The following is a 57114-nucleotide window of genomic DNA, read 5'->3' on the forward strand; positions in this document are numbered from 1 at the left end:
GGTGAAGCCGTCCGCGGGCAGCGCGAAGAAGGCGCGGAACGCCATCGCGTGCCCGTCGATGAGGAGGAGGCGGACGGGTGCCTGGTCGCTGCCGGGATGCTCGCTCGAGGTCATGGGGCAAGTCTCGCACGGGCCGCCCCCGGACGCGCGCGGCGCTGTGGCACTCTGGCCCCATGACCTCCACGGATCCCCACGAGACAGCCGCCGCCGATCTGCCCGCCGCCGAGCTCGCCGCGGGCGCGCTGCGGGGCACCCTGAGCGAGACCATGGGCATGCGCTGCGTGCGCCTGGGGCCCGACGGCGGCGAGATGACGATGCCCGTCGAGGGGAACCTGCAGCCGGCGGGGCTCCTCCACGGCGGCGCGACGATCGCCCTGGCCGAGACCATCGGCTCGATGGCCGCCCTGCTGCAGGCGCGCGCCGTCCACGGCGAGGGGGCGCAGGCGGTGGGCACCTCGATCTCCGCCACCCATCACCGCTCGGGGCGCAGCGGGCTCGTCACCGCGCACTGCCGGGCCCAGCACCTGGGTCGGCAGGTCGCCTCGTACCTCGTCGAGGTCGTCGACGAGCAGGAGAGGCTGCTGTCCACGATCCAGGTCTCGACCATGCTGCTGCCGCCGCGAGGCTGACCCGGGGGGGAGCGAGAGAGGCGCTCCTCCCCTGCTCGCCCCTGCTACTCGGAGAGGTCGAAGCTGTCCGTGGTGGGCGCCGATATCGCCCCGTCATCGGAGAAGGTGAAGGTGCGCAGGCCCCCGGAGACGGGGTCGCCGTCCTTGCCGAGGGCGAGATCGCCGGTCGCGAGGGCGTAGGCGATCGAGGCGGTCTCGTCGTACTGCAGGCTCGCGCGGAGCCGCTCGACGCACTCGCTGACGTCGGCGCACTCCGTCTCCCCCACGAGCAGGTCCGGGATGGCGGCGGCGATCGTCGTCCCCTCGAGGGAGAGCGCCTGCTGCGCCGCGAGGCAGATGAGCGCCACGGCGTCGAAGGCCTGGGTGGCGGCGCCCATGGCGGGCGGCCCGAGCTCGACCAGGTCCGAGTCCGCGTTGAGCATCATCAGGCGGAAGGTCTCGGAGACGTCGCCACCGGCCTGGATCGCCTGCGCCCCCTCGAGCGCCTCCTTCGGCAGGTGCTCGCCCGCGTGGTCGCGGGCTCCGAGGCCCGCAAGGCGCACGGCGATGTCGAAGCGGGGCCGGCCCTGGTCGTCGGCGAGCTCGTCGTGGAGGGCGCCGAACAGGGTCCCGGTCTCCTCGCCGCCCGTGAGCACGAGCATCGCGGGCTTCGCCTTCGCGATCTTCTTCGCCCAGGCCTTCGCGTCGCCGAGCTTCCCGAAGGGGTAGGTCCCCTCGAGCACGAGCTTCGCCCCGCGGGGCCGGCCCTGGGTGGTGAGCTGGTCGCGGAGGTTCTCCGACGCCTCGTCCTTCGTGCCCAGGAACGCGATCGTGCCCGGTGCGCCGCCCTTCTGGGGGTGCAGGCCCACGGACTCCTCCACGAGGTGGCGCGCGATCGCCTCCTGCGTCGGCGCCAGGCGGGTCAGCAGACCGGAGCCGGCGGAGCCCGAGCGCACGCGCGTGGAGCTGGAGGTCGGCGAGACCAGCGCCATCCCGGTGTCGGCGATCGCCGCGAGGTGCTTCGCGAGCTGGGCGTCGTCCACCGAGAGCACGAGGGCGGAGGCCTTGGCGGCAGCGAGCTCCTCGGCGATCGCGCCGAGGTCGTCGTCGGCCGATTCGACGATGCGCGGCTCGATCAGCTCCACCTCGCGCCCGAACACGCCGCCGTCGTAGTTGATCTCGCGCATCGCCTGGTTGATCGCGGCGATCACCTGCGGATGCGTCTGGCCGACGGGACCGGCGGTGGTGAGGATCGCGCCGATGCGCAGGGGCTCGTCCGGCACGGACTCGGAGGGGTCGCCCGCGGCGGGCGTCGTCGCATCGCCCCGGACCAGGGGCCCGATCCTGCAGCCGGCGAGGACGGTCGTGCCGAGGGCGCCCGCGACGAGCGAGCGCGCGAGGGCGCGCCGGGAGATGCTCATGCGGCGGCCTCTCTCGCGACTCGGGCTGCGGGGTCGTGGGCGAGCAGGAGGGATCACGGACCGCCGCGGACGGCGGACCCTGAGGACCTCGTCAGTCCTTCCCGCGCCCGCCGAGCTGATCGACGACGGCGTCGGCGACCTCGCGCATGGTCAGACGACGATCCATGGACGTCTTCTGGATCCAGCGGAAGGCCTCGGGCTCGCTCAGCCCCATGTTGGACTGCAGGAGGCCCTTCGCGCGGTCCACGCGCTTGCGGGTCTCGAAGCGCTCGCCGAGGTCCTCGATCTCGTTCTCGAGCTCGACGATCTGCGCGTGGCGGGAGATCGCGATCTCGATCGCCGGCAGCAGATCGGCCGCGGTGAAGGGCTTGACGACGTAGGCCATGGCGCCCGCGTCGCGCGCGCGCTCGACGAGCTCGCCCTGCGAGAAGGCGGTGAGCATGACGACCGGCGCGAGGCTGTCCTCGCCGATCTTCTCCGCGGCGGTGACGCCGTCGGCCTTGGGCATCTTCACGTCGAGCACGACGATGTCGGGGCGCAGCTCGCGGGTCTTCTCGACGGCGCTCACACCGTCGCCCACGGCCGCCACGACGTCGAAGCCGGCCTCGGTGAGGGTCTCGACGATGTCCATCCGGATCAGGCTCTCGTCCTCCGCGACGACGGCGGTGCGACGGCCCTTCGCAGGGGCCTCCTCCTCGGGAGCCTTGGCATCGAGATCGAGGGGGACCTCGTCGGGGGTGACATCGTTCATGGGGTACGTGCTCACTTCCTGTGGCTCGCTCCGGTACTGGCCGGAGCGCTGATGCATGCGGTCGCGACGCCCGCTCGGCGCGCGTCGCACACGCGTTATCCTAGACCAGCTGTCCCGCGAGGGCCCGTCGTGAGCGGTCACGCGGGTCCGCACGGCGAGCAGGGTCACGGGAGCTCCCATGCCCCTCTCCCCCACGGGCGCGCCGGGTTGGCGGAATGGTAGACGCGGCGCACTCAAAATGCGCTGTCCGCAAGGGCGTGCGGGTTCGAGTCCCGCACCCGGTACACGAGGACGCGGAAGGGCCCCTTTCCCGGATCCGATGCTCGGATCCGGGAACGGGGCCCTTCGTGCTGCGCGACGGGTGCGCCTCCGGTCGCGGGGCACCCGGGGTGCGGCCGGACGCCCCGCGGGTGCCTCCGGCGACCCGGGTCTCAGGACTCCTGGGTGCCGGCGGCGATGCGGTCGGCCTCGATCCGCGCGGACTCGGCGCCGTCGAGGTCGCCGATGCGGTGCACGCGCAGGGTGTTCGTCGAGCCGTGGACGCCGGGGGGCGAGCCGGCGGCGACGATCACCAGGTCGTTCTTCTGCAGTCCCTTGTGCTCGCGCAGCAGCTCGTCGACGACGAGGACCATCTCGTCCGTGTTCTTCTGCATCGGCACGAGGTGCGCCTCGATGCCCCAGGAGAGCGCGAGCTGATGGCGCACGTGCTCGTAGGGGGTGAGGGCGAGCAGGGGGATGGACGGGCGCAGGCGCGCGAGGCGGCGCGCGGTGTCCCCGGACTCGGTGAAGGTCACCAGGTACTGGGCGGACAGCTGGCTGCCGATCTCCGCCGCCGCGCGGGTGATGGCGCCGCCGCGGGTGTGCGGGATGGTGCCCAGCGGGAGGATGCGGTCGGCGCCGTTCTCCTCCGTGTTGGTGACGATGCGCGCCATGGTGCGCACGGCCTCGAAGGGGTACTTGCCCACGCTGGTCTCGCCCGAGAGCATGACCGCGTCGGCCCCGTCGAGGATGGCGTTGGCGCAGTCCGAGGCCTCGGCGCGGGTGGGGCGCGGGCTCTCGATCATCGACTCGAGGACCTGGGTGGCCACGATGACGGGCTTGGCGTTGCGGCGGGCCAGCTCGATCGCGCGCTTCTGGACGAGCGGGACCTGCTCGAGCGGCAGCTCGACGCCGAGGTCGCCGCGGGCGACCATGATGCCGTCGAAGGCGCCGACGATCGCGCGCAGCGCCCGCACGGCCTGGGGCTTCTCGATCTTGGCGATGACCGGGACCCGCCGGCCCTCCTCCTGCATGATCCGCAGGACGTCGTCCATGTCGTGCGCGTCGCGCACGAAGGAGAGGGCGATCAGATCGGCGCCGAGGTTCAGTCCCCAGCGCAGGTCGTCGATGTCCTTCTCGCTCATGGCGGGGACCGAGACGGCCACGCCGGGCAGGTTGATGCCCTTGTGGTTCGAGACGGGCCCGGGGACCTCGACGACGGTGCGCACCTCGGTGTCGGACACGTCGGTCACGCGCACCGACACCTTGCCGTCGTCGATCAGGAGGACGTCGCCGGGACGGCAGTCGCCGGGCAGGCCCTTGAAGGTCGTGGAGACGCGCTCCTTGGTGCCCTCGACGTCCTCGGTGGTGATGGTGAACTCATCGCCCACCTCGAGGCGATGGGGGCCGTCGGCGAAGTTCCCGAGCCGGATCTTGGGTCCCTGGAGGTCGACGAGGACCGCGACGTTGCGCCCCAGGTCATCGGCTGCGCGGCGGATGTTCGCGTAGACCTTCTCGTGGTCGTCGTGGGTGCCGTGGCTCAGGTTCATCCTGGCCACGTTCATCCCGGCGTCGATCAGCGTGCGGATCTGCTCATACGAGCTCGTCGCCGGGCCCAGTGTGCAGACGATCTTGGCTTTTCGCATGTCAACCCATCTATCGGAGGTAAGTGGGGGCGCGCATCCCCGTCGCAGCGGGGTGCATCCGGGCAACGCGCTGCCACGGGTCGCACCGCTGTGATCCGTCGCCGTCCAGTGTACTGTCCGCGCGGCGGAGCCGGGCGGCGCGACCGGCCAGCGGTCGGAGCACGGGCGAACGACCCGGGGCAGCGCGCCCGGTGCGACCGCCGACGGCCTCCGGTTCAGACGGACAGGGCCCGGGCGTGGGGCTCGACGGGCTGCGGGAGGGCCGTGGATCCCATCAGGTGGGCGTCCACGGCGGCCGCGCACGAGCGGCCCTCGGCGATCGCCCAGACGATGAGGCTCTGCCCGCGTGCGCAGTCGCCCGCGGTGAACACGCCGTCGGCGCTCGTGCGCCAGGTCTCGTCGTGCACGATGCCGCCGCGGTCGTCGAGCTCGACGCCGGCCTCCTCGAGCGCTCCCTCGCGGCGCGGGCCGGTGAAGCCCATCGCGATGAGGACGAGCTGGGCGGGAAGGACCTTCTCGGTGCCCGGCGTGGGGACCCGGCGGCCGTCCTGGATGCTCGTGCGCGCCACCCGGATGCCGGTGACCGCGCCGTCCTCGCCGACCTCGAAGCCGGTCGTGGAGGCGAGGTAGCTGCGCTCGCCTCCCTCCTCGTGGGAGCCGGTGACCTCGAAGAGCACGGGGTGCGTGGGCCAGGGGTGGGCCTCGTCGCGCTCGGTGGGCGGCTGGTAGCCGATCGCGAGCGTGGTGACGGAGCGGGCGCCCTGACGCAGGGCGGTGCCCAGGCAGTCGGCGCCGGTGTCGCCGCCGCCGATGACGATGACGTCCTTGCCCTCGGCGCTGATCTGGTCGGCGACCTCGTCGCCCTCGACCCGGCGGTTCGCCTGGGTGAGGTACTCCATGGCGGGGTGGATGCCGGCGGCCTCGCGCCCGGGCACCGGGAGCTCGCGCGGGATCTGCGAACCGGTCGCGAGCACGACGGCGTCGAAGCGGCGGCGCAGCTGCTCCATGCTGATCGCGCCCTCGCCGTCGCCGCCCACGTCCACGCCGGTGCGGAAGCGGGTGCCCTCGGCGCGCATCTGCTCGAGGCGGCGGTCCACGTGGCGCTTCTCGAGCTTGAACTCGGGGATGCCGTAGCGCAGCAGTCCGCCGATGCGGTCGTCGCGCTCGAGGACCACCACGGAGTGGCCGGCGCGCGTGAGCTGCTGCGCGGCGGCGAGGCCAGCGGGCCCGGAGCCGACGACGGCGACCGAGCGGCCGGTCTGCCGCTCGGGCTCCTGGGGCGTCACCCAGCCCTCGTCGAAGGCGCGATCGATGATCGAGACCTCGATGTTCTTGATGGTCACGGGCGGCTGGTTGATGCCGAGCACGCAGCTGGACTCGCACGGGGCGGGGCAGGCGCGTCCGGTGAACTCGGGGAAGTTGTTGGTCGCGTGCAGGCGCTCGGAGGCGTCCCGCCAGTCCTCGCGGTAGACCAGCTCGTTCCACTCGGGGATCAGGTTGCCCAGCGGACAGCCCTGGTGGCAGAAGGCGATGCCGCAGTCCATGCAGCGGCCCGCCTGGCGGGAGACGACGCCGAGCCGACCCTGCTCGCGGGACTCGTAGACCTCGCGCCAGTCCATGAGGCGCAGGGGCACGGGCCGACGCGTGGGCAGCTCGCGGTCGCGGGTCTTCAGGAAGCCGCGGGGATCAGCCATGGGAACCCTCCAGGATCTCGTTCCACACCTCGTGGGAATCGGGGTCGATGCCGGCCTCCTGGGCGCGGTCTCGGATCTCGGTGACGCGCAGGAACGCGCGGGGGGCGATCTCGACGAGGCGCGAGATCAGGTCGTCCTCGTCCGCCAGCAGGGCGTGGGCCCGGTCGGAGCCGGTGCGCCGGGCGTGCTCGCGCACGGCCTCGAGCACGAACTCGCGGTGGTCCTCGCGCACGGGCGTGATCTCGAAGGTCGCGGCGTCGGCGGGGTTGAGGTCGCTCTCGTCGAGGTCGAGGACGAACAGGGTGCCGCCGCTCATGCCGGCGCCGAGGTTCCTGCCGGTCGCGCCGAGGATGACGACGGCTCCGCCGGTCATGTACTCCGCGCCGTGGTCGCCGATGCCCTCGACGACCATCGTGGCGCCGGAGTTGCGCACGCCGAAGCGCTCCCCCGCGGCGCCGGCGAGGAACAGCTTGCCGCTGGTCGCGCCGTAGCCGCAGGTGTTGCCGGCGATGGTCGCGGAGGTCAGAGACGACGGGGTGCCCTCGCCGTGGCCGATCGCGACCACGCCGCCGGAGAGGCCCTTGGCGACGTAGTCGTTGGCGTCGCCCGTGAGCTCCATGGTGATGCCGCGCGGCAGGAAGGCGCCGAGCGACTGGCCGCCGGTGCCCTCGAGCTCGAGGCGGATGGTGTCCTCGGGCAGCCCCTCGGCGCGGTGGCGCCGGGTGACCTCGTGGCCCAGCTGGGTGCCGACGGTGCGCTGGACGTTGCGGACGCGATCGCGGATGACGACGGCCTCCCCGCGCTCGAGCGCGGGCTCGGCGGCGGCGATCCACGGGAGGTCGGCCGCCTTCTCCAGGGAGTGGTCCTGACCGCGCATGCGGCGCACGTGGTCGCCCGCGAAGACCTCGGGGGCGGCGAGCACCGGCGCGAGGTCGAGGCCCTGCTGCTTGAAGTGGCGGCGGGCGTCCTCGACGTCGAGCAGGTCGATGCGGCCGACGGCCTCGTCGAGCGAGCGCAGTCCGAGGGAGGCGAGGTGCTCGCGGACCTGCTCGGCGATGTACTCGAAGAAGGTGACCACGAAGTCGGCCTGCCCGGTGAAGCGCGCACGCAGCTCGGGGTTCTGGGTGGCCACGCCCACGGGGCAGGTGTCCAGGTGGCACACGCGCATCATGATGCAGCCGGAGACCACGAGCGGGGCGGTCGCGAAGCCGAACTCCTCGGCGCCCAGGAGCGCGCCGATGATGACGTCGCGCCCGGTCTTCATCTGCCCGTCGACCTGCACGGTGATGCGGTCCCGCAGGCCGTTGAGCAGCAGGGTCTGCTGGGTCTCGGCGAGGCCGAGCTCCCAGGGGGTGCCCGCGTGCTTGAGGGAGTTCAGGGGGCTCGCGCCGGTCCCGCCGTCGTGCCCGGAGACCAGGACGACGTCGGCGTGGGCCTTGGAGACGCCCGCGGCGACCGTGCCCACGCCGAAGCGGGACACGAGCTTCACGTGCACGCGGGCCGCGGGGTTCGCGGACTTCGCGTCGTGGATGAGCTGGGCGAGGTCCTCGATCGAGTAGATGTCGTGGTGCGGCGGCGGGGAGATGAGGCCGATGCCGGGCGTGGAGTGCCGCGTGCGGGCGATCCACGGGTAGACCTTCTCCGGGGGCAGCTGGCCGCCCTCGCCGGGCTTCGCGCCCTGCGCCATCTTGATCTGGATGTCGCGCGCGAAGGTCAGGTACTCGCTGGTCACGCCGAAGCGGCCCGAGGCGATCTGCTTGATGGCGCTGTTGCGCTCGGCATCATGGAGGCGGTCGGGCTCCTCCCCGCCCTCACCCGAGTTCGACATGCCGCCCAGGCGGTTCATGGCGATCGCGAGGGTCTCGTGGGCCTCGCGGGAGATCGAGCCGTAGCTCATCGCTCCGGTCATGAACCGCTTCACGATCGAGGAGACCGGCTCGACCTCCTCCAGCGGCACCGGGGAGGCCTCGTCGGTGCGCAGGCGCATGAGGCCCCGCAGGGTCATCAGCTGCGTGGACTGGTCGTCGACGAGCTCGGTGTAGCGGCGGAACTCCTCGTACTGCCGCGAGCGCGTGGAGTGCTGGAGGCGGAACACCGTCTCGGGGGTGAAGAGGTGCGGCGGGCCCTCGCGGCGCCACTGGTACTCGCCGCCGACGTCGAGGCGGCGGTGGGCGTTGCGCAGGCCGTCGCGCGGGTAGGCGAGGGCGTGGCGGGACGCGTTCTCCTCGGCGATGACGTCGAGCCCGATGCCGTCGATGCGGCTGGTGGTGCCCGGGAAGAACCGCTCGACGAGCTCGCGCGAGAGGCCCACTGCCTCGAAGAGCTGGCTGCCGCGGTAGGAGGCGACCGTGGAGATGCCCATCTTCGACATGATCTTCAGGACGCCCTTGGCGAGGGCCTGCAGGAGGTTCGCGACCGCCTGCTCGCCGCTGATGTCGCCGACGACCCCGCGGCCGACGAGGTCCTCGGCGCTCTCCATGGCGAGATAGGGGTTCACGGCGCTCGCGCCGTAGGCGATGAGCAGCGCGACGTGGTGGACCTCGCGCACGTCGCCCGCCTCGACCAGGAGGGCGGCACGGGTGCGCCGGCCGGTGCGGATGAGGTGGTGCTGGACGGCGCTCGTGAGCAGCAGCGAGGGGATCGGGGCGAGCTCGGCGTTGGAGTCGCGGTCGGAGAGCACGAGGAACGTCGCGCCGTCGTCGATCGCGCGCACCGCCTCCTCGCAGATCTCCTGGATGCGCTCCTCGAGGGCGGAGGCTCCCCCGCTCACGCGGTAGAGGCCGCGCAGGCGGGTGGTGTGGAAGTCCGCGGTCCCGGGATCGGAGTCGATGGTGAGGATCCGGGCGAGCTGCTCGTTGTCGATGACGGGCGCGGGCAGGGACAGCTGGCGCGCGTGCAGCGCGGTCGCGTCCAGCAGGTTGCGCGACTCGCCGATCGCGACGCCCAGGCTGGTGACCACGGCTTCGCGGATCGAGTCGAGCGGCGGGTTCGTGACCTGGGCGAACTGCTGGGTGAAGTAGTCGAAGAGCAGGCGCGGGCGGTCCGAGAGGACGGCCGTGGGGGTGTCGGTGCCCATCGCCCCGATGGGCTCGGCCCCCTTGGCCGCCATCGGACCGAGCAGGATGCGCAGCTCCTCCTCGGAGTACCCGAAGGTCTGCTGGCGGCGCACCACGGAGGAGCGCGAGTGCCAGATGGGCTCGCGCTGCGGGAGATCGGCGATGTCGATCTTCTGCTCGGAGAGCCAGCGCCGCCAGGGGCGGCTCGCGACGACCTCGTCCTTGACCTCTTGGGAGGTGAGCACGCGACCGCCGACCAGATCGACGGCGAACATCTCGCCGGGGGCGACGCGTCCCTTGCGCGCGACGTGCTCGGGCTCCATCTCGATCATGCCGGCCTCGGAGCCGAGGACCACGAGACCCTCGTCGCTCACCCAGTAGCGCAGGGGGCGCAGGCCGTTGCGGTCGAGCTTCGCGCCGACCATGTCGCCGTCGGTGAAGACGAGGGCGGCGGGGCCGTCCCAGGGCTCCTGGATCATCGCGTGGAACTCGTAGAACGCCCGCAGGTCGGGGTCCATCGAGGTGTCGTTCTCCCAGGGCTCCGGGACCAGCATCATCATCGCGTGGGGCACGGAGCGGCCCGCGAGGTTCAGCAGCTCGAGGGCCTCATCGAGGCTCGCGGAGTCCGAGGCGCCGGCCGAGTTCACGGGCAGCAGGCGGCCCAGGTCCTCGCCGAACAGGGGCGAGGCCAGGCGACCCTCGGCCGCGCGCAGGCGGTTGCGGTTGCCGATCACCGTGTTGATCTCGCCGTTGTGGGCGAGCATCCGGAAGGGGTGCGCGAGCGGCCAGGCGGGGAAGGTGTTGGTCGAGAAGCGCGAGTGGACGATCGCGACGGTCGACTCGAGGCGCGGATCGCGCAGGTCGGGGTAGAACTCGCCGAGCTGCGTGGTGGTGAGCATGCCCTTGTAGACGAGGGTGCGCGTGGACAGGCTCGCGAAATAGGCGCCCGTGGAGTGCTCGACGCGGCGGCGCACGGCGAAGGCGGCGCGCTCGAGATCGAGTCCCGTGCGCTCGTGCGCGGCGTCCTCGAGGATCACCTGCGCGAAATGCGGCTGCGCGGCGTGGGCGCTGGGACCGACGAGGCCGTCGACCACGGGCACGTCGCGCCACATGATCGCGCGCAGGCCCTCGTCCTCGGCGATGCGCTCGACGCGCTCCACCTCGAGGGCGCGTGCATCGGGATCCTGGGCGAGGAAGGCCTGGCCGACGGCGTAGGCGCCCGGCGCGGGGAGCTCGGCCCCGGCCTCTGCCGCCGCGTCGGAGAGGAAGCGGTGGGGCACCTGCAGGAGGATCCCGGCGCCGTCGCCGGTGGTCTCCTCGGCGCCGACGGCGCCGCGGTGGTCGAGGTTCTCGAGCGCCGTGAGCGCGTGCTCGATGATGTCGTGCCCGGGGGTGCGGCGCGTGGTGGCGATCATGGCGACGCCGCAGGCGTCGTGCTCGTCCTCGGGGCTGTACAGGCCGGTGGCCGGGGGCTGCGCGGAGAACCGCGAACGCAGGGGGATCATGGGCGTTCCTTCCGGGGCCGGTGCTGTGGACCGTGGCCCGCAGAGGGGCCGCGACGCGGGTCCCGGAGGGCAGGGAGCCGCCCGGGGCCCCGATTGCCGTCGGGACAGAGTACTGCCTGAGTCCGACGTGCGAAATCTCAGCAGTCGCATCGTGAGACGACCGTCCGCCAGGTGCGCCTCCCGGCGGTGCGCGGTGCCGGCCGACGCGCGGAGCGGGCCGCTGCGCGCGGTCCGTCTCCGCGGGCCGTCAGTCGCCGCGTCGGCGGCGGCCGCGCGGCGCGCTGCGGGGGGCGGAGCGGTCTGCGCCGTCGGCGTCCTCGGCGGAGGACGGGTCGGCGGGGGCGGGCGATGCCTCAGGGGTCGGCCCATCCGCGGAGGCCGCCGGGCCCGCCGTGGACCCTGCGGGCAGGGTCCACGAGCCGTCGGCCGCGAGGACCTCTCCCCCGCCCGCACGCCGGCGCCGGGTGAGCACCACGAGCACGACGATCGCGATCACGAGGACGACGAGGGCCAGCACGGTGTGGATGCGCAGCGGGCCGATCATCGCGACGGGCTCGGTGCGCATGGCGTCGATCCAGGCGCGGCCCGCCGAGTAGATCGCGGCGTAGAGCCAGAACACGCGACCCCCGCCCAGCTGCAGGCGCTTCGCGATCGCGAGCAGCACGACCACGCCGATGAGGTTCCACAGCAGCTCGTAGAGGAACGTCGGGTGGTAGGTGCCCGGCATGCACCCGGGGATGGTCCCGCCGTTCTGGACGCAGGAGATGTCCAGTCCCCAGGGCAGGGTCGTCGGCGGGCCGTAGAGCTCCTGGTTGAACCAGTTGCCCAGGCGTCCGATCGCCTGGGCGACCATGAGCGTCGGCGCGATCGTGTCCGCGAGCGCGACGAAGGAGATGCCCTTGCGGCGGGCCATGAACCACACGGCCACGGCCCCGCCGGCGACGGCTCCGTAGATCGCGAGGCCGCCCTGCCAGATCTTGAGCACGTCCAGGAGGTTCCCGTCGGCCCCGAAGTAGGGCGCGGGCGAGGAGAGCACGTGCCAGATGCGCGCACCGATGATGCCGGCGACGACGGCGGCGAAGACGATGTCGAACATGTCCTCGCCCTTGCCCCCGCGGGACTCCCACCGCTTGGTGGCCCACCAGAGGGCGACGCCGATGCCCGCGAGGATGCACAGGGCGTAGAAGTGGATCTCGAGCGGGCCCAGATGGATCGCGGAGATCGTGGGGCTGGGGATGTCGGCGAGGATCATGCGCGCGCTCCGCTCCGGGCGCTCTCGACGCCCTCGCGCAGCTCCCGCGCCTTCGCCGCGAGCCGTGGCATGGGAACAGCGGCATCGAGCGACGGATCCGTCCCGGGGGCCGCGCCGTCGGCTGCCGCCGCGGCGAGGTCCTCCATGAGCGCCTTGACGAAGGCCGAGCCGACGATGACGCCGTCGGCGTAGGCGCCGACCTCCGCCGCCTGGGTCCCGGTGGAGACGCCGAGGCCGACGCAGACGTTGCGAGCGCCCGCGGCGCGGGTGCGCTCGACGAGCCCTCGGGTGGCCTCGCCCACGGAGTCGCGGGTGCCGGTCACGCCCATGGTCGAGGCGGCGTACACGAAGCCGGACGCGTGGGAGACGACGTGCGAGAGTCGCTCGCGCGGGGAGCTGGGGGCCACGAGGAACACGCGGTCCAGCCCCTCCTCCTCGCTCGCGGCCAGCCACTCCCCGGCCTCGTCGGGGATGAGGTCGGGTGTGATGAGCCCGGCGCCGCCCGCGGCGGCGAGGCGCTGCGCGAAGGAGGCGACGCCCTGCGCGAGGACCGGGTTCCAGTAGGTCATCACGAGGACGGCCGCGCCGCTCCCCCGCAGCGCCTCGACGGCCTCGAGGACGTGGTGGGTGCGGGTGCCGCCTGCCAGCGCCGCGGTCGCGGCCTGCTGGATGACGGGCCCGTCCATCACGGGATCGGAGTAGGGCAGGCCCAGCTCGAGGATGTCCACGCCGTTCTCGACCAGGGTGCGCGCGGCCTGGATGCAGCGCTCCTGATCGGGGAAGCCGACGGGCAGGTAGCCGACGAGCGCGGGGCGGCCCTCCTGGCGCGTGCGCTCCAGGACGTCTCCGGCCCGCAGCCGCGACGTGGTGCTCATCGGTTCTCCTCCTCGGTGAGGGGCGTCGCGGGATCGGCCGCGGCGGTGGTCTCCGGACCGGCGGTCTCCGGGCCGGCGGCGCGGTCGGTCGGCAGGGTGCTGCGGGCGAGGTCGCGCAGGGCGGCGAGGTCGCCGCGAGGAGCGGCGGACCCGTCGGACCCGTCGGACCCGTCGGACCCGTCGGACGGATCGTCCAGGAGTCCGAACCAGCGGGAGGCGGTGTCCACGTCCTTGTCGCCGCGTCCCGAGAGGCTCACCAGGACGGTGGAGCCCTCGCCGAGCTCGCGGCCCAGCGCGAGCGCCCCGGCGAGGGCGTGCGCGGACTCGAGCGCGGGCATGATGCCCTCGGTCATGGAGAGCAGGGCGAAGGCGTCCATGGCCGCGTCGTCGTCGATCGCGCGGTACTCGGCGCGGCCGATCTCGGCGAGCCAGGCGTGCTCGGGGCCGACGCTCGGGTAGTCCAGGCCCGCGCTCACCGAATGGGAGGGAATGGTCTGGCCGTCGTCGTCCTGCATGACGAAGCTCCGGGCGCCGTGGAGGACGCCCGGGCTGCCGCCGCCGATGGTCGCGCTGTGGCGACCGGTGGTGACGCCGTCCCCGCCGGCCTCGCAGCCGATCAGCCGGACGTCGGCGTCGTCGAGGAAGGCGTGGAAGATGCCCATCGCGTTGGAGCCGCCGCCCACGCAGGCGACGACGGCGTCGGGCAGGGCGCCCGTGCGCTCGAGGACCTGCTCGCGGGCCTCCTCGCCGATCACCCTGTGGAAGTCGCGGACCATCACGGGGAACGGGTGGGGGCCGGCCACGGTGCCCAGCAGGTAGTGGGTGGTCTCGACGTTCGTGACCCAGTCGCGGAAGGCCTCGTTGATCGCGTCCTTCAGGGTGCGCGAGCCGTGGGTCACGGGGACGACCTCGGCGCCCAGCAGGCGCATGCGGGCCACGTTCAGCGCCTGGCGCTCGGTGTCCTCCTCGCCCATGTAGATCGTGCAGTCCAGTCCGAACAGGGCCGCCGCCGTCGCGGTCGCGACCCCGTGCTGGCCGGCGCCGGTCTCGGCGATCACACGGGTCTTGCCCATGCGCTGGGTGAGCAGGGCCTGTCCCAGCACGTTGTTGATCTTGTGGCTGCCGGTGTGGTTGAGGTCCTCGCGCTTGAGCAGCACGCGGGCGCCGCCGGCGAGGGCGGAGAACCGCGGCGCCTCGCTGAGCAGGGACGGGCGGCCCGTGTACTCGCGGGAGAGGCGCTGGAGCTCGGCGATGAAGTCGGGGTCGACGATCGCCTTCTCGTAGGCCTCGCGGATCTCGTCGAGCGCGGGCACGAGCGCCTCGGGCAGGAAGCGCCCGCCGAAGTCGCCGAAGTAGGGGCCGGCCTCGCTGCGCAGCGGGGTGTCCGGGCGCGGGAACAGGCTCTGGCTCATGCGTCGCCTCCGGGGGTCGTGGTGCTGGTGCCGGCCGCGTTCGGGCTCGAGCCGACGGCGCGGCCGATCCGGCGGACGGATCGGAACTCCTCGACGCTGCGGCGGGGGTCGGGCCCCGTCACGAGGGCCTCGCCCACGAGCACGGCGTCGGCCCCGGCGCGGGCGTAGGACTCGACGTCGGCGACCGAGGCGACCGCGGACTCCCCGATCGCGAGGATCCCCGAGGGGATGTCGCCGAGCAGGGCGGTCGCCCGGTCCAGGTGCACGTCGAGGGTGGTGAGATCGCGCGCATTCACGCCCACGATCGCGGGATCAAGGGCGAGGGCGCGCTCGAGCTCCGCGGCGGTGTGGGTCTCCACGAGCGCCTGCATGCCGAGCTCGCCGGTGAGGTCGTGCAGGTCCTTCAGGAGGGCGTCGTCGAGGGCCGCGACGATCAGCAGCACGAGGTCCGCCCCGTGGGCGCGGGCCTCGAGTACCTGGTAGTCCTCGACGGTGAAGTCCTTGCGCAGCACGGGGACGTCGACGGATTCGCGGACCGCGTCGAGGTCGGCGAGGCTGCCGCCGAAGCGACGCTGCTCGGTGAGGACGCTGATCGCGCTCGCGCCGGCGCCCGCGTAGATACGGGCGAGCGCGGCGGGATCGGCGATCTCGGCGAGGTCGCCCTTCGAGGGGCTGCGTCGCTTGACCTCGGCGATCAGGCCCAGCGTGCTGCCGTCGCCCTCCAGGCTCGCGCGGGCGTCGCGGGCGGGGGCGGTCTGCGCGGCGAGGCGCTCGAGGGCGGGGCGCGGGAGCTGCGCGCGGCGCGTCTCGAGGTCCTCGCGGACCCCCTCGATGATGCTGTCGAGGACGGTGCCTGTCGCTGTCACGGACCCTCCTGGTCCCGGCTCGTGGAGCCTGGTCTGCGCGGACGATGCGGATGCGGCGCCGACGGGCCGCGTGCCCGTTCGGCGCCGGTGCTGCGTGCCGGCCTCGCGGGGCTCAGGCCCCGGGGACCAGCGAGGGCGCGGAGAGGAACTCCAGGCCCGGGAGGTTGCGGGCGATCGTGAAGACGGCCACCAGGGCGCCCAGTCCGAGGAGCATGCCCTTGGGCGGATCGATGATGCGACCGCGCCCGCGGACGCGGTCGACGATCCAGCGCACGTAGAGGGCGAGCACGACGGGCATGGCCAGCACGATCAGCGCGTTGCTGTGCAGGGCCAGCAGCGGATCGCCCGCGAGCAGCGCGTGCACGGCGCGGGTGGCGCCGCAGCCCGGGCAGTCCAGGCTGGTGAGCGCGTGCAGGGGGCACAGCGGCACGTCCTGGGTGAAGGGGTCGAAGACCGCCTGCACCCCGATCGCCGCTGCGGCCGCGGCCGCCGCCAGGGCGAGCGGCAGCACCGCTCCCCGGGCGCCGGCCCGCCGGGTCACTGCGCCGAGGCCCGGGTGCGCTTCTGGCCGAAGCCCGCGAGGCGCAGGACGAAGCTCACGATCATCGTGATCACCACGACGGCCGCGCCGCCGATGATGATCGGCATGTCGCCGAGCACGATGCCGAGCGCCGCGACGATCGCCCCGAGGACGCAGCCGACGGTGTTCACCCAAGCGGCGACGGTGCTGCCCTCGTTGTGCGGGGGCGGCGGCGGGACGGCGTACGTGCGGGGCATGGGTGACCTCTCGTGTGCAGGGGGCGGATGGCCCTATTCTGCCACGCGCCCGGAGTCTCCCGGCGGCTCGGTCCGTGTGTCGTCGGACGGGTGCTCGGCCGTATCGTCGACCGGTTCGTCGGCCGGGTCGTGGGCCCCACCGCCGGCAGCATCGACGGAGGGCTCTTCTGCCGCCGCATCGGACGGATCCTCACCGCGGCTCAGCGCGTCCCAGGCCGCCGCCGGGTCGTCGGACGGGTCGAGCTCGGCGGGCGCGACCTCGCGGGAGGCGTCGCGCTGGTAGCGGGAGCGGCGCCGGGGCCAGCGCCCGCCGACGGCCAGCACGAGCACGCCGACGACCACGAGCAGCACCGCCGGCACGAGGGCCACGAGCGGCCAGATGCTCGCCTCGGCGTCGACCGAGCCGCCGACCACGCCCGTGGCCTCGGCGACCGCGGAGGTCGAGGCGCTCACGGCATCGGCGCGCACGCTGATCGAGGAGACGGCGGCGCCGATGCCCACGAGGATCAGCACGGGCCCGGTGATGAAGCGCACCCAGCGCGAGGCGAGGGTGGTCGCGACCGCGGCGGCGCCGCCCACGAGGGCGAGGGCGAGCACCGCGGGGGCGGCGTCCTGCCCGGGGACGTCGACGCTCTGCTTCGCGCCCGTGAAGCCGGCGGCCAGGGCGGTCGTCCAGGTCGCGCGGGTCATCCCCGCGAGCGCGAGGGACATGACGAGGGCGGCGAGCACGAGGCTGCGTCGGGTCAGCAGCGCCCTCATGCGTCGCGCACCGTCTGCGCGGAGGCGACCGCGCGGAGGGCGGCGGCGGCCTTGGTCTGGGACTCGCGGTGCTCCGTCACGGGATCGGAGTCGGCGACGATCCCGCCCCCGGACTGCACGTGCGCGGTGCCGTCCTTGATGACGGCGGTGCGGATCGCGATGGCCATGTCCATGTCCCCGGCGAAGTCGATGTACCCCACGGTGCCTCCGTAGACCCCGCGGCGCACCGGCTCGAGCCGGTCGATGATCTGCATCGCCCGCGGCTTCGGCGCCCCGGAGAGCGTGCCGGCGGGGAACGTCGCGCGCAGGGCGTCGCATGCGCTCGCGTCGGCGCGCAGGGTGCCGGTGACGTCGCTCGAGATGTGCTGGATGTGGCTGAAGCGCTCGATGTGCATGAGGTCGCGCACGGTGACGCTGCCGGGCTCGCAGACCTTCTGCAGGTCGTTGCGCGCGAGGTCGACGAGCATCAGGTGCTCGCTGCGCTCCTTGGGATCGGCCAGCAGCTCCTCCGCGAGGCGCGAGTCCTCCTCGGGGGTCGCCCCGCGCGGCCGCGAGCCGGCGATCGGGTGCGTGCCGGCGGTGCGTCCGCGCACGGTGACGAGCGCCTCGGGGCTCGCGCCCACCACGTCGATCGGCGCGCCGTCGCCGTCCACGGTCCGCAGCAGGTACATGTACGGGCTGGGGTTCATGCGCCGCAGCACCCGGTAGACGTCCAGCGGATCCGCGGCGGTGGGCAGGGAGAAGCGCTGCGAGGGCACGACCTGGAAGATCTCGCCGTCGACGATGTCGCGGACGGCCTCGCGCACGGACTCCTGGTACTCCAGCTCGGCCGTGCGGGGCTTGGGCTCGACCTCCCGCACCGTGTCGTAGACGGCGGGGCGGGCGGGCAGCGGACGGTGCAGCGCGCCGCGCAGGGCGTCCAACCGCGCGAGGGCGTCGTCGTAGGCCTCGTCGACGCGCTCGTCGGTGTCGTCGAGGTTCAGGGCGTTGGCGACAAGCAGCACGGTGCCGTCGTGCGCATCGTGCACGGCGACGTCCTGGGCGAGCATCATCGAGAGGTCGGGGACGCCGATCTCGTCGGGCGGTGCGTCCGGCAGCTTCTCCCAGTGGCGCACGGCGTCGTAGGCGACGACGCCGACCAGTCCGCCGGTGAAGGGCGGCAGCTGCGGGAGGCGCGCGGAGCGGAACACGTCGGCGACGGAGGCGAGGGCCTGCATCGGGTCGCCGTCCTCGGGAACGCCCGCGGGCACGTCGCCGATCCAGTGGGCCTGGCCGTCCTTCTCGGTGAGGACGGCGCGGGCGCGGGCGCCGATGATCGACCAGCGGGAGGCCTCGCCCTCCCCCGCGCTCTCGAGCAGGAAGGTGCCGCGGGGGTCCTCCTGGTCGACGATGCGCCGGTAGAGCGTGAGCGGGGTGTCCTCGTCGGCGAGCACGCGGAGGGTCACGGGGACGATCCGCTGCTGGGCGGCCAGCGCCCGGAAGGTCTCGCGATCGGGCTGGATCACCCCGAGGGCATCGCCCTCGATCCCGCCGACGAGCTCAGGGTAGGACGCTCCGGCGCTCGTGCCCTCGGAGGCCGCTGCGGACCCCTCGGGGACCGCTGTCCGGCCCCCGGGGGCCGTTGGACGGGTGCGATCCGCGTGCGGCTGATCGGTCGTGGTCATCCCTCGGTGTCCTCCTCGGGGCGGTGCGCGGTGGCGGTCGCGGCGGTGGCCGTGGTGGCCGTGGTGGCCGTGGTGGGCCCGGCGGCGTCGGCGGCCGACGAGCGCTCGGCCTCCGCGAGCACGCGGACGCCGAGCTCGCCGCCGACGAAGCAGGTGTCGGTGCCGCGGTGGCAGGCCGGTCCGATCTGATCGACCTGGACGAGCAGCGTGTCGCCGTCGCAGTCGAGGGCGGCCGAGCGCACGTACTGCACGTTCCCGCTGGTGTCGCCCTTGCGCCAGTACTCCTGGCGCGAGCGGGACCAGAACGTCACACGGCCCTCGGTCAGGGTGCGGCGCAGGGCCTCGTCGTCCATCCACCCGACCATGAGGACGCGCCCGTCCTCGTGGTCCTGGATGACGGCGGGCACGAGGCCCGCGGCGTCGTGGGCGAGGCGCTGCGCGATCGCCGGGTCGAGCGCCGGGGCGTCGTTCACAGCGCCCTCGCGAGCTCGTCGGCCCGGTCCGTGCGCTCCCAGGTGAACTCGGGCAGCTCGCGGCCGAAGTGGCCGTGGGCCGAGGTCAGCGTGAAGATGGGGCGCAGCAGGTCCAGGGCGTCGATGATCGCGGCCGGACGCAGGTCGAAGACCTTCTCGATGGCGCGGGCGATCTGGTGGTCGGGCACGGTGCCGGTGCCGAAGGTCTCGACATACAGGCCCACGGGCGCGGCCACGCCGATCGCATAGGCGACCTGGACCTCGCAGCGCTTCGCGAGGCCCGCGGCGACGACGTTCTTGGCGACCCAGCGCATGGCGTAGGCGCCCGAGCGGTCGACCTTGCTGGGGTCCTTGCCGCTGAACGCGCCGCCGCCGTGGCGGGCCATCCCGCCGTAGGTGTCGACGATGATCTTGCGGCCCGTGAGCCCGGCGTCGCCCTTGGGGCCGCCGACGACGAAGCGACCGGAGGGGTTGATGTGGAAGCGCACCTCGGAGGTGTCCAGGCCGATGCCCTCGAGCTCGTCCAGGACGGGTGCGATGACGACCTGACGGATCCCGGGGTCGAGCTGCGCGGCGATGTCGACGTCCTCGTCGTGCTGGGTGGAGACCACGACCGCCTCGACGCTGCGGGCGACGTCGTGCTCGTCGTAGCCGATGGTGACCTGGGTCTTCCCGTCGGGACGCAGGTAGGGCAGGACCCCGCTGCGGCGCGCCTCGGAGAGGTTCGAGGAGAGGCGGTGGGCGGCGTGGATCGGCAGCGGCATGAGGGTCGGCGTGTCCGAGCACGCGTAGCCGAACATGAGCCCCTGGTCGCCCGCGCCGAGGTCGCCGAAGCGCTCGGCGGAGCCGCCGTCGCGCCGCTCCCAGGAGGTGTCGACGCCCGCGGCGATGTCGGGGCTCTGCGAGCCGATCGAGACCTCGATGCCGCAGCTGTCGGCGTCGAAGCCCTTCGCGGAGGAGTCGTAGCCGATCTCCCGGATGACGTCGCGGACGATCCGCTGCACGTCGGTGTACCCCGACGTGCGCACCTCACCGGCGACGTGGACGAGCCCCGTGGTCACCATGGTCTCGACGGCGACGCGCGCGCCGGTGTCCTGGCCGAGCATGTCGTCGAGGATGGCGTCGGAGATCTGATCGCAGATCTTGTCGGGGTGCCCCTCGGTGACCGACTCGGAGGTGAAGCTGCGCAGGTCGTGCGATGTCATGGGGTCCAGCGTACGTTGCCCAGCCTGCTCGCGACCTGCGTGAGCACAGCGTGGGCGACGGCCGTCTTGGACCCCTCGGCGCGGTCCACGTCCGCGCCCTCGGCGTCCAGGAGATCGATCGCCGTGTCCTCCGCGCCGAAGACCCCGCGGCTGACGTCGTTGAACACCAGCAGATCGGCCTGCTTGCGGCGCGCCTTCTCCCGCGCGAGCTCAAGGGAGGTGCGCCCCTCTCCCCCGGTCTCCGCGGCGAATCCGACGATGACATGCGGGTTCACGCGGGTTCCCGCGGGAGCTCCGGCCTCGCCCCGGCGCTGCCGGCGGTCCGTCACGCTCGCGGCGAGCACGTCCTCGGTGCGGCGCAGCGCGAGGACGGGGACGTCGTCCTCACCGGTCTTCTTGATCTTCTCCTCGGCCCGCTCGGCGGGGGTGAAATCTGCCACGGCGGCGGCCATCACGAGCGCGTCGGCGTCCTCGCGCTCGGCGGCGACGGCCTCCGCGAGCTCGGCGGCGCTCGTGACGTCCACACGGCGGGCGCCGGGCGGCGTCTCGAGGTCGACGTTCGCAGCGATCACGGTGACCTCCGCGCCGCGCGCGAGGGCCGCGTGCGCGAGGGCGAAGCCCTGCTTGCCGGACGAGTGGTTGGCAAGGAAGCGGACGGGGTCGATCTCCTCGCGGGTGCCGCCGGCGCTGATCAGCACGCGCGCGCCCGCGAGATCCTGCACGACGGCGCCGTGCTCGTCGCGCGGGGCGGTGAGCTGAGCGCGGGCGGCGTCGAGGATCGCCTCCGGCTCGGGAAGGCGGCCGGGTCCGCTGTCGGGGCCGGTGAGCCGGCCGACCGCGGGCTCGAGGACCCGCACGCCGCGCCCGCGAAGCACCGACACGTTCTCGCGGGTCGCCGGGTTCTCCCACATCTCGGTGTGCATGGCGGGCGCGAGGAGGGCCCGCGGGCCGGCCATGAGCAGGGTCGCGCTCAGCAGATCGTCGGCCCGTCCGCCGCGGACCCGGGCCAGCAGGTCGGCCGTCGCGGGGACGACGAGGACGAGGTCGGCCTCCTGCCCGAGCCGCACGTGGGCGACCTCGTCGACGTCCTCGAAGACGCTCGTGGTGACCGGGTGGTGGCTGAGCGCCTCCCAGGTCGCGGCGCCCACGAACTCGAGGGAGGAGGCGGTCGGGACCACGCGGACGTCGGCCCCGGACGCGACAAGGCCGCGCACCACGTGCGCGGCCTTGTAGGCGGCGATGCCGCCGCTCACGCCCAGCAGGACGCGGGCTCCGCGGATCCCATCGGCGATCTGGGTCATCTCAGCAGGATCCTCGCGATGCTCGGCGGATCTCGAGGGGACTCCCCCGAGTGTGCTCAGAAGGAGAAGTCGGTGGACGGCGGCTCGGGCGCGTCCTCGCCGAGCTGCAGAGGGGCCAGCGAGGACTCCGACTCGGCCTGCTTCTTGGCCTCGAGCTCGGCCTCGTCGATCTCACGGGCGACCAGCAGGCCCTCGTCGATCTCGCGCAGGGCGATGGAGAGCGGCTTCTCCTGGTTCTCGACGTCCACGAGGGGGCCGACGTACTCGAGCAGGCCCTCGGAGAGCTGCGAGTAGTAGGCGTTGATCTGGCGGGCGCGCTGCGAGGAGTAGAGCACGAGCGCGTACTTCGAGTCGACGTCCTCGAGGAGGCGGTCGATCGGCGGGTTCGTGATGCCCTCGGGCTGGGCGACGGTTCCGAACACGGAAGGTCCCTTCGATTGACGATGTGCACGGCGCTGCCGGTCCGGCAGTGAGCTGAGCTCGCGGAGCGCGCCGCATGCGACCACCCAGGATACGCCCCGATCCGCGCGCTGGCGAGCGGGGGGCGGGCGGGCTGCGTCACGCCCCGTCCGGAGGGTCGCTCCCCGGCCTGCGCGGAGCGCGTGCAGCGGGGTGCTCCCGGCCGAATGCTCAGCCGTGCTGCGGGGCGACGCCGATGAGAGCGGCCAGACGATCGGTGGCGTCGGCGACCGTGTCGTTGACGATGGTGACGTCGAACTCGCTCTCCGCGGCGAGCTCGACGCGCGCGGTGGCCAGGCGCCTCTCGCGCTCCTCGGCGTCCTCGGTGCCGCGGCCGACGAGCCGCTCGACGAGCGTCTCCCAGTCCGGCGGGGCGAGGAACACGAAGAGCGCCTCGGGCATGGTCTCGCGGACCTGCCGCGCCCCGGCGAGGTCGATCTCCAGGAGCACGGGGCGGCCGTCGGCGACGCGCTGCTCCACCGCGCCGCGGGGCGTTCCGTAGCGGTTGCGCCCGTGGACGATCGCCCATTCGAGCATCTGCCCGGTCTCGACCAGGCGGGTGAACTCCTCGTCGCTGACGAAGGAGTAGTGCACGCCGTCGACCTCACCGGGCCGCGGAGCGCGCGTGGTCGCCGAGACGGACAGCCACACGTCGGGATAGCGCTCGCGCATCGCCGCCGAGACCGTGCCCTTGCCGACGGCCGTCGGGCCGGCGAGCACCGTGACAGGGACGCGGCCGGAGCGCGGGGCTCCGGCCGCGACGCTCTCCGTCACTCGGAGAAATGGGCGATGAGCTTCTCCGCCTGGTGGGAGCCGAGGCCCCGCACCTTGCGCGAGGGCGAGATGCCGATCTCCTCCATGATCTGCTGCGCCTTGACCTTGCCGACGCCCGGGAGGGCCTCGAGGAGAGCGGCGACGCGGAGACGACCGATCACCTCGTTGTCCTCGGCCTCCTTGAGCACCTTGGCGATCTCCTCGCCGCGGCGGCCGGTGGACTCCTTCAGGCGGGACTTGATGGCTGCGCGCTCACGTCGGGCCTCGGCGGCCTTCTTGAGGGCTTCGGCGCGCTGTTCCGGGGAGAGAGGAGGGAGAGCCACTGTCGTACCTCAGTTCTTGGTTCGGTGACGGGTGTCCTGATGCCAGGGTCCCGGGGACCGGGTCCCACCGCGCCCTCCGACCATCCGGGTCCTGATCACCAGGGATCCTCGCGGACCTGCACGTCTCGGGCGGGTGCGGTGGCACGACTGTAACCCGATGATCGGCGGATTTCGCCCCTTCTCGGCGCGTCGCTCCAGTTCGGACGGCTTTCGGCCCCATGTTCTGACGCGAGCACCAGCAAGTGTGGCGAAAAGCCGGGCCCTTGCCGAGTGCTCGAGACGGAGCCGCGGGGTCAGAGCGCGTACGCGGCGGCGAGCTCCTCGGCCCTGGTCGAGAGGGCCTGCGGATCGGGCCCGGCGGAGAGCACTCCGCGCGAGAGCGAGACCAGGACCCGTTCGGCGGCGGCCCCGAAGACCGCGGCACGGTCCTCGGGTCCGGCGCCCTGGGCGCCGTAGCCGGGGGTGAGCACCGGGGCGCGGGTCGCTGCGACATCGATGCCGAGCTCGCGCAGGGCCTCGCCCACGGTCGCGCCGATGACGAGCCCCGTGCTCCCCCACGCCTGCGCGGGGTCGAGTCCCGCCTGGGCGATCTCCGCCAGGTTCGCCGCGCGGGCGTGGTCGGCCATCGTGCGGGCGACGGACGATGCATCCGTCCCGCCGCTCTCCGCGGGAGAGCCTCCGGCGGGCACGACGTCCGCCGCAGGGCCGTGCGCTCTCGCTGCGTGCTGGACCTCGGGCCCGTCGGGGTTCGAGGTCAGGGCCAGCACGAACACGCCCTTGCCGTGCTGCGCGGCGAGCTCGAGCGCCGGGGCGAGCGAGCCGAAGCCCAGGTACGGGCTCACGGTGACGGCGTCGGCCTCGAGCGGGGCGCCCGGGCGCAGGTAGGCGTCGGCGTACCCGCCCATGGTCGAGCCGATGTCCCCGCGCTTGACGTCGAGGATCGTGAGCACGCCGCGCTCGCGGGCGGCACCCAGCAGCTCCTCGAGCACCGCGACGCCGCGGGAGCCGTGGCGCTCGAAGAAGGCGGACTGGGGCTTGAGCGCGCACGCGTGCGCCGCGCAGGCGTCGAGCACGGTGCGGGCGAAGGCCCGCAGACCGTCCGCGTCGTCCGCGAGGCCCCACTGCGCGAGCAGGGAGGCGTGCGGGTCGACGCCCACGACGAGGGGGCCGCGCTCCGCGACGGCCGCGCGCAGCCGCTCGCCGAAGGACGGGGCCGGGCCCGGCACGGGGCTCGCCCCTCCCCCGCTCACGCGCGCACCGTCTCGCCGCGGTGGCGCGAGAGGAAGGCGATGTGGTCCTGCAGGCTCTCGACGTCGAAGGCGCCGCTGGGCAGCGCCTCGATCGCCTGCACGGCCGCCTGGAACTCCTGCAGCGTGGTGATCATCGGGACGTCCATCGAGGTCGCGGCCGCGCGGATCTCGTAGCCGTCGGCGCGGGCGTCGGAGCCCGAGGGCGTGTTCAGCACCAGCACGACCTCGCCGCCCTCGATGAGCTCGATGACGCTGCCGGAGGCGTCGGCCTCGGAGGCCTTGGCGATGGTGCGGCACGGGACCCCGGAGCGGCGCAGCACCGAGGCGGTGCCGACGGTCGCGAGGATGTCGAAGCCGAGCGCCGCCAGACGCGCCACCGGGAGCACGACGCCGCGCTTGTCGCGATCCGAGACCGAGACGAAGACGCAGCCCGAGGTGGGCAGGCCCTGCCCGGAGATCGCCAGCTGCGACTTCGCGAAGGCCAGCGGGAAGGTCGCATCCATGCCCATGACCTCGCCCGTCGACCGCATCTCGGGGCCGAGCAGCGCGTCGACGCTGCGGCCCTCGTGGGTGCGGAAGCGTTTGAAGGGCAGCACGGCCTCCTTGACGCTGATCGGGGTGTCCGCGGGGAGGTCCCCGCCGTCGCCCTCGCGGGGCAGCGCGCCCTGGGCGCGCAGCTCGGCGATCGAGCGGCCCGCCATGATCAGGGAGGCCGCCTGGGCCAGGTGGACGCCCGTCGCCTTGGAGACGAAGGGAACGGTACGGGAGGCGCGCGGGTTGGCCTCGAGCACGTAGAGCACGCCGTGGGCGAGCGCGAACTGGACGTTGAGCAGGCCGCGCACGCCCACACCCTCGGCGATCGCCTCGGTCGAGCGGCGGATCTGCTCGAGCACGCCGGCGCCCAGGGTCACGGGCGGCAGGGTGCACGCGGAGTCGCCCGAGTGGATCCCGGCCTCCTCGATGTGCTCCATGACCCCGCCGAGGTACATCTCCTCGCCGTCGTACAGCGCGTCGACGTCGATCTCGGTCGCGGTGTCCAGGAAGGAGTCGATGAGGATCGGCGCCTCGGCACGACCGCCCTCGGGGATGTTGCGGCCCACGTAGTCCACGAGCCCGGCCTCGTCGTAGACGATCTCCATGCCGCGCCCGCCGAGCACGTAGCTCGGGCGCACGAGGACGGGGTAGCCGACCTCGCGGGCGGTCTCGATCGCGTCGGCCAGGGCCCAGGCGGTGCCGTAGGGCGGGGCGGGCAGCTCGGCCCGGGCGAGGACGCCGCCGAAGGCGCCGCGGTCCTCGGCCATGTCGATCGCGCCGGGCGAGGTGCCGATGACCGGCAGGCCCGCGTCCTCCAGGCGCCGCGCGAGGGAGAGCGGGGTCTGCCCGCCCAGCTGCACGATGACGCCCGCGACGGGACCGGCGGCGCGCTCGGCCTCGTAGACCTCGACGACGTCCTCGAAGGTCAGTGGCTCGAAGTAGAGCCGGTCGGCGACGTCGTAGTCCGTCGAGACCGTCTCGGGGTTGCAGTTGACCATGACGGTCTCGAAGCCTCCCCCGCCCTCGGCGAGGTCGCGGCCCAGCACCATCGCGGCGTGCACGCACGAGTAGTCGAACTCGATGCCCTGGCCGATGCGGTTGGGGCCGGAGCCGAGGATCAGCACCGCGGGCTTCGTGCGGGGCTCGACCTCGCTCTCCTGGTCGTAGCTCGAGTAGTGGTACGGGGTGCGGGAGGCGAACTCCGCCGCGCAGGTGTCCACGGTCTTGTACACCGGGTTCACGCCGAGCGCCTCGCGCACGCCCTTGACGACGTCACCGGAGACGCTGCGCAGCTGCCCGATCTGGTCGTCGGAGATGCCGTGGCGCTTGGCCAGGGCCAGCAGGCCGGCGTCGAGCACCTCGGCCGCGCGGACCTCCTCGGCGATCTCCGCGACGAGCAGGAACTGGTCGAGGAACCAGCGGTCGATGGCGGTGGTCTCGTAGAGCCGCTCGATCGTCTCGGCGGGGTCGACGACGCCCGCGGCGGCCGCGCGCAGGATGCGGGCGATCGCCACCATGCGAGTGTCGGAGGGGATGCGCACGGCCTCGACGAGCTCGGCGACCTCGGAGGCGTCCGGTGCCGGTCCCGTGTAGTCGACGTTCGCCGCCTTCACGTCCAGGGAGCGCTGGGCCTTGCCGTAGGCCTCGGTGAAGCTGCGGCCCAGCGCCATCGCCTCGCCCACGCTCTTCATGGTGGTGGTGAGGGTCGGGTCGGCGGCCGGGAACTTCTCGAAGGCGAAGCGCGGGATCTTCACGACCACGTAGTCCAGCGTCGGCTCGAAGCTCGCCGGGGTGGTGCCCGTGATGTCGTTGCGGATCTCGTCGAGCGTGTAGCCCAGCGCCAGGCGGGCGGCGATCTTCGCGATCGGGAAGCCCGTGGCCTTCGAGGCGAGCGCCGAGGAGCGCGAGACGCGGGGGTTCATCTCGATCACGACGATGCGCCCGGTGGTGGGGTGGATCGCGAACTGCACGTTGCAGCCGCCGGTGTCCACCCCGACCTCGCGGATGATGCCGATGCCGAGGTCGCGCAGCCTCTGCTGCTCGACGTCGGTGAGGGTGAGGGCGGGCGCCACGGTCACGGAGTCGCCCGTGTGCACGCCGACGGGGTCGACGTTCTCGATCGTGCAGACGACCACGCAGTTGTCCTTGCGGTCGCGCATGAGCTCGAGCTCGAACTCCTTCCAGCCCAGGATCGACTCCTCCAGGAGCACCTCGGTGGTCGGCGAGTAGTGCAGGCCGTCGCCGGCGATGCGGCGCAGGTCGGCCTCGTCGTAGGCCATGCCGGAGCCGAGCCCGCCCATGGTGAAGCTCGGGCGCACGACCATCGGGTATCCGAGGTCCTCGGCGGCCTCGAGGCAGTCGTCCATGGTGTGGCAGATGCGCGAGCGGGCGGACTCGCCGCCCACGCGCTCGACGACGCCCTTGAAGCGCTGGCGGTCCTCGGCCTTCTGGATCGCGTCGATCGAGGCGCCGATCATCTCGACCCCGAACTCGGCGAGGATGCCGCGCTCCTCGAGGGCGATGGCGGCGTTCAGCGCGGTCTGGCCGCCCAGGGTCGGCAGCACCGCGTCGGGGCGCTCCTTCGCGATGATCGAGCGGATGACGTCGGGGTCGATCGGCTCGATGTAGGTCGCGTCGGCGATGTCCGGGTCGGTCATGATCGTCGCCGGGTTCGAGTTCACGAGGATGACGCGCAGGCCCTCCTCGCGCAGCACGCGGCAGGCCTGGGTGCCGGAGTAGTCGAACTCGGCGGCCTGGCCGATGACGATCGGCCCGGAGCCGATCACGAGCACGGAGGCGATGTCGTCGCGGCGGGGCATCAGGAGTCCTTCTTCTCGGAGGCGGCGGGGGTCTGGTCGGCCGTGCCGGTGCGGTGCGCGCGCACGAGGTCGACGAGGCGGTCGAACAGGTAGGAGGCGTCGTGCGGGCCCGACGCGGCCTCGGGGTGGTACTGCACGGAGTAGGCGGGCAGGTCGAGGCAGCGGATGCCCTCGACCACGTCGTCGTTCAGGCCCACGTGGGAGACGACGACCCGGCCGTAGCGGCCGCCGTCGTGCGGAGCGGTGTGCTCGCCCTCGAGCGGGACGTCGACGGCGAAGCCGTGGTTCTGGGCGGTGATCTCGACCTTGCCGGTCTCGCGGTCCAGCACCGGCTGGTTGATCCCGCGGTGGCCGTACTTGAGCTTGTAGGTGCCGAAGCCGAGCGCGCGGCCCAGCAGCTGGTTGCCGAAGCAGATCCCGAAGAAGGGCAGGCCCTGGTCCAGGACGCCGCGCAGCAGCTCGACCTGGGCCTCGGCGCTCGCGGGGTCGCCGGGGCCGTTCGAGAAGAACACCGCGTCCGGCTCGGTCGCCAGCAGCTCCTCGAGGGAGGTCGTCGCGGGCAGCAGGTGCACGCGCAGGCCGCGGGCGACCATGTTGCGCGGCGTCGCGCCCTTGATGCCGAGGTCGACGGCGGCGACCGTGCCGATCGCCTCGCCCTCGGGCTCGAGGACCACGGGCTGCGGGATGGTCACCTCCTCGACGAAGCTCGCGCCCTCCATGGCGGGCTCGGCCTGGATGCGCTCGAGCAGCTGCTGCTCGCTCGCGTCCTCCAGCGCGCTGCCGGAGAAGATGCCCCCGCGCATGGACCCGTGCTCGCGCAGGATGCGCGTGAGCATGCGGGTGTCGATCCCGGAGATGCCGACGACCTCGCTGCCCACCAGCAGGTCGTCGAGGCTCTGCTCGCTGCGCCAGTTCGAGGCGACGCGGCTGGCCTCGCGCACGGCGTAGCCGCGCACCCAGACCGTCCGGGACTCCATGTCCTCGGCGTTGGCACCGGTGTTGCCGATGTGCGGCGCCGTCTGCACGACGATCTGGCCCGCGTAGGAGGGGTCGGTGAGGGTCTCCTGGTAGCCGGTCATGCCGGTCGCGAAGACGACCTCGCCCAGTCGCGCACCGCGCGCGCCGTAGGCCTCGCCGCGCAGCACGGTGCCGTCCTCGAGGACGAGGAGGGCGGGGTCGGGGGTGCGGCGCGCGCGGCCGACGCGGGCGCCTCGGTCGGTGGTGGTCATGGGAGCTCCTTCCGGGGCTGCGGGTCGGTGGCGGGGAGTTCGGGGGTCGGCGCGGGCGGGTCCGACGGGTCAGTGCCCAGGCGCTCGGCGGCGAGGGCGAGCAGACGGTCCTGGTCGGCGCGGTCATCGAGGCGGAAGCCGGTGTCGAGCTCGGTGGATCCGAGCCGCCAGCGGATGACGAGCAGGCCGTCGCCGCCGACCCACTTGCCGATCATGCCGGGGGCGGTGTGGACGGAGAGGACGTCGGCCCAGGGGATGAGGAACCAGGCACTGCCCTGGCTTCCGCGGACGGGGGCGATGCTGAGGACCTGGTGCCCGGCGTCGTCCGCATCGGTGATCTGCACGCGCCTGCGGAAGCCGAGGCCGCGGGCGGTGACGCGCTCGAGGGGCCGACCGGCGAGCGTGCTCACGACGTAGACGCCGTCGCCGGCGACGGGATCCGCCGTCCAGCTGAGCGCCTTGCCGCCGGCGACCGGCAGCGGCAGCTCGGGCAGATCGCTCTGCCGGGCGGCGCGTCGTCGCCAGCCCCAGCGGGCCAGCAGCACGAAGATCACGAGCAGGACGAGCAGGGCGAGGACGGGCGGGAGGTAGCGCGTGAGGTCCATGGCGCCCGCTCAGCGCTCCGCCGGGTCAGTGCCGCGCTCCGCGAGGCGGGAGTCGCGCACCGTGGGGCGGCCCGCGAGCAGGGTGAGTCGGTTGCGCCCGGGCAGGGTGCGGCCGGCCACGGGCGAGTTCCGTCCGCGCGAGGCGTGCTCCTCGGGGTCGACCGCGGCCGCGGGCCGCGGGTCCCACACCAGGACGTTCGCGACCTCGCCGGCGGCGAGCTGGCGGCCCTGGTCGGTGTCGCGGGCGATCCTCGCGGGGGTCTCCGAGAGCACCCGGGCGACGTCCCTCCAGGTCAGGGCACCGGTGTCGACCATCGTCTGCTGGACGATCCCGAGCGCGGTCTCCAGGCCCGTCATGCCGAACGCGGCGGTGTCCCACTCGCGGTCCTTGGCGTCGGCCGGGTGCGGGGCGTGGTCCGTCGCGACGATGTCGATCGTGCCGTCGGCCAGTCCCTCGCGGACCGCCTCGACGTCGGCCTGCGTGCGCAGCGGCGGGTTCACCTTGTACACCGCGTCGTAGCCGCGCGCCTCCTCGTCGGTGAGCAGCAGGTGGTGCGGGGTGACCTCGGCGGTCACGTCCACGCCGCGCTGCTTGGCCCAGCGGACGATCTCGACGCTGCCGGCGGTCGAGAGGTGGCAGACGTGCAGGCGCGAGCCGACGTGCTCGGCCAGCAGCACGTCGCGGGCGATGATCGACTCCTCGGCGACGCTGGGCCAGCCGGTGAGGCCGATCTCCGCGGAGACGCGGCCCTCGTGCATCTGCGCACCCTCGGTCAGGCGCGGGTCCTGGGCGTGCTGGGCGATGACGCCGTCGAAGGTCTTCACGTACTCCAGGGCGCGGCGCATGAGCACCGGGTCGGAGACGCACTTGCCGTCGTCGCTGAACACGCGCACCCGAGCGCGGGAGCCCGCCATCGCGTCGAGCTCGGCGAGGCGCTCCCCGCCCAGCCCCACGGTGACGGCGCCGATCGGGTGGACGGCGCACCAGGCGGCGTCCTCCCCGCGCTGGAAGACCTGCTCGACGACGCCCGCGGTGTCCGCGACGGGCGTCGTGTTGGCCATCGCGTGCACGGCGGTGAAGCCGCCGCGGGCCGCGGCGCGGGTGCCGGTCTCGACCGTCTCGGCCTCCTCGCCGCCGGGTTCGCGCAGATGCGTGTGCAGGTCGACGAGGCCCGGCAGGACGACGCAGCGCTCGGCGTCGACGACCTCGGCGCCCTCGGGGGCGGAGAGGTCGGGGCCGACGGCGGTGATCGTCCCGTGCTCGACCAGGACGTCGGCGAAGTCCTCGCCGTAGGGGCGGCCGCCGCGGATCAGCAGAGCGGGTGCGGCGGCGCCGGCTGCGCCTGTCGCCGCGGCGTCGGCGGCGGAAGCGGTGGTGGGGGTCATGATTCCTCCCTCGCGTTGGAGGCCAGCAGGTGGAAGAGCACGGCCATGCGGACGCTCACACCCGCCGCGACCTGCTCGACGATCACGCTGCGGGGGCCGTCGGCCACTCCCCCGGCGATCTCGAAGCCGCGGTTCATCGGGCCGGGGTGCATGACGATCGCGTGGGCGGGCAGGCGGTCGGCGCGCTCCTGCGTGAGCTGCAGGCGCCGGGTGTACTCCGCCGCGCTCGGGAAGTAGCCGCCGCCGAGCATCCGCTCGCGCTGGACGCGCAGCATCATCACGGCGTCGGGGGCCAGGGCGATCGCCTCGTCGAGGTCGTAGAGCACGTCGCAGGGCCAGACGTCGGCCCCGACGGGGACCAGCGAGGGCGGGGCCACGAGCGTGACGCGGGCGCCGAGCAGCGTCATCAGCTGCACGTTCGAGCGGGCGACGCGCGAGTGCATGATGTCGCCGACGATGACCACGTGCAGGCCGTCCAGGCCCTGTCCGTCCACGCTCCCTGCACGCTCCCCGTCCCTCTGCTCCCCGCCGAGGTGGCGGCGCAAGGTGAAGGAGTCCAGGAGAGCCTGGGTGGGGTGCTGGTGGGTGCCGTCGCCGGCGTTGACGATCGGGACGTCGATCCAGCCGGAGTGCGCGAGCTTGTGGGCCGCGCCCGAAGCGGGGGCGCGCACCACGACGGCATCGGCCCCCATCGCGCGCAGCGTCAGCGCGGTGTCCTTGAGCGACTCCCCCTTGGAGATGCTCGATCCCTTGGCGGAGAAGTTGATGACGTCGGCCGAGAGGCGCTTGGCGGCGGCCTCGAAGCTGATGCGGGTGCGGGTGGAGTCCTCCATGAAGAGGTTCACCACGGTGGTGCCGACGAGGGTGGGCAGCTTGCGCATCTGCCGCTCCTGCGTGGCGACCATGCGGGTCGAGGTGTCCAGCAGCTCGATCGCGGAGGCGCGGTCCAGGTCGCCGATGCCGGTCAGGTGCTTCATCGCCGTGCCTCCTCGTCCTCGGGGGCGTCGGGGCGGGAGATCCTCACAGCGTCCTTGCCGTCGGTCTCGGTGAGCAGCACACCGACGCGCTCGCTGCGGGAGGTGGGGAGGTTCTTGCCGACGTGGTCGGCGCGGATCGGCAGCTCCCGATGGCCGCGGTCCACGAGGACCGCGAGGCGCACGACGGCGGGCCGGCCGATCGCGGAGAGGGCGTCCAGGGCGGCGCGCACGGTGCGCCCGGAGTAGAGGACGTCGTCGACGAGGACGACGACCTTCCCGTCGATCCCGCCGGAGGGGATGTGCGTGCGATGCGGCAGCCGTGCGGGGCTGCGGCGCAGGTCGTCCCGGTACAGGGTGATGTCCAGGGCGCCGGCCAGGGAGTCCGGGTCGCGCCCGGCGCCCTCGGCCTCGGCGATGGTGGCGGCGATGCGCCGCGCGAGGGGGACGCCGCGATGCGGGATGCCCAGCAGCACGAGGTCGTCGGCCCCGTGGCCGGTCTCGATGATCTCGTGGGCGATGCGCGTGAGGGAGCGGGAGATGTCGTCCTCCGAGAGGACGGTCTTCTCGCCCCCGGGCGCAGCGGGGCCCGGTCGATCTGCGGTCATGATCTTCTCCCTTCCGCGTCTCACAGGACGCGAGGTTAAAGGGTGGTGGATCGGTGCGATCGGTGTTGATCGTAGCGCGCGGGGCGCGCGCTCCCGCGCGCCGTCTCAGGTGGTGGCGGGAGCTGTTGCGGAGGTCTCAGCGCAGCGGCTGTCGGACGGCGGACGGCCGCCGGCGGCGGGCGCTCAGCCCAGCAGGTCGCGCATCTCGCCGATGCGCTGCAGGAGGCCGTTGACGAAGCGCGGGGAGTCCTCGGTGGACAGCTCGCGCGCGATCGTCGCGTACTCGCCGATCACGGGGCCGACGCCGTCGGCCGGGGTGTCGTGGAGGATCTCGGCGGCCCCGGTGCGCAGGATCGCGCGGTCCACGGCGGGCATGCGGTGCAGGGGCCAGTCGCGGCTGTGGGTCGAGAGCTGCTCGTCGATCTCGTCGCGATGCTCGGCGACGAGCTCGACCAGGTGCGCGGAGCGCTCGGGAAGAGCGGTCTGCGCCGCCGTGCGGATGCGCCGCTCGGCGAGCACGTCGCTCAGATCGCGCTCGCGGGCGTCGGCCTCGAAGACGACGTCGATCGCCCGCACCCGCTCGCGGGAGCGGGAGGTCAGGCGCTTGGGGTTCGCGGGATGCGTCTCCAGCAGCTCGACCTCCTCGCCCTCGCGACCGGGCAGGGGAAGGTTCAGCGGATCCTGCACGTCAGGCGCGCCCGAGGTAGTCGCCGGAGCGGGTGTCGACCTTGACCTTGGTGCCCTGCTCGAGGAACAGCGGCACCTGGATCTCGCGGCCGGTCTCGAGGGTGGCGGGCTTGGTCCCGCCGGAGGAGCGGTCGCCCTGCAGGCCGGGCTCGGTGTGCGTGATCTCCAGGACGACGCTCGCGGGCAGCTCGACGTAGAGCACCTTCTCGTCGTGGAACGCGATCACGACGTCGGCGCCCTCGAGCAGGAAGTCCTTGGCATCGCCGACGATGTCGCCGGGGACGTTGGTCTGCTCCCAGGTGGAGGTGTCCATGAAGACGTAGAGGTCGCCGTCGAGGTAGGAGTACTGCATGTCGCGCTTGTCGACCGTCGCGGTCTCCACCTTCACACCGGCGTTGAAGGTCTTGTCGACCGTCTTGCCCGACAGCACGTTCTTGATCTTGGTGCGCACGAAGGCGGGCCCCTTGCCCGGCTTCACGTGCTGGAACTCGACGACCTGCCAGAGCTGGTTGTCCAGGTTCAGCACGATGCCGTTCTTGAGGTCGTTGGTCGTCGCCATGGGTCTCCTCGGGAGTCGACGGGCGTCTCGCCCGGTGTGCGCTCTCGCGCCTTGCGGTGCGCATGCGGCGCGATGGAGGTCACGCCGCAGGCTCATCCACTTTACCGCCTGGAGCGGCATCCGCCGCTCCCCCGGGCCGCTCGCGGACGCCCCGACGTAGCGAAGCTCGCATCGTCCGACCCCGCGCCGCCCCGTCAGGCGAGCGTGCGCAGCAGGGCGAGGCCGATCGCGCCGATCGCGACCGCCCACAGCAGCGAGGCGAAGGTGCCCACGAGGAAGCGCTCGGAGGCGCCCTCGTGGGCGCGCAGCTCGGGGTAGCGGCCGAGGCCCTTGAGCGCGACGACGACCGCGATCATCTCGGGGTGGTCGGCGAGCACGCAGGCGGTCACCGCGATCCTCTCGAGCAGTCCGATCCACAGCCCTCCGCGCAGCAGCTCCGGGGTGCTCCAGTCCTTCGCCGGATGCGCGGGCGCCTCGAGGACGGGGACCTCGCCGCGCCGCTGCGCGGCCGGACGGGCGCGCCGGGGCGAGCGCGACAGGCGCAGCACGAACGAGGAGAGCGGCCACCCGCCGAGCGAGGCGAGCAGCAGGGCGAGCACGATCACCACGAGCTCGGGAAGGTGGGTGAGCATGTCCTGGATCATGGCAGATGGCCCGGACGGCCCGAGCCCGGGCGGTCCATCGAGCGGTCCGAGGTGAGGTCGAGCATCGCGAGCAGGCGACGCACGAGCGGATGCACGGCCTGCTCCTCGCGCCACCCGCTCGTGGTGAAGGCGCGCGAGACGGTCTGCTGGGTCACCTCGAGACGCTCGGCGATCTGCGCCTGCGTGGCCGACGGGTCCTCGAGCATCGCGTGGACCACGCGCCACTGCCCGGGCTTGCGGGAGGTGACCTCGCGTCCGACCAGGCGCAGCAGCGCCTGCAGCTCCTCGGTCTGCTCCCGCTGGCGGGGGTCGGCGGTGCGCACGCTGACGGGGATCGAGCTGGTGCGGCGGGCGCTCTCGACCGCGCGGCGGGCGGCGATGAAGGCGTCCCCGCGACCCTCGCGCACGGAGGTCGGCAGCGGGAGCTCGACGGGTCCGATGCCCACCCCCACGCTCCAGCCGCCGAGCTCGAGCATGCGCAGCACGCACGCGAGGACCGCATCGGCCGAGTCGGCGAGCATCTGCACCTCGTCGCCCGCCGTCCGCTCGGGACGCAGACGGAGGGGGACGTCGTGCAGCGCCTCGATCAGCTCGGGCACGCGATCGGTGGTGCGCCGGCTGTCGTGCTGGTCGACGGTGAGGACGAACATGGCCGCGAGTCTACCCCCATCACGCATGAAAGACGCGATGTCGTGCGATACAGCCGTGTTCTGCTGTCAGGCGAGCTCGATGAGCTCCTCGTAGCTCTGGTTCCAGAGGTCCTCGACCGCGTCGGGCATGACCAGCACGCGCTCGGGCGAGAGCGCCCGGACGGCGCCCGGGTCGTGGGAGACCAGGATGACGGCGCCCTCGAAGGCCGCGAGCGCGCCGAGGATCTCCTCGCGGCTCGCGGGATCGAGGTTGTTCGTCGGCTCGTCCAGGAGCAGCACGTTCGCGCTCGAGACCACGAGCGTGGCCAGGGCCAGCCGGGTCTTCTCCCCTCCCGAGAGCACCCCTGCGGGCTTGTGCACGTCGTCCCCGCTGAACAGGAACGAGCCGAGGATCTTGCGGGCCTCGACCTCGGGGAGCTCGATGGCCGCCGTCATCATGTTCTCGAGCACCGTGCGGTCGGGGTCGAGGGTCTCGTGCTCCTGCGCGTAGTAGCCCACGCGCAGGCCGTGGCCGGGGATGATGCGGCCGGTGTCGGACTCGTCGACGCCGGCGAGCACCCGCAGCAGCGTGGTCTTGCCCGCACCGTTCAGCCCCAGGACGACGACACGGCTGCCGCGGTCGATCGCGAGGTCCACGCCGGTGAAGATCTCCAGGCTCCCGTAGGACTTCGAGAGGTCCTCCGCCATCAGCGGGGTCTTCCCGCAGGAGGCCGGCTTGGGGAAGCGCAGGGAGGCGACGCGGTCCTGCTGGCGCTCGCCCTCGACGCCGTCGAGCATGCGCTCGGCGCGGCGGAGCATGTTCTGGGCGGCGACGGCCTTGGTGGCCTTCGCGCGCATCTTCTCCGCCTGGGCGGTGAGCTGGGTGGCCTTCTTCTCCGCGTTCTGCCGCTCGCGCCGACGCCGCTTCTCGTCGTCCTCGCGCTGGCGCAGGTAGAGCTTCCAGCCCATGTTGTAGATGTCGATCGCGCCGCGGTTGGCGTCGAGGTAGAACACCTTGTTCACGACCTGCTCGACGAGCTGGACGTCGTGGCTGATGACGATCAGCCCGCCCTTGTAGGTCATGAGGTAGTCGCGCAGCCAGATGATCGAGTCGGCGTCGAGGTGGTTCGTCGGCTCGTCGAGGATCATCGTGTCCGCCTGGGAGAACAGGATCCTGGCGAGCTCGACGCGGCGGCGCTGGCCGCCCGAGAGCGTGCCGAGGCCCTGCTCGAGCAGGCGGTCCGGGAGCCCCAGGTTCGCCGCCATCCGGCGGGCCTCGGACTCCGCGGCGTATCCGCCGCGGGAGGTGAGCTCGGCGTCGATCCGCGCGTAGCGGTCCATGGCCTTCTCGCGCTTGGCGTCGGAGATGGTCATGTCGGCCATGTCGAGCTCGGCCCGGTGGAGGCGCTGCATGATGTCGTCGAGGCCGCGGGCGGAGAGGATGCGGGCGATCACCCGCTGATCGGGATCGCCGGTGTGGGTGTCCTGCGGCAGGTAGCCGAGCTCCCCGCTCACCTCGACGCGCCCCTCGGTGGGCTGCAGGGTGCCGGAGAGGACCTTGGTGAGGGTGGTCTTGCCGGCGCCGTTGCGGCCGACGAGACCGATGCGGTCGCCCGCGGTCACCTGGAAGGACACTCCGCTCATGAGCAGCCGCGCTCCCATGCGGATCTCGAGGTCGGAGACGGTGATCACGGAAGGGCTCCTCGCGCAGTGGACGGGACCCCGCTCCGGGGCCCGGTCCACCCTAGATCCTCACCCGCCGGGGACGCCCCCGAACACCGCTCCCGTGTGCTGTGATGTGGTGAGGAGGACATCGAGGTCCTCCGGTCCGCGGGGCGCGCCGCCGGGGGCCGCAGATCGCGTCGTCGAAGGAGCGAGCATGATCATCGGGGTCCCCCGCGAGATCAAGAACAACGAGTACCGGGTGGGGCTGACCGCCGCGGGCGTCCACGAGCTCACCCACGCCGGGCACATGGTGCTCGTGGAGGCCTCCGCGGGCGTCGGGGCGGGCGTGCGCGACGAGGACTTCGCGGAGGCAGGCGCGAGGATCGTGCCCGGGGCCGCCGACGTGTGGGGCGGGGCCGAGATGGTCGTGAAGGTGAAGGAGCCCCTGCCGAGCGAGCAGGCGCTGCTGCGCGAGGGGCAGATCCTGTTCACCTACCTCCACCTCGCGGCCGACGAGTCCCTCACCCGCGCGGTCCTCGACTCCGGGACCACGGCCATCGCCTACGAGACGGTGCAGAGGGCCGATCGCTCGCTGCCGCTGCTCGCGCCGATGAGCGCGATCGCCGGACGGCTCGCGACCCAGGTCGCGGCCTACCACCTCATGAAGCCGCTCGGCGGTTCGGGGGTGCTGATGGGCGGCGTGCCCGGCACGAGCGAGGCGAAGGTCCTCGTGATCGGCGGCGGCGTCGTGGGCGAGCAGGCCGCGGTGATGGCGAACGGCCTCCATGCCGACGTCACCGTGATGGACCTGAACCTCGCGCGGCTCCAGGAGATCGCGACCGTCCACTCCGGCGCCATCCTCACCCGCTACTCCACGCGCCTGGACCTCTCCGAGCTGATCCGGCAGGCCGACGTGGTGATCGGCTCCGTGCTGATCCCGGGCAGGCGCGCCCCCAAGCTCGTGACCGACGAGATGGTGAGCACCATGAAGCCCGGCTCGGTGCTCGTGGACGTCGCGATCGACCAGGGCGGCTGCTTCGAGGGGTCCCACGCCACCACGCACGACGCGCCCACGTTCCGCGTGCACGACACGAACTTCTACTGCGTGGCGAACATGCCGGGCAGCGTTCCGGTCACGGCGACCGCGGCGCTCACGCACGCGACTCTCCCCTACGTGATGCGCATCGCCGGCTCCGGATGGCGCGACGCCCTGCGCGCGGACGCCGCGCTCGCCAAGGGGCTCAACGCCCACGCCGGGACGCTCACCAACACCGGTGTCGGCGAGGCCCACGGGATCGACGCGGTCGAGCCGGCCGTCGTGCTGGGCTGAGGGCTGGGCGACCGCGCGGCGGTCGCGGACGCGGTCACGGTCACCGGCGCGGCAGCGTACCGACGTGCTCCGAGACGTCCGCGCCAGACCGGTCGCCACCCACTGTCTGCCCCGGAACCACGAACAGTGCTGCGCAATGGTCGTTATGAGGCTCCATAACGACCATTGCGCAGCACTGTTCGGTGCATCGCCCTCACCGGCACCGCTCACGTGCGGTCGCGCGGGTGGTCTCAGCGAGAGGCCGGCCAGGAATGGGCGCCTGGCACGGGTTGCCGGAGGGCCCGCCGTGGCACGGGGCGGACGCCCGAAGCCCGGCCGTCAGAGGTTGAAGCCGATGGCCCTCAGCTGCTCGCGGCCGTCCTCGGTGATCATCTCCATGCCCCACGGCGGCATCCAGACCCAGTTGATGCGGTGCGTCTCGCAGATGGGGTCGAGCGCCGCGAAGGTCTGCTCCTCGAGCACGTCGGTGAGCGGGCACGCGGCGGAGGTCAGCGTCATGTCGACCACGGCGTTGCCCTGGTCCACGGTGATGCCGTAGACGAGGCCGAGGTCCACGACGTTGATCCCGAGCTCGGGGTCGATGACGTCCTTGAGGGACTCGCGCACCTCCTCCTCGCTCACGAAGGTCGAGGGCTCGCCCTCCGTCGCGGCGGCGCCGTCCGATGCGGGTGCGCCGTCGGCCGGAGCCGCGCCGTCAGCCGAGACTGCGCCGTCGGCCGAGATTGCGCCGTCGGCCGGGACCTGGGCGTCCGCTCCGTCGTTCGCCGGGGCGGTCACTTGGCACCCGTGAGGAAGCGCTCGTAGCCCTCGGCCTCGAGGCGCTCGGCGAGCTCGGGGCCGCCCTGCTCGGCGACCTGGCCGTTCACGAACACGTGCACGAAGTCGGGCTTGATGTAGTTGAGGATGCGCGTGTAGTGGGTGATCAGCATGACGCCCACGTCGGTGGTGTCCTTGGCGCGGTTCACGCCCTCGGAGACCACGCGCAGCGCGTCGACGTCGAGGCCGGAGTCGGTCTCGTCGAGGATCGCCATGGACGGCTTCAGCAGCTCCATCTGGAGGATCTCGTGGCGCTTCTTCTCGCCGCCGGAGAAGCCCTCGTTGACGTTGCGCTCGGCGAAGACGGGATCCATCTTGAGGTTGTCCATCGCGCCGCGCACGTCCTTGACCCAGGTGCGCAGGGCCGGGGCCTCGCCGTCGATCGCGGTCTTGGCGGTGCGCAGGAAGTTCGAGACGGTGACGCCGGGGACCTCGACCGGGTACTGCATGGCCAGGAACAGGCCGGCGCGGGCGCGCTCGTCGACGCTCATCGCGAGGACGTCCTCGCCGTCGAGCGTCACGGTGCCCGAGGTGATCTCGTACTTGGGGTGGCCGGCGATCGAGTAGGCGAGCGTGGACTTGCCGGAGCCGTTGGGGCCCATGATCGCGTGGGTCTCGCCGCTGCGGATGGTGAGGTCGACGCCCTTGAGGATCTCCTTGGTGCCCTCAGGGGTCTCGACGGTGGCGTGCAGATCGCGGATCTCGAGGATCGACATGGTGGGTGGTCTCCTTCGGAAGTGACAGGACGTTCGGTGCGCCGGGAGGACGGCCGCTCAGCCCGCGGACCCGGTGAGCGCGTGCTCGGGGTCGACGGCGATCTGGCCGTCCGCGTCGACGCGGACGGGATAGACGGGGACGGGACGGACGGCGGGCAGCTGGAGGGGGCGTCCGGTCACCAGGTCGAACTGGCTCCCGTGCTTCCAGCACTCCAGCGTGCATCCCTCGACGTCGCCGTCGGACAGCGCGACGTCGTCGTGGGAGCAGATGTCCGCGAGGGCGTGCACTCCCCCGTCCTCGTCGCGCACCAGGGCGATCTCGAGGCCGGAGACCTCGAGGCCCAGGGCCTCGCCGGGGGCGAGGTCCGTGAGGCGCGCGACGGGGACGAAGGAGTCGCTCATCAGTTCATGCTCCGCTGCAGCTCCGCCTCGATCGAGTCAGTGAGGGCCTCGCGGATCTCGGGGACGTCGATCTGCTGGATCAGCTCGGCGAAGAAGCCGCGGACGACGAGCCTGCGGGCCTCGAGCTCGGGGATGCCGCGGGCGCGCAGGTAGAACAGCTGCTCGTCGTCGAAGCGACCGGTGGCGGCGGCATGGCCGGCGCCCTCGATCTCCCCGGTCTCGATCTCGAGGTTCGGCACCGAGTCGGCGCGAGCGCCCTCGGTGAGCACGAGGTTGCGGTTGAGCTCGTAGGTGCTGGTGCCCTCGGCCTCCTTGCGGATGAGCACGTCGCCCACCCAGACCGAGCGCGCGCCCTTGCCCTGCAGCGCGCCCTTGTAGGCCGAGTTCGAGGTGCACTTCGGGGCGGCGTGGTCCACGAAGATGCGGTGCTCGAGGAACTGGCCCTCGTCGGAGAAGTACAGGCCCAGCTTCTCGAGCTCCGAGCCGGGGGCGCTGAACTCGCCGATCGCGTTGATGCGCACCGCGCGGCCGCCGAGGGTCACGACGATGTGCTTCAGACGCGCATCGCGTCCCAGGCGCGAGTGGTGGGCCGAGATGTGCAGCGCGTCGTCGTCCCAGTTCTGCAGGGAGATCACGGTCATCTGCGAGTTGTCGCCGACGATCATCTCGACGTTCTCGGCGAACCGCGCGCTGCCCGTGTGGTCCAGCACGAAGGTCGCGACGGACGACTCCTCGGTCTCCAGCACCACGTGGGCGTTGCCGCGGCGCTCGGCGCCGCGTCCGGTGATCGCCACGCGGAACGGGTCGGAGAGCTCGGCACCGCGAGGCGCGCGCAGGTGCAGCGCCTGCTCGGTGCGGGCGGAGGCCACCGCGGAGACGATGTCCTCGGGCACGAGCGCGGTGCCCCGCGGGCTCTGGCCCGGGGCGAGGGTCGAGGCCCCGGGCGCCCCTTCGGGGACGCCGACCTCGTAGGCGACGGCCGGATCGCCCTCGAGGTCCTCGGTGGGCAGGTCCTCGAACAGCGGGGAGAGCACGCGCAGCGGCGTGAAGCGCCACTCCTCGTCCTTGGACGTCGGCCGGGAGAAATCCGCGACCTCGAAGGAGCGCACCCGGTTCGCGCGAGTGGCGTGCGAATCCTCTCCGGAGGCCGGGGAGCCGGGCAGTGCGATGCCCTCGTCCTCGAGCTCCGCCCGGACGGTGCGCCCGGCCTCGCCGCGGTCCTCGTCCTCGACGAGCACGTCCTGAGCGGCGACGGGCGCGGCGCCCGCGGCGCCGCCGACCGCCTCGTTGGCCTGCTCGTCCCCCGAACTCTCGGGACCCTTCACATCGGTCGTCGTCATCAGCCGACGGCTCCTTCCATCTGCAGTTCGATCAGGCGGTTCAGCTCGAGCGCGTACTCCATGGGCAGCTCGCGCGCGATGGGCTCGATGAACCCGCGCACGATCATCGCCATCGCCTCGGTCTCCTCCATGCCGCGGCTCATCAGGTAGAAGAGCTGCTCCTCGGAGACCTTGGAGACGGTGGCCTCATGGCCCATCTGCACGTCGTCGACGCGCACGTCGACGTAGGGGTAGGTGTCGGTGCGGGAGATCGTGTCCACCAGCAGGGCGTCGCACAGCACGGTCGAGGCGCTGTGCTCGGCGCCCGGCATCACCTGCACGAGCCCGCGGTAGCTCGAGCGGCCTCCGCCGCGCGAGACCGACTTCGAGACGATCGAGCTTGAGGTGTGCGGCGCCATGTGCACCATCTTCGAGCCGGTGTCCTGGTGCTGGTTCTCGCCCGCGAAGGCGATCGACAGGGTCTCGCCGCGGGCGTGCTCGCCCATCAGCCACACCGCGGGGTACTTCATGGTGACCTTGGAGCCGATGTTGCCGTCGACCCACTCCATGGTCCCGCCCTCTTCGACGGTGGTGCGCTTGGTGACGAGGTTGTACACGTTGTTCGACCAGTTCTGGATGGTCGTGTAGCGCACGCGGGCGTTCTTCTTCACGACGATCTCGACGACGGCGCTGTGCAGCGAGTCGGTCTGGTAGATCGGCGCGGTGCAGCCCTCGACGTAGTGCACGTACGAGCCCTCGTCGGCGATGATCAGGGTGCGCTCGAACTGGCCCATGTTCTCGGTGTTGATCCGGAAGTAGGCCTGGAGCGGGATCTCCACGTGCACGCCCGGCGGGACGTAGACGAAGGAGCCGCCGGACCACACCGCGGTGTTCAGGGCGGAGAACTTGTTGTCGCCGGCGGGGATGACGGTGCCGAAGTACTCCTCGAAGAGCTCCGGGTGCTCCTTCAGGCCGGTGTCGGTGTCCATGAAGATGACGCCCTGGGCCTCGAGGTCCTCGCGGATCTGGTGGTAGACGACCTCGGACTCGTACTGGGCGGCGACGCCGGCCACGAGGCGCTGCTTCTCGGCCTCGGGGATGCCCAGGCGGTCGTAGGTCTCCTTGATGTCGTCCGGGAGGTCGTCCCAGGACGCGGCCTGCTTCTCCGTCGAGCGGACGAAGTACTTGATGTTCTCGAAGTCGATCCCGGAGAGGTCGGCGCCCCACTGGGGCATCGGCTTCTTGTCGAACAGGCGCAGGCCCTTCAGGCGGCGCTCGAGCATCCACTCGGGCTCGCTCTTCTTCGCGGAGATGTCGCGCACGACCTCCTCGTTCAGCCCGCGGCGGGCCGAGGCGCCAGCGGCGTCCTCGTCGTGCCAGCCGAAGGCGTAGTTGCCGATGGAAGAGATGATCTCGTCCTGGCTCATCTGCTGCTCGGGTGCACTCGTCATCGTGGTGTGTTTCCCTCCGTGAGCGGAATGTGGGTCGTGCAGGCGTGGGCGCCGCCTGCCAGTGTCGCGAGTCTCTGGACGGGCGCTCCCGCCATCCGGCCGATGGCCGTGGTCTCCGCCTCGCACAGCTCGGGGTGGCGAGCGGCGACGTCCTGGATCGGGCAGTGGCCCTGGACCAGCTGGGCGGTCTCCACCGTACGCGGCCTGCCGGACGTCCCGGAGGCCGGGATGGTCACGGTCACGGGGCGCACCGTGGCGGCGTAGCCGCGCTCGGTGAGGATGTCGGCGAGGATCTCGACGCGGCGCGCGCGGGAGACCTCCTCGCCCGCCTCCTCGAGCTCGTCGACGCGGGCGGAGAGGTCCTCCTCCCAGGGGGCGACGCGTGCGCAGGCGAGATGCGTGAGCGCCTCTCCCCCGCCGCGGCGGGCGAGCTCGTCGAGCGCGAGCATCGCCAGGTCGTCGTACTCGCTGCCGAGGTCCTCGTGGGCGGAGGCCGAGAGCACGAAGCTCTTGGAGGGGCGTCCGCGCCCGCGCTGGTGCACGGGGACGTCGTGCTCCTCGATCACGCCGTCGGCCTCGAGGGCGGAGAGATGCCGACGGACGGCTGCGCTGGTGAGGCCGAACATCTCGGCGAGGGCTCGGGCCGAGATCGGGCCGTGGGCGGAGATCGCATCGATGAGCCGCTCGCGGGTGTCCCGGTGCTCGGTCCGATCGTGCTGCTCGGTGTCGTCCGGGTGACCGGTCCGGTCCTGGTGCTCGGCCTGGTCCTGGTGGTCGGGCTGTTCTCGAGTTCCGTGCGGCGCGGCGGACTCGCGCTGCCGCGCCGCTGCGTGCGCTGCCATCGGATGCCCTCCTTCCCTTGCGGGGTCGACGCGGGCGACGCCGACATGACCGATTTTACAACCCGAACGTTGCGAAAAGGCAGGGGGGACCGACGGGCCGACGTGCGTCTGCCCACGTTAGGGAAGGCTCACCGCAGATCGGCGGCGCGGCAGCGCATCGAGGCGCACCGGCGACCCGCCCCGACGATCGACGCCGCAGCCCTTGTCGCATCGTCCCCGCGCCTCGTGCGCCCCCGTGCCCTGCACCCCGCACCCCGTGCACATAGTTCATCCTTCAACTATCATGGTCGGTGTCCGGGAGACGCCCCGGACCGTCACGGAGGAGGAGACATGAAGATGGAGAAGGACCCGAACGACCAGACCGGCTCGTACGTCCATGCGGGCGAGGCCTTCGATCGCGACATGAACTACATCCCCGACCGCATCACGTCCGACGGGTCGAGCCCGTGGCACGTCGAGGCGGGCCGCTACCGCCTCGCCGTCTCGCGCGCCTGCCCCTGGGCCAACCGCACGATCATCTCGCGCCGCCTGCTGGGCCTCGAGGACGCGATCTCGATGGCGGTCGCCGGCCCCACGCACGACAAGCGCTCGTGGACCTTCGACCTCGACCCGGGCGGCAAGGATCCGGTGCTGGGCATCGAGCGCCTCCAGCAGGCCTACTTCGCCCGGTACCCCGACTACCCGCGCGGCATCACCGTGCCCGCGATGGTGGACGTCCCCACCGGCGGCGTGGTCACCAACGACTTCAATCGGATCACCCTGGACTTCGCGACCCAGTGGACTGACTTCCACCGCGAGGGCGCGCCCGACCTCTACCCCGAGGCGCAGCGCGGGGAGATCGACGAGCTCAACCACTGGGTGCTGCACCACGTGAACAACGGCGTGTACAAGACCGGGTTCGCCGGCTCCCAGGAGACCTACGAGAAGGCGTACACGGACCTCTGGGCGAGCCTCGACGCGCTCGAGGACCGACTCTCCCGCTCGCGCTATCTCATGGGCCCCGCGCTCACCGAGGCCGACGTGCGCCTGTTCCCGACCCTGGTGCGCTTCGATCCCGTCTACCACTCGCACTTCAAGGCGAACCGTCAGCCGCTCGCGAGCATGCCCAACCTCTGGAACTACACGAAGGACCTGTTCCAGACGCCGGGCTTCGGCGACACGGTCGACTTCCAGCACATCAAGGAGCACTACTACGTGGTGCAGACCGATCTGAACCCCACGCAGATCGTGCCGCTGGGACCGGACACCTCGATCTTCCTCGAGCCCCACGACCGCGACCGCTTCGACACCGACACCTGGGGTCCCGGCGGCACGGCGCCGCTGCCTCCGAAGTCCGACGAGGTCGTCGATCCCGCGCACACTCCCCTGCATCCGACGGGCCGCTGAGGCTCCCCGCCGTCCCGGGGCCGAGGTCCGGCCCGTGGGATGAGGTCCGGCCCGTTGGATGAGGCCGGGCCCGATGGATGAGGCCGGGCCCGATGGATGGAGCCGGGTCACAGGTGCAGGGACCTCCCGGGAGCGGGGGCCTAGCATGGTCGGCGTCATGAATGACCACTCCCCCGCTCTCGAGGCCCAGGGCCTCACGCGCAGCTTCGGCTCCGTGCGCGCCATGGACGGCGTCGAGTTCTGCGCGCGCCACGGCGAGGTCACCGCACTGCTGGGTCCCAACGGCGCCGGCAAGACCACCACCATCGGCTGCGCGACCGGTCTGCTGCATCCCGACGCCGGCACCGTGCGCGTGCTCGGCGAGGACCCGTGGCGCGCGGGCGCCGAGCTGCGGGCGCGGGTGGGCGTGATGATCCAGGACGGCGGGCTCGCCTCCGGTGCGACCGCCCTGCAGCTGCTGCGCTACGGCGCGGAGCTCTACGCCGACCCTCTCGCGGTCGACGAGGTCGCCGAGCACCTGGGCATCACCGAGTTCGGCGGCACGCTCGTGCGGCGCCTCTCCGGCGGGCAGCGCCAGCGCCTCGCCCTGGCGCTCGCGATCATCGGCCGCCCCGAGCTGGTGTTCCTCGACGAGCCGACGGCCGGCATGGACCCGGCGATCCGCCGCACCGTGCGCGACCTGATCAGGGCGCTCGCCCGCACCGGCACCGCGGTCCTCCTCACCACGCACCTCATGGACGACGTCGAGGGGCTCGCCGACCAGGTCGTCGTCATCTCCGGCGGACGCACCGTCGCCGCCGGGACCGTCGACGAGGTGATCGCCGCCCACCGCGCCCCCGACGCGACGCTCACACTCAGCGCCCGCGCCCGCGGCGTCGACCCCTCGATGGCCGACGTCCTCGCGAAGGATCTGCGCGAGACGGCCGCCCGCCACGGCGCCGAGCTCGAGATCACGACCGGCGGCGCCGCAGACCTCGAGAGCATCCTGCTGGATCTCATCGACGAGCGAGAAGCGCAGGAGCACGCCCGATGACCACGGTCCCCGCCACCGAGCACCGCGCGGCGCCCGCGCCGAGAACTCGCCGCATCCTCGCCCACGCCGGGCTCGAGGCCCGCATCCTGCTGACCAACGGCGAGCAGCTCATGGTCGCGATCCTCATGCCCGCGCTCGTGCTGCTCGCGCTGCGCTTCGTGCCCGTCGGCCGCGTCGACGGCCTCGCCTCGATCGACACCGCGGTCGCCGCCACCGCCGCGACCGCCCTGATCTCCACCTCCTTCACCTCGCAGGCCATCCAGACCGGCTTCGACCGCCGCGGCGGGGTGCTGCGCTGGATCGCGACCACGCCGCTGGGCCGTGACGGCTACCTCGCCGGCAAGATCCTCGCGACGCTCTGCGTGCACGTCCTGCAGGTCGTGGTGCTGGGCGTGATCGCGCTGATCCTGTCGTGGAGGCCCCATCCGGTCGGGCTGCTCGAGGCCGTCCCGATCTGGCTCGTGGGCACCATCGCCTTCGGGGCCCTTGGACTGCTGGTCGCCGGGACGCTGCGCACCGAGGCCGTCCTCGCCGTCTCCAACGTCCTGTTCGTGCTGTTCGTGGCCGTCGGCGGTGTCGCGATCCCCTCGGCCGCCTATCCGCGCATGCTCGGCGGCCTCGTCGACCTGCTGCCCTCCGGGGCGCTCGGCGAGCTGCTGCGCGCCGTCCTGGCGGGCGGGCATTTCCCCGTCGGCTCGCTCGTGGTGCTCGTGCTCTGGGCGGTCGCGGCGTCCCTCGCCGTGGCCCGCTGGTTCCGCTGGACCTCCGCGTGAGCACTCGAGTGAGCACCCGCGTGAGCGACCCCGCCCAGGTGCCGATCGCGCCTGCGATCACCGCCCCCTCATCGTTCCGTCGTCCCTTACCACTCGCGAGGACCGCCCCATGACCACCGCCCCCGTCGCGTCCGGCTCCGCCCGCCCCGGCACCGTCTCCGCCTCCCTCGCCGCGCTCGCGCCGTGGAAGCGCCGACTCGTGCAGGTGGTCTTCTGGGGGAACCTCATCTGCCAGATGGGCATCATCGTCACCGGCGGCGTGGTGCGGCTGACGAAGTCCGGACTGGGGTGCACCACGTGGCCCAGCTGCGAGCCCGGCCAGTTCACGCCCCGCTACTCGCCGGACATGGGCATCCGCCCGTTCATCGAGTTCGGCAACCGCACGCTCACCGGGGTGCTCGGCATCTTCGCGATCGCGCTGCTCGTCGTCGCGCTACTGTGGCTGCGCCGGAAGGGCACCTCCTTCATCGTGCTCTCGATCCTCCCGCTCGTCGGCACCGCGGCGCAGGCGATCGTAGGGATGGCGGTCGTGAAGCTGGACCTGCACCCGATCGCGGTCGCCCCGCACTTCCTCATCTCGATCGCGCTGGTCGTCGTCTCGGCGGTCCTCGTGGTGCGGGTCCACGACGGCGACGGACGGCTCCGTCGCGTGGTGCCGACCCCGCTCGTCGCGCTCTCCGCGGTGATGGCCGTCGTCGCCGCCGCGGTGCTGTTCCTGGGGACCCTCACCACGAACTCGGGGCCGCACTCGGGCGACATCGACGCCACGCTGCGTCTGGGCCTGGACCCGCGCACGGTGTCCTGGCTGCACGCGGACTCGGTGATGCTGTTCTGCGGCCTGCTCGTCGGCCTCGTGCTGTGCCTTCACCTCATGAAGGCGCCGCGCCGCCCCCGTCGCACCGCCTGGCTCGTCGTCGCGGTCACTCTTCTGCAGGCCGTCATCGGCTACACGCAGTACTTCACCGGACTGCCCGAGGTGCTCGTCGGCCTCCACATGACCGGCGCCGCGCTGTTCACCGCGGCCGTCACCGCGATCGTCTCGACCTGCTTCTCGTGGACCGACCTCGCCCCGTCGGCGGCGGACGTGCGCGTGGTCGCCGGCGCCACGAGCCCGGCGCCGTCGGCCGACGAGGAGGCACGCCGCCGATGATCCTGCGCCGTCGCCGCCAGCGCCCCGCACCGGAGCGGCCCACGACCGCCGAGGCGGTCCCCGCCGGGCGGTTCGTCGCGAGCGTGCTCTCGCACCTGCGCGAGACCGTGGCCGTCGGCGACTCCCTGCTCGACATCGACGCCGAGGCCCACCGGATGATCCGCGAGGCCGGGGCGACCAGCTGCTACCTCGACTACCACCCGCGCTTCGGGGCCTACCCCTTCGGCCGCGTCATGTGCACCTCGGTCAACGACACCGTGCTGCACGGCAGGCCGTACGAGCGAGTGCTCGAAGCCGGTGACCTGCTCTCCCTGGACTTCGCGGTGGAGCTCGAGGGATGGGTCGCGGATTCGGCGCTGTCCTTCGTGGTCGGGCCGCAGAGCGCCGCCGACCCGGCGGACCTCGCGCTCATCGCCGACGTCGAGACGACCATGTGGGCCGGCATCGCTGAGGTCCGTGCGGGCGCGCACGTGGGCGATATCGGCCATGCCGTCGAGGACGCCGCCCAGCGTCTGGGCCACGTGATCAACCACGAGTTCGGCGGGCACGGCGTGGGACGCACGATGCACGAGGCGCCCTTCGTCCCCAACCACGGCATGGTCGGAGCGGGTCCGGTGCTCGAGACGGGCATGCTGCTGACGGTCGAGCCGTTCCTCATGCACTCGACCGACGCCGTGCACATCACCGACCGGGACGGGTGGTCCGTCATGTCCGACGACGGCTCGCGGGGCGCGCACGCCGAGCACACTCTGCAGGTCACCGACGGCGCGCCGATCGTGCTCACCGCCCGGGAGGGCGAGGACCTGCCCGTGGGGGTCGCGCCGCCGCGGTGACGTCCGCGCGTGCGGCACGTCCGCGCATGCGGTGAGCGGGGATCGTCCCGCCCGGCACCCGGCGTCCCGCTCAGACCCGGAGCGGCCGTGCGACCTCGAGCTCGCCGTGCTCGATCAGCCAGCGCACGGACTCCAGGATCGCCTGCTCGGGCTCGTAGGCCGGGGCATAGCCGAGTCGGCTCCTCGCCTTCTCGATGCTGAACACCTGGCTGCGGTGCAGATGGCCCCAGCTCTCGAGGGCGAACTGCTCACTGGTCGACGCCCGGTACTCGTCCCAGGTGATCGGCTCGATGCTCGCCTGCTGCCCGAACCAGCCCGATGCGATCTCGACGTATCCGCGCACCGACAGCGCGGTCGGCGCGACCGCGGTGAAGTCCTCGCCGGCAGCGGCCGTGCGGTTCTCCACGGCGCGCTCGAAGAGCTGGGCGACGTCATCCGCATGGACGTGGTGCATGGTCTCCATGCCGCTGCCGGGCAGTCGCAGGACGTCTCCGGAGGACAGGACCCGCCAGGACTCGGGATCGGTGTTGCCGAGAGGACCGGTGGGGGGCCACCCCGGACCGACGATGTGGCCCGGGTGGACGGACGTGGTCACGAGCCCGCCGCCGGCGGTCTCGTCCTTGAGCATCCTCGCGATCGCGGCCTTCTGGATGCCGTAGTCGTCGAACGGTGCAGCCGCCGAGTCCGAGTCCTCCGTGATGGGGAGCTTCCTGCTCGCGCCGTGTCGCCAGATCGAGCCGCAGTGGATCAGGTGGTCGATCCCGCCGCGCAGCGCCTCCACCAGGGCGGTCGCGGACTCCCGGGTGAAGCACACGAGGTCGATGACGACGTCCGGCTCCTGCGCCAGGACCGTTTTCCCGAAGCTGCCCTCGGCGTCCTGCTGCGCACGGTCGACCTTGACATGCTCGACGTGCTCCCACTCCGGAGCGGCCTGATATCCGGTGCCGCCGGATCGGGTGATGCTGACGACCTCGTGGCCGCCGCGCACCAGGCGCGGGACCAGGAACGTGCCGATGTGCCCGGATCCTCCGATGACGACGATCTTCATGTGCTCTCTCCTTGTTCGGTGGCCGGCAGCCGGTAGCGTGCCGGGTCCCACAGCGCGAGGGAACGCAGGTACCCGCCCTGCACCGGGTCCGCCCAGGCGGCATCGTCGTTGTCCGCGAGGACCCACGTGCCCTCCTCCCACCAGAGATGATCGATCGCAGCAGGCCAGAGCACCCGCTCGGCGGGGGTGAGAGAGACGTGCTGAGAGTACGCCCCGACGAAGGTCCGCCACTCGTGCGGCGCCATCATGCGCGCGGGACCGCCCGGGGACTCGTAGTGGAACAGGACGAGCGCCTCCGCGAGGTCGAAGAGGCGCGGCTCGACCCCGCCGTTGTCGGGGTCGACGAGCACGGGGCCGCGCGATGCGAAGACGAGGTTGGAGGCTTTGAAGTCCGAGCTCACACCGCATCGCGGCAGCTCCTCGTCGCGATCCTTCAGGAGGGGCCACGACCGTGACCACCATCGTTCGGCGAGGGCGGTGACGGCGGCACGGGCCTGGCGCGCGGCGTCGGGGGCGAGCTTCGCGTCGAACACCTCGCGCAGCCCGGTGAGGTCCTTGTCGACCTCTGCTCGACGGGTCCTGGGGTGCCCGTAATCCCCCAGCCCATCGGTGGGTGCGTCGCTCGCGTGCAGCCTGCCCAGCAGATCGCCCGCACTGCGGATCTGTCCGGAGCGACCTGCGTAGACCTCGCCCTCGATGAACGGGTAGACGACCCAGTGCTCCCCCGCGTGCTCGAGGGGCCCGCGGACCGGGCTGACGACGCGTATCCCGCGCGTCGCGAGGGCGCGCGTCCATCGAGCCATCGCCTCGGCACGGCGATCGGTGACCTTGACGACGACGGGCTCGCCGCCGACCGTTCTCCCCCTGTGCACGCGGGCGAATCGCGTCAGGCTCACCGGCTCCAGTTCTGCGAGGTCGAAGAGCTCTCGGAGCGCCTCGGGCGAGCCTGTGGCATGCGCCTGGGCTCCTGCGCTGTCCGTCTCGTCAGCCATCGGCCCAGCATGACCGGACCTCCCAGGCCTCGCAACGGGAATTCCGGGCGAGGGCGGAACCCCGTCGCCCTCGGAATGCACGATGGCCAGGATCTATGTCGTTCTGGGCATCAGAACGACATGGATCCTGGCCATCGTGGCACCGATGGGTCGGCGGGCCGACGGGCCGACAGGTCGGCGGGCCGGCGGCCCGGCCCGTCGGCGATCCGGCGGGCCGACGCACGCGACGGGCGCGGCGCGCGGGCTCGTGGCCCGGGCACCGCGCCCGTCGGGTGCGACTGCAGCGGCTCAGGCCTCGACGAGCGAGCGGAGCACGTACTGCAGGATGCCGCCGTTGCGGAAGTAGTCCGCCTCGCCGGGGGTGTCGATGCGCACGACCGCGTCGAACTCGATCGGGTCGGCGCCCTCGCGGGTCGCGGTGACCTTCACGGTCTTCGGGGTCGCGCCGTCGTTGATGGCGGTGATCCCGGCGATGTCGAAGGTCTCCTCGCCGGTGAGTCCGAGGGACTCGGCGGTCTCGCCCGCGGGGAACTGCAGGGGCAGCACGCCCATGCCGATGAGGTTCGAGCGGTGGATGCGCTCGTAGCTCTCGGCGATGACGGACTGGACGCCCAGGAGCTTGGTGCCCTTGGCGGCCCAGTCGCGCGAGGAGCCGGTGCCGTACTCCTTGCCGGCGAGGACCACCAGCGGGATGTCCTTCTCGGCGTACGCCTGCGCCGCGTCGTAGATGAACTCCTGCTCACCAGTCAGGAAGTTCTTCGTGTACCCGCCCTCGACGCCGTCGAGCAGCTGGTTCTTGATGCGGATGTTCGCGAAGGTGCCGCGGATCATCACCTCGTGGTTGCCGCGGCGGGAGCCGTAGGAGTTGAAGTCCTTGCGCTCCACGCCGTGCTCGCGCAGGTACCGGCCGGCCGGGGAGTCGGCCTTGATCGCGCCCGCGGGAGAGATGTGGTCCGTGGTCGTCGAGTCGCCCAACTTGGCGAGGACGCGGGCGCCCGAGATGTCCTCGACCGGCTCCGGGTCCTTGCCCATGCCCTCGAAGTACGGGGGCTTGCGCACGTAGGTCGAATCGCCCTCCCAGTCGAAGGTCGCGCCCTCGGGGGTGTCCAGAGAGCGCCAGCGGTCGTCACCCGTGAAGACGTCGGCGTAGTCGTTCTTGAACATCTCCTGGGTGATGTTCTCGGCGATGGTCTGCTCGACCTCGGTGGGCGAGGGCCAGATGTCGCGCAGGAACACGTCGTTCCCGTCCTTGTCCCGGCCCAGCGCGTCGTTCTCGAAGTCGAAGTCCATCGTGCCTGCGAGCGCGTAGGCGATGACCAGCGGCGGGGACGCCAGGTAGTTCATCTTCACGTCGGGGTTGATGCGGCCCTCGAAGTTGCGGTTGCCCGAGAGCACCGAGGTGACCGCGAGGTCGGCCTCGTTGATCGCGTCGGAGATCTCCGGCGCGAGCGGGCCCGAGTTGCCGATGCAGGTGGTGCAGCCGTAGCCGACGAGCTGGAAGCCCAGCGCGTCGAGGTACTCGGTGAGACCGGACTTCTCGTAGTAGCCGGTGACGACCTGCGACCCGGGGGCCAGCGACGTCTTCACCCACGGCTTCGAGACCAGGCCCTTCTCGACCGCGTTCTTGGCGAGGATGCCGGCGGCCATCATCACCGAGGGGTTCGAGGTGTTGGTGCAGGAGGTGATCGAGGCGATCGAGACGATGCCGTGATCGATCGAGAAGTCCTTGCCCTCGACGGCGGTGGGCTTCGAGGCGCGGCCGTGGACCTTGAGGTCGAGCACGGGCGCGGAGCCGCCGGAGTCGTTGTCCGAGCCGAGCGAGGCAGGGTCGGAGGCGGGGAAGGTCCCCTCGTCCTCGGGGACCGGGTCGCTCTCGGCCTCGGCCGGCTCCTCGTCGGCCGCATAGCTCGGGAGCACCTCGCGGAAACTCTCCTTGGCCTGCGTGAGGATGATGCGGTCCTGCGGGCGCTTCGGGCCGGCGATCGAGGGGACGACGGTCGAGAGGTCCAGCTCGAGGTACTCGGAGTACTGGGCCTCGGTCGACGGGTCGTGCCAGAGGCCCTGGCGCTTGGCGTAGGCCTCGACGAGCGCGAGCTGCTCCTCGGAGCGGCCGGTGAGGCGCAGGTAGTCGACCGTGACGTCGTCGATCGGGAAGATCGCGCAGGTGGAGCCGAACTCGGGGCTCATGTTGCCGATGGTCGCGCGGTTGGCGAGCGGCACCTGGCCGACGCCCTCGCCGTAGAACTCGACGAACTTCCCGACCACGCCGTGCTGGCGCAGCATCTCGGTGATCGTGAGGACAACGTCGGTCGCGGTGGCCGCGGCGGGGATCTCGCCGGTCAGCTTGAAGCCGACGACGCGCGGGATGAGCATCGAGACGGGCTGGCCGAGCATCGCGGCCTCGGCCTCGATGCCGCCGACGCCCCAGCCCAGCACGCCCAGGCCGTTGACCATGGTGGTGTGCGAGTCGGTGCCGACGCACGAGTCGGGGTAGGCGCGCAGCACGCCGTCCACTTCGCGGGTCATGACGGTGCGGGCCAGGTACTCGATGTTGACCTGGTGGACGATGCCGGTGCCCGGGGGGACGACCTTGAAATCGTCGAAGGCGGTCTGGCCCCAGCGCAGGAACTGGTAGCGCTCGCGGTTGCGCTCGTACTCGAGCTCCATGTTCTTCTCGAGCGCGTCGAGACGGCCCGCGACGTCGATCATCACGGAGTGGTCGATGACCATCTCGGCGGGGGCGAGCGGGTTGATGCGCTCGGGGTCGCCGCCGAGGTCGGAGACGGCCTCGCGCATCGTGGCGAGGTCGACGATGCAGGGGACGCCGGTGAAGTCCTGCATGATCACGCGGGCGGGCGTGAACTGGATCTCGGTGTCCGGCTCGGCGCTGGGGTCCCAGGACCCGAGGGCGCGCACGTGGTCCGCGGTGATGTTCGCACCGTCCTCGGTGCGCAGCAGGTTCTCCAGCAGGATCTTCAGGCTGTAGGGGAGCTTCTCGTGGCCGTCGACGGTGTCGATGCCATAGATCTCGTACTCGGTGTCGCCGACGGCGAGGTTCTCTCTCGCGCCGAACGAGTTCACGGTGCTCACGGAGCGCAACTCCTTCGATTGTGGGGCGTGGTGCCATCGTAATCCGCAGGGGCGTGCGTGATCCGACGGCTCGCAGTGCTGGTCCGGCCCCCGATCAGGGAGTGCGCGGCGGCCGACGCCGGCCGTCCGCCCGGACGTTATCTCTTGACGTCAAGATAAATATATCATGCGGCGCGGGTCAGGACCGCCACCGACTCGATGTGATGCGTGTGGGGGAACAGGTCGAAGGCGCGCAGGTCCTCGACCCTCCAGCCGGCCTCCTCGGCGGCCTTCAGGTCGCGCGCGAGGGTCGAGGGCTCGCAGGAGACGTAGACGATCCGCTCCCGGGTGCGGGCGCACAGCGTCGCCATCAGCTCGGGGCCGAGACCCGCGCGCGGCGGGTCGACGACCACGCGATCGGGGTCCTTCTCCTGGGCGGGCACCCATGCGGCGACGTCGGCCGTCTCGGCGCTCGCCTGCGGGAGGGCCGCGAGGTTCTCCTCCGCCAGCGCCCCGGCGCGACGATCGCCCTCCACGCTGACCACGCGGCCCGCGGACCCGACCTCGTCGGCCAGTGCGGCCGCGAACAGCCCGACCCCGCCGAACAGGTCCCAGATCGTGTCGCCCTCGCGGGCCTCCGTGTCGCGCAGCACCACGGAGGTGAGCACCTCGGGGGCCTGGCGGTGGACCTGCCAGAAGCCGGTCGCGCCCACGCGGAAGCGCCGTCCCAGCACCTCCTCGGCGACCATGCCGTCGCCCGAGAGGGCGGTGAGGCCCGTCGGCCCCTGGACGGCGAGATCGACGTCCTCGAGCCCCTGCGGCACCTCGAGACCGCCGGAGGCGCCGACCCCTCCGGCCGGGAGGCCGCGGCCGATGAGGACGACGGCGGGGCGGCCGAGGGACGGGGCGACCGCGTCGACGGCCTCCACCGCCTCGGGCAGCGCGAGATCGGGCAGGCCCAGGGCTCGGATCTCCTCCGCGGCCAGGGGGTTCTCCCCCACCGGGTGGACCTCGTGGGAGCGCCAGCCGCGCATGCCGAGCAGGCCGTCGGCCCCGCGGGTGAGGCGGACCCGGGTGCGCCAGCCCAGACCGTCGGTGTCGTGGGGCGCGGGCTCGACCTGGGCCTCCTCGGTCGCGAGGGTCGAGACGCCCGCGCGGCGCAGGAGGTCCTGGAGGACCTCGGTGGCCAGGCGGCGCTGCGCGTGCAGGCCGATGTGCGCCCATTCGGCCCCGCCGACGCCGTCGGTCCCCGCCTCGGGCCAGACGCTGGGCACGCGGTCGGGGCTGGGGTCGAGGATCTCGAGGGTCTCGGCGCGCCAGAAGCGCGCCTTCGCGGAGTTCTTCGCGTCCTCGAGCAGACGCGCGACGACGGTCTCACCGGGAACGGCCCCGCGCACGAACACGACGCGGCCCTCGTGGCGGGCCACGAACGTGCCGCCGGCGGCCGGGGCGCCGACCGTGAGCGTGAGCAGCCGTCCCAGCGCGGTCCGCTCGGGCTCGGCGCTCGCAGCGCGCCGCATGTCCCGTGCCATCGTCCTCACCTTCCCAGGAGCCGTGCGCTCCTCGCCTCCTCGCGCGCCCGGCGGGCGCGGCGATGGTCCTGTGCGGTGGCCGTGCCCGCGCTCGCCATGATGTCGGCCTGCTGCGGGCGGTCCGGTCCGCCGTCCCGCCCGAGCTGCCACGGCACGCTCGCGACGACCACGCGCGGCAGGTGCGCGAGACGGTCGCCGAGACGGCGCACGGAGTGGTTGTGCAGGGGCGAGAGCCACCAGTGTCCCACCAGGAACAGGGGGAGGTAGACGATCACGACGTCGCGCGGGTTGCGCTTGAGCAGACTGCGCACGTAGGCGAGGACCGGACCGTTCACGTCCCGATAGGGAGAGTAGAGCACGCGCAGGGGCACCTGAATCCCGAGCGAGCGCCAGCGCTCGACGGCGCGGCGCGCATCGGCGTCCTCGTCGTGCACGGCGACGGCCTCGAGGGTCGAGTGCCGCGCGGCGGAGGCGACGGACAGCGCGCGCATCGTGGGCCGGTCCAGCCCCGAGACCAGCACGATCGCATGCGAGCGGGAGGGCAGGGCGGTCGGATCGTCCACGGCCTGGCCGGGCAGCCGGGGACCGATGAGCGCCCCCTCCCCCGCGGCCGACGCATCGGCATCTGGAGCGTCCTCGGCGGCCGCGTCCGCGGCGGAGTCCTGGGCGGGGGCCTCCGTGCCGGTCCCGGACCCGTCGTCGGCCAGCGCGGGGATCGCGAGCTGCGCGCGCACGGAGGCGTAGTGGCGCTCGATGAGGCTCATGAGCACCCACAGCCCGCCCATGATCACGACCGCCGCCCAGGCCCCGTGGGTGAACTTCGTGGTGACCACGATGAGCAGCACGGCGGTGACCACGACGAACCCGATGACGTTGACGACGCGGCGCAGGCGCAGGGCGCGGCGCATGCCGCCGCGGATCTCGAGGCGGATGGCGCGCGTGAAGTGGCGGACCATGCCCAGCTGGCCCAGGCTGAAGGAGACGAACACGCCCACGATGTACATCTGGATGAGCACGCTCACGCGCGCACCGGTCCACCACACCAGGAGCCCGGAGGCGACCGCGAGCAGGATGATGCCGTTGGAGTAGGCCAGGCGGTCCCCGCGCACGCGCATCTGCTTGGGGAAGCTGCCGGCGGCGGCGAGCACGCTCGCGAGGTTCGGGAAGCCGTTGAACGCGGTGTTCGCGGCGATGAACAGGACGATGCCCGTCACGGCTGTCACCGCGTAGAAGAGCAGCGATCCCGGACCGGAGAGCGCCTCGGCGATCTGTCCGATGACCGGCAGCTGCTGGTAGCCGGGGATCGGGGCGCCGTCGCGCACGAGCTCGCTCGAGGGGTCCTCGACGTAGCGCACGCCCGTGCGGGCGGCCAGCGCGATGATCCCCAGGATCATCGCCGAGGAGATCGCGCCGAGCGCGAGCAGCACGATGCCGGCGTTGCGCGCCTTGGGCGGCCGGAAGGAGGGCACGCCGTTGCCGATCGCCTCGACGCCGGTGAGCGCGGCGCTGCCGCTCGAGAAGGCGCGCAGCACCAGGAGCGCGCCTCCGAGCGCCGTGAGCCCCTGCCCGTAGCCGGGCTCGGCGACCAGGTCGAGATCCGCGCTCGGCGCGCGCCCGATGCCCCCGGTGAACGTCTCGATCGCGCCGATCACGACCATCAGGCCGATCGCGGCGACGAACAGGTAGACCGGGATCGCGAGCAGCGAGCTGGACTGGCGCACGCCGCGCAGGTTCACGAGCGCGATGAGGGCGAT

General features: G+C 72.4%; 50 protein-coding genes and 1 tRNA gene (2 of these 51 only partly in view). 8 read left to right on the forward strand and 43 right to left on the reverse strand.

Annotated features, from left to right (window positions below; translation table 11 throughout):
* On the reverse strand, positions 1-114 hold the start of the coding sequence (gene polA / locus Bra3105_RS02835; RefSeq protein ID WP_228358520.1) for a DNA polymerase I. Its footprint begins 2607 nt before the window's first position; 114 of the gene's 2721 nt are visible here — the first part of the coding sequence; it begins with the start codon at positions 112-114; the stop codon falls past the left edge of the window.
* A 59-nt stretch (positions 115-173) separates the two neighbouring features.
* On the opposite strand from polA, the gene Bra3105_RS02840 reads away from it, so the two are divergent.
* Positions 174-629, forward strand: a complete 456-nt coding sequence (locus tag Bra3105_RS02840; protein WP_228358521.1) for a hotdog fold thioesterase — start codon at positions 174-176, stop codon at positions 627-629.
* Between the two features lie 44 nt (positions 630-673).
* Here Bra3105_RS02840 and Bra3105_RS02845 read toward each other — a convergent pair whose 3' ends face one another.
* Positions 674-2029: an ABC transporter substrate-binding protein gene (locus Bra3105_RS02845; protein ID WP_228358522.1), complete on the reverse strand. Its 1356-nt coding sequence runs from the start codon at positions 2027-2029 to the stop codon at positions 674-676.
* Between the two features lie 91 nt (positions 2030-2120).
* A complete protein-coding gene (locus Bra3105_RS02850; protein WP_200500617.1) occupies positions 2121-2780 on the reverse strand; it encodes an ANTAR domain-containing response regulator in 660 nt (219 codons plus the stop codon).
* Between the two features lie 201 nt (positions 2781-2981).
* Here Bra3105_RS02850 and Bra3105_RS02855 point away from each other — a divergent pair.
* Positions 2982-3064: transfer RNA gene (locus Bra3105_RS02855), tRNA-Leu, on the forward strand.
* A 147-nt stretch (positions 3065-3211) separates the two neighbouring features.
* Here Bra3105_RS02855 and pyk read toward each other — a convergent pair.
* The 29 genes from pyk to Bra3105_RS03000 all read right to left on the reverse strand — a co-directional run bounded on the left by pyk (position 3212) and on the right by Bra3105_RS03000 (position 36695).
* Complete coding sequence (gene pyk / locus Bra3105_RS02860) at positions 3212-4684, reverse strand: pyruvate kinase (protein ID WP_228358523.1); 1473 nt, start codon at positions 4682-4684, stop codon at positions 3212-3214.
* 215 nt (positions 4685-4899) lie between these two features.
* Positions 4900-6378, reverse strand: coding sequence for a glutamate synthase subunit beta (locus Bra3105_RS02865; RefSeq protein WP_228358524.1), 1479 nt, complete (start codon positions 6376-6378; stop codon positions 4900-4902).
* Complete coding sequence (gene gltB / locus Bra3105_RS02870) at positions 6371-10939, reverse strand: glutamate synthase large subunit (RefSeq protein WP_228358525.1); 4569 nt, start codon at positions 10937-10939, stop codon at positions 6371-6373. Before gltB ends, Bra3105_RS02865 begins: the two co-directional genes overlap by 8 nt.
* Before the next feature lie 247 nt (positions 10940-11186).
* Positions 11187-12191: a prolipoprotein diacylglyceryl transferase gene (lgt, locus tag Bra3105_RS02875; protein ID WP_228358526.1), complete on the reverse strand. Its 1005-nt coding sequence runs from the start codon at positions 12189-12191 to the stop codon at positions 11187-11189.
* Positions 12188-13066, reverse strand: a complete 879-nt coding sequence (gene trpA / locus Bra3105_RS02880) for a tryptophan synthase subunit alpha (protein ID WP_228358527.1) — start codon at positions 13064-13066, stop codon at positions 12188-12190. Before trpA ends, lgt begins: the two co-directional genes overlap by 4 nt.
* Positions 13063-14478 carry a tryptophan synthase subunit beta gene (gene trpB / locus Bra3105_RS02885; protein ID WP_228358528.1) on the reverse strand — a complete coding sequence of 472 codons (1416 nt, stop codon included), beginning with the start codon at positions 14476-14478 and terminating at the stop codon, positions 13063-13065. The genes trpA and trpB overlap by 4 nt, the downstream gene beginning before the upstream one ends.
* On the reverse strand, positions 14475-15344 hold the full coding sequence (gene trpC, locus Bra3105_RS02890) for an indole-3-glycerol phosphate synthase TrpC (RefSeq protein WP_228358529.1): 870 nt from the start codon (positions 15342-15344) through the stop codon (positions 14475-14477). Before trpC ends, trpB begins: the two co-directional genes overlap by 4 nt.
* A gap of 112 nt (positions 15345-15456) precedes the next feature.
* The gene (locus Bra3105_RS02895; RefSeq protein WP_228358530.1) at positions 15457-15855 is read right to left on the reverse strand and encodes a DUF2752 domain-containing protein; all 399 of its coding nucleotides are present in this window, start codon (positions 15853-15855) and stop codon (positions 15457-15459) included.
* A 26-nt stretch (positions 15856-15881) separates the two neighbouring features.
* A complete protein-coding gene (locus tag Bra3105_RS02900) occupies positions 15882-16121 on the reverse strand; it encodes an HGxxPAAW family protein (RefSeq protein WP_152353050.1) in 240 nt (79 codons plus the stop codon).
* 33 nt (positions 16122-16154) lie between these two features.
* Positions 16155-16880, reverse strand: a complete 726-nt coding sequence (locus tag Bra3105_RS02905) for a Trp biosynthesis-associated membrane protein (RefSeq protein WP_228358531.1) — start codon at positions 16878-16880, stop codon at positions 16155-16157.
* Entirely contained in the window at positions 16877-18544 is a 1668-nt protein-coding gene (locus Bra3105_RS02910) for an anthranilate synthase component I (protein ID WP_228358532.1), read from the reverse strand. Before Bra3105_RS02910 ends, Bra3105_RS02905 begins: the two co-directional genes overlap by 4 nt.
* Entirely contained in the window at positions 18541-19017 is a 477-nt protein-coding gene (gene hisI, locus Bra3105_RS02915) for a phosphoribosyl-AMP cyclohydrolase (protein ID WP_407650892.1), read from the reverse strand. Before hisI ends, Bra3105_RS02910 begins: the two co-directional genes overlap by 4 nt.
* The gene (gene metK, locus Bra3105_RS02920) at positions 19014-20222 is read right to left on the reverse strand and encodes a methionine adenosyltransferase (RefSeq protein WP_228358533.1); all 1209 of its coding nucleotides are present in this window, start codon (positions 20220-20222) and stop codon (positions 19014-19016) included. The genes hisI and metK overlap by 4 nt, the downstream gene beginning before the upstream one ends.
* On the reverse strand, positions 20219-21523 hold the full coding sequence (coaBC, locus tag Bra3105_RS02925; RefSeq protein ID WP_228358534.1) for a bifunctional phosphopantothenoylcysteine decarboxylase/phosphopantothenate--cysteine ligase CoaBC: 1305 nt from the start codon (positions 21521-21523) through the stop codon (positions 20219-20221). The genes metK and coaBC overlap by 4 nt, the downstream gene beginning before the upstream one ends.
* Positions 21524-21579: 56 nt before the next feature.
* Positions 21580-21945: a DNA-directed RNA polymerase subunit omega gene (gene rpoZ / locus Bra3105_RS02930; protein WP_152353056.1), complete on the reverse strand. Its 366-nt coding sequence runs from the start codon at positions 21943-21945 to the stop codon at positions 21580-21582.
* A 208-nt stretch (positions 21946-22153) separates the two neighbouring features.
* Complete coding sequence (gmk, locus tag Bra3105_RS02935) at positions 22154-22756, reverse strand: guanylate kinase (protein ID WP_152353057.1); 603 nt, start codon at positions 22754-22756, stop codon at positions 22154-22156.
* On the reverse strand, positions 22753-23079 hold the full coding sequence (gene mihF, locus Bra3105_RS02940; protein WP_152353058.1) for an integration host factor, actinobacterial type: 327 nt from the start codon (positions 23077-23079) through the stop codon (positions 22753-22755). Before mihF ends, gmk begins: the two co-directional genes overlap by 4 nt.
* Positions 23080-23372: 293 nt before the next feature.
* Positions 23373-24329 (reverse strand): orotidine-5'-phosphate decarboxylase, encoded by a 957-nt coding sequence (pyrF, locus tag Bra3105_RS02945; RefSeq protein ID WP_228358535.1) that lies wholly within the window; start codon positions 24327-24329, stop codon positions 23373-23375.
* Positions 24326-27682, reverse strand: a complete 3357-nt coding sequence (gene carB / locus Bra3105_RS02950; protein ID WP_228358536.1) for a carbamoyl-phosphate synthase large subunit — start codon at positions 27680-27682, stop codon at positions 24326-24328. Before carB ends, pyrF begins: the two co-directional genes overlap by 4 nt.
* Complete coding sequence (gene carA / locus Bra3105_RS02955) at positions 27682-28911, reverse strand: glutamine-hydrolyzing carbamoyl-phosphate synthase small subunit (protein WP_228358537.1); 1230 nt, start codon at positions 28909-28911, stop codon at positions 27682-27684. Before carA ends, carB begins: the two co-directional genes overlap by 1 nt.
* Positions 28908-29516: a PH-like domain-containing protein gene (locus Bra3105_RS02960; protein WP_228358538.1), complete on the reverse strand. Its 609-nt coding sequence runs from the start codon at positions 29514-29516 to the stop codon at positions 28908-28910. Before Bra3105_RS02960 ends, carA begins: the two co-directional genes overlap by 4 nt.
* Positions 29517-29525: 9 nt before the next feature.
* Positions 29526-30902, reverse strand: coding sequence for a dihydroorotase (locus tag Bra3105_RS02965; protein WP_228358539.1), 1377 nt, complete (start codon positions 30900-30902; stop codon positions 29526-29528).
* Positions 30899-31879 carry an aspartate carbamoyltransferase catalytic subunit gene (locus Bra3105_RS02970; RefSeq protein ID WP_200500596.1) on the reverse strand — a complete coding sequence of 327 codons (981 nt, stop codon included), beginning with the start codon at positions 31877-31879 and terminating at the stop codon, positions 30899-30901. Before Bra3105_RS02970 ends, Bra3105_RS02965 begins: the two co-directional genes overlap by 4 nt.
* A complete protein-coding gene (gene pyrR, locus Bra3105_RS02975; RefSeq protein WP_228358540.1) occupies positions 31876-32484 on the reverse strand; it encodes a bifunctional pyr operon transcriptional regulator/uracil phosphoribosyltransferase PyrR in 609 nt (202 codons plus the stop codon). Before pyrR ends, Bra3105_RS02970 begins: the two co-directional genes overlap by 4 nt.
* Before the next feature lie 183 nt (positions 32485-32667).
* A complete protein-coding gene (nusB, locus tag Bra3105_RS02980; protein WP_228358541.1) occupies positions 32668-33171 on the reverse strand; it encodes a transcription antitermination factor NusB in 504 nt (167 codons plus the stop codon).
* Position 33172: 1 nt separating this feature from the next.
* Positions 33173-33730 carry an elongation factor P gene (efp, locus tag Bra3105_RS02985; RefSeq protein ID WP_200500594.1) on the reverse strand — a complete coding sequence of 186 codons (558 nt, stop codon included), beginning with the start codon at positions 33728-33730 and terminating at the stop codon, positions 33173-33175.
* A 194-nt stretch (positions 33731-33924) separates the two neighbouring features.
* Positions 33925-34362 carry a hypothetical protein gene (locus tag Bra3105_RS02990; protein WP_200500593.1) on the reverse strand — a complete coding sequence of 146 codons (438 nt, stop codon included), beginning with the start codon at positions 34360-34362 and terminating at the stop codon, positions 33925-33927.
* An 8-nt stretch (positions 34363-34370) separates the two neighbouring features.
* Complete coding sequence (locus Bra3105_RS02995) at positions 34371-35024, reverse strand: MarR family transcriptional regulator (protein ID WP_200500592.1); 654 nt, start codon at positions 35022-35024, stop codon at positions 34371-34373.
* A gap of 66 nt (positions 35025-35090) precedes the next feature.
* Positions 35091-36695, reverse strand: coding sequence for an ABC-F family ATP-binding cassette domain-containing protein (locus Bra3105_RS03000; RefSeq protein WP_267062169.1), 1605 nt, complete (start codon positions 36693-36695; stop codon positions 35091-35093).
* A 187-nt stretch (positions 36696-36882) separates the two neighbouring features.
* Between Bra3105_RS03000 and ald the strand changes: the two genes are divergently transcribed.
* Positions 36883-37998 carry an alanine dehydrogenase gene (gene ald, locus Bra3105_RS03005; protein WP_228358542.1) on the forward strand — a complete coding sequence of 372 codons (1116 nt, stop codon included), beginning with the start codon at positions 36883-36885 and terminating at the stop codon, positions 37996-37998.
* 318 nt (positions 37999-38316) lie between these two features.
* Here the strand turns inward: ald and Bra3105_RS03010 are convergent, their stop codons facing one another.
* From Bra3105_RS03010 to Bra3105_RS03035, 6 genes are all read right to left on the reverse strand, one after another.
* Positions 38317-38619, reverse strand: coding sequence for a metal-sulfur cluster assembly factor (locus Bra3105_RS03010; RefSeq protein ID WP_228359590.1), 303 nt, complete (start codon positions 38617-38619; stop codon positions 38317-38319).
* A gap of 152 nt (positions 38620-38771) precedes the next feature.
* A complete protein-coding gene (sufC, locus tag Bra3105_RS03015; protein WP_200500589.1) occupies positions 38772-39530 on the reverse strand; it encodes a Fe-S cluster assembly ATPase SufC in 759 nt (252 codons plus the stop codon).
* Positions 39531-39587: 57 nt separating this feature from the next.
* Positions 39588-39932 carry a non-heme iron oxygenase ferredoxin subunit gene (locus Bra3105_RS03020; RefSeq protein ID WP_152353072.1) on the reverse strand — a complete coding sequence of 115 codons (345 nt, stop codon included), beginning with the start codon at positions 39930-39932 and terminating at the stop codon, positions 39588-39590.
* Positions 39932-41272 (reverse strand): Fe-S cluster assembly protein SufD, encoded by a 1341-nt coding sequence (gene sufD / locus Bra3105_RS03025; protein ID WP_228358543.1) that lies wholly within the window; start codon positions 41270-41272, stop codon positions 39932-39934. Before sufD ends, Bra3105_RS03020 begins: the two co-directional genes overlap by 1 nt.
* On the reverse strand, positions 41272-42702 hold the full coding sequence (gene sufB, locus Bra3105_RS03030) for a Fe-S cluster assembly protein SufB (RefSeq protein WP_200500587.1): 1431 nt from the start codon (positions 42700-42702) through the stop codon (positions 41272-41274). Before sufB ends, sufD begins: the two co-directional genes overlap by 1 nt.
* Complete coding sequence (locus tag Bra3105_RS03035; RefSeq protein WP_228358544.1) at positions 42699-43544, reverse strand: helix-turn-helix transcriptional regulator; 846 nt, start codon at positions 43542-43544, stop codon at positions 42699-42701. Before Bra3105_RS03035 ends, sufB begins: the two co-directional genes overlap by 4 nt.
* Before the next feature lie 330 nt (positions 43545-43874).
* Here Bra3105_RS03035 and Bra3105_RS03040 point away from each other — a divergent pair, with 330 nt between their 5' ends.
* From Bra3105_RS03040 to map, 5 genes are all read left to right on the forward strand, one after another.
* Positions 43875-44930, forward strand: a complete 1056-nt coding sequence (locus Bra3105_RS03040; RefSeq protein ID WP_228358545.1) for a glutathione S-transferase family protein — start codon at positions 43875-43877, stop codon at positions 44928-44930.
* Positions 44931-45087: 157 nt separating this feature from the next.
* A complete protein-coding gene (locus Bra3105_RS03045; RefSeq protein ID WP_228358546.1) occupies positions 45088-45963 on the forward strand; it encodes an ABC transporter ATP-binding protein in 876 nt (291 codons plus the stop codon).
* Complete coding sequence (locus tag Bra3105_RS03050; RefSeq protein ID WP_228358547.1) at positions 45960-46736, forward strand: ABC transporter permease; 777 nt, start codon at positions 45960-45962, stop codon at positions 46734-46736. The genes Bra3105_RS03045 and Bra3105_RS03050 overlap by 4 nt, the downstream gene beginning before the upstream one ends.
* A 109-nt stretch (positions 46737-46845) precedes the next feature.
* A complete protein-coding gene (locus tag Bra3105_RS03055) occupies positions 46846-47886 on the forward strand; it encodes a COX15/CtaA family protein (protein WP_228358548.1) in 1041 nt (346 codons plus the stop codon).
* Positions 47883-48719, forward strand: coding sequence for a type I methionyl aminopeptidase (map, locus tag Bra3105_RS03060; RefSeq protein WP_228358549.1), 837 nt, complete (start codon positions 47883-47885; stop codon positions 48717-48719). Before Bra3105_RS03055 ends, map begins: the two co-directional genes overlap by 4 nt.
* A 70-nt stretch (positions 48720-48789) precedes the next feature.
* On the opposite strand, the gene Bra3105_RS03065 is transcribed toward map, so the two are convergent.
* The 5 genes from Bra3105_RS03065 to Bra3105_RS03085 all read right to left on the reverse strand — a co-directional run.
* The gene (locus Bra3105_RS03065) at positions 48790-49767 is read right to left on the reverse strand and encodes an NAD-dependent epimerase/dehydratase family protein (RefSeq protein ID WP_228358550.1); all 978 of its coding nucleotides are present in this window, start codon (positions 49765-49767) and stop codon (positions 48790-48792) included.
* A complete protein-coding gene (locus tag Bra3105_RS03070) occupies positions 49764-50759 on the reverse strand; it encodes a phosphotransferase enzyme family protein (RefSeq protein ID WP_228358551.1) in 996 nt (331 codons plus the stop codon). The genes Bra3105_RS03065 and Bra3105_RS03070 overlap by 4 nt, the downstream gene beginning before the upstream one ends.
* Positions 50760-51047: 288 nt before the next feature.
* The gene (locus tag Bra3105_RS03075) at positions 51048-53849 is read right to left on the reverse strand and encodes an aconitate hydratase (protein WP_228358552.1); all 2802 of its coding nucleotides are present in this window, start codon (positions 53847-53849) and stop codon (positions 51048-51050) included.
* Positions 53850-54013: 164 nt separating this feature from the next.
* Positions 54014-55360, reverse strand: a complete 1347-nt coding sequence (locus Bra3105_RS03080) for a class I SAM-dependent RNA methyltransferase (RefSeq protein ID WP_228358553.1) — start codon at positions 55358-55360, stop codon at positions 54014-54016.
* A 5-nt stretch (positions 55361-55365) separates the two neighbouring features.
* Positions 55366-57114, reverse strand: the 3' portion of a protein-coding gene (locus Bra3105_RS03085) for an APC family permease (protein WP_228358554.1). The gene runs 462 nt beyond the window's last position; 1749 of the gene's 2211 nt are visible here — the last part of the coding sequence; its start codon lies beyond the right edge, outside the window; it ends in the stop codon at positions 55366-55368.

The sequence above is a fragment of the Brachybacterium halotolerans subsp. kimchii genome (assembly GCF_020792675.1).
GTDB classification, from domain to species: domain Bacteria; phylum Actinomycetota; class Actinomycetes; order Actinomycetales; family Dermabacteraceae; genus Brachybacterium; species Brachybacterium halotolerans.

Coding starts and splice junctions, on each gene's coding strand:
- Bra3105_RS02840 (WP_228358521.1), top strand. CDS start 174: ATGACCTCCACGGATCCCCACGAGACAGCCGCCGCCGATCTGCCCGCC.
- Bra3105_RS02845 (WP_228358522.1), bottom strand. CDS start 2,029: ATGAGCATCTCCCGGCGCGCCCTCGCGCGCTCGCTCGTCGCGGGCGCC.
- Bra3105_RS02850 (WP_200500617.1), bottom strand. CDS start 2,780: ATGAACGATGTCACCCCCGACGAGGTCCCCCTCGATCTCGATGCCAAG.
- pyk (WP_228358523.1), bottom strand. CDS start 4,684: ATGCGAAAAGCCAAGATCGTCTGCACACTGGGCCCGGCGACGAGCTCG.
- Bra3105_RS02865 (WP_228358524.1), bottom strand. CDS start 6,378: ATGGCTGATCCCCGCGGCTTCCTGAAGACCCGCGACCGCGAGCTGCCC.
- gltB (WP_228358525.1), bottom strand. CDS start 10,939: ATGATCCCCCTGCGTTCGCGGTTCTCCGCGCAGCCCCCGGCCACCGGC.
- lgt (WP_228358526.1), bottom strand. CDS start 12,191: ATGATCCTCGCCGACATCCCCAGCCCCACGATCTCCGCGATCCATCTG.
- trpA (WP_228358527.1), bottom strand. CDS start 13,066: ATGAGCACCACGTCGCGGCTGCGGGCCGGAGACGTCCTGGAGCGCACG.
- trpB (WP_228358528.1), bottom strand. CDS start 14,478: ATGAGCCAGAGCCTGTTCCCGCGCCCGGACACCCCGCTGCGCAGCGAG.
- Bra3105_RS02900 (WP_152353050.1), bottom strand. CDS start 16,121: ATGCCCCGCACGTACGCCGTCCCGCCGCCGCCCCCGCACAACGAGGGC.
- Bra3105_RS02905 (WP_228358531.1), bottom strand. CDS start 16,880: ATGAGGGCGCTGCTGACCCGACGCAGCCTCGTGCTCGCCGCCCTCGTC.
- Bra3105_RS02910 (WP_228358532.1), bottom strand. CDS start 18,544: ATGACCACGACCGATCAGCCGCACGCGGATCGCACCCGTCCAACGGCC.
- metK (WP_228358533.1), bottom strand. CDS start 20,222: ATGACATCGCACGACCTGCGCAGCTTCACCTCCGAGTCGGTCACCGAG.
- coaBC (WP_228358534.1), bottom strand. CDS start 21,523: ATGACCCAGATCGCCGATGGGATCCGCGGAGCCCGCGTCCTGCTGGGC.
- carB (WP_228358536.1), bottom strand. CDS start 27,682: ATGCCCCGCCGCGACGACATCGCCTCCGTGCTCGTGATCGGCTCCGGG.
- carA (WP_228358537.1), bottom strand. CDS start 28,911: ATGACCACCACCGACCGAGGCGCCCGCGTCGGCCGCGCGCGCCGCACC.
- Bra3105_RS02960 (WP_228358538.1), bottom strand. CDS start 29,516: ATGGACCTCACGCGCTACCTCCCGCCCGTCCTCGCCCTGCTCGTCCTG.
- Bra3105_RS02965 (WP_228358539.1), bottom strand. CDS start 30,902: ATGACCCCCACCACCGCTTCCGCCGCCGACGCCGCGGCGACAGGCGCA.
- Bra3105_RS02970 (WP_200500596.1), bottom strand. CDS start 31,879: ATGAAGCACCTGACCGGCATCGGCGACCTGGACCGCGCCTCCGCGATC.
- pyrR (WP_228358540.1), bottom strand. CDS start 32,484: ATGACCGCAGATCGACCGGGCCCCGCTGCGCCCGGGGGCGAGAAGACC.
- efp (WP_200500594.1), bottom strand. CDS start 33,730: ATGGCGACGACCAACGACCTCAAGAACGGCATCGTGCTGAACCTGGAC.
- Bra3105_RS02990 (WP_200500593.1), bottom strand. CDS start 34,362: ATGCTCACCCACCTTCCCGAGCTCGTGGTGATCGTGCTCGCCCTGCTG.
- Bra3105_RS02995 (WP_200500592.1), bottom strand. CDS start 35,024: ATGTTCGTCCTCACCGTCGACCAGCACGACAGCCGGCGCACCACCGAT.
- ald (WP_228358542.1), top strand. CDS start 36,883: ATGATCATCGGGGTCCCCCGCGAGATCAAGAACAACGAGTACCGGGTG.
- sufC (WP_200500589.1), bottom strand. CDS start 39,530: ATGTCGATCCTCGAGATCCGCGATCTGCACGCCACCGTCGAGACCCCT.
- Bra3105_RS03020 (WP_152353072.1), bottom strand. CDS start 39,932: ATGAGCGACTCCTTCGTCCCCGTCGCGCGCCTCACGGACCTCGCCCCC.
- sufD (WP_228358543.1), bottom strand. CDS start 41,272: ATGACGACGACCGATGTGAAGGGTCCCGAGAGTTCGGGGGACGAGCAG.
- sufB (WP_200500587.1), bottom strand. CDS start 42,702: ATGACGAGTGCACCCGAGCAGCAGATGAGCCAGGACGAGATCATCTCT.
- Bra3105_RS03035 (WP_228358544.1), bottom strand. CDS start 43,544: ATGGCAGCGCACGCAGCGGCGCGGCAGCGCGAGTCCGCCGCGCCGCAC.
- Bra3105_RS03040 (WP_228358545.1), top strand. CDS start 43,875: ATGAAGATGGAGAAGGACCCGAACGACCAGACCGGCTCGTACGTCCAT.
- Bra3105_RS03045 (WP_228358546.1), top strand. CDS start 45,088: ATGAATGACCACTCCCCCGCTCTCGAGGCCCAGGGCCTCACGCGCAGC.
- Bra3105_RS03050 (WP_228358547.1), top strand. CDS start 45,960: ATGACCACGGTCCCCGCCACCGAGCACCGCGCGGCGCCCGCGCCGAGA.
- Bra3105_RS03055 (WP_228358548.1), top strand. CDS start 46,846: ATGACCACCGCCCCCGTCGCGTCCGGCTCCGCCCGCCCCGGCACCGTC.
- map (WP_228358549.1), top strand. CDS start 47,883: ATGATCCTGCGCCGTCGCCGCCAGCGCCCCGCACCGGAGCGGCCCACG.
- Bra3105_RS03065 (WP_228358550.1), bottom strand. CDS start 49,767: ATGAAGATCGTCGTCATCGGAGGATCCGGGCACATCGGCACGTTCCTG.
- Bra3105_RS03070 (WP_228358551.1), bottom strand. CDS start 50,759: ATGGCTGACGAGACGGACAGCGCAGGAGCCCAGGCGCATGCCACAGGC.
- Bra3105_RS03080 (WP_228358553.1), bottom strand. CDS start 55,360: ATGGCACGGGACATGCGGCGCGCTGCGAGCGCCGAGCCCGAGCGGACC.